Annotated in this window: 50 protein-coding genes and 1 pseudogene; 25 read left to right on the forward strand and 26 right to left on the reverse strand. The window is 65.6% G+C overall.

Annotated features, from left to right (window positions below; all coding sequences use genetic code 11):
- Positions 1 to 653 (reverse strand): annotated as a pseudogene (locus tag H292_RS27155) (DUF222 domain-containing protein); the annotation flags it as partial.
- A gap of 68 nt (positions 654 to 721) precedes the next feature.
- On the opposite strand from H292_RS27155, the gene H292_RS0114320 reads away from it, so the two are divergent.
- A complete protein-coding gene (locus H292_RS0114320) occupies positions 722 to 1,078 on the forward strand; it encodes a DUF1801 domain-containing protein (protein WP_231383847.1) in 357 nt (118 codons plus the stop codon).
- Positions 1,079 to 1,082: 4 nt separating this feature from the next.
- Here H292_RS0114320 and H292_RS0114325 read toward each other — a convergent pair whose 3' ends face one another.
- On the reverse strand, positions 1,083 to 1,745 hold the full coding sequence (locus H292_RS0114325; protein WP_026347531.1) for a response regulator: 663 nt from the start codon (positions 1,743 to 1,745) through the stop codon (positions 1,083 to 1,085).
- Positions 1,746 to 1,747: 2 nt separating this feature from the next.
- Positions 1,748 to 3,292, reverse strand: coding sequence for a sensor histidine kinase (locus H292_RS0114330; RefSeq protein WP_019663667.1), 1,545 nt, complete (start codon positions 3,290 to 3,292; stop codon positions 1,748 to 1,750).
- 119 nt (positions 3,293 to 3,411) lie between these two features.
- Here H292_RS0114330 and H292_RS0114335 point away from each other — a divergent pair, with 119 nt between their 5' ends.
- From H292_RS0114335 to H292_RS0114355, 5 genes are all read left to right on the forward strand, one after another.
- Positions 3,412 to 4,407, forward strand: coding sequence for a Bug family tripartite tricarboxylate transporter substrate binding protein (locus H292_RS0114335; protein ID WP_230594274.1), 996 nt, complete (start codon positions 3,412 to 3,414; stop codon positions 4,405 to 4,407).
- 55 nt (positions 4,408 to 4,462) lie between these two features.
- Positions 4,463 to 5,860 (forward strand): CitMHS family transporter, encoded by a 1,398-nt coding sequence (locus tag H292_RS0114340; protein WP_019663669.1) that lies wholly within the window; start codon positions 4,463 to 4,465, stop codon positions 5,858 to 5,860.
- 26 nt (positions 5,861 to 5,886) lie between these two features.
- Positions 5,887 to 6,270: a universal stress protein gene (locus H292_RS0114345; protein WP_019663670.1), complete on the forward strand. Its 384-nt coding sequence runs from the start codon at positions 5,887 to 5,889 to the stop codon at positions 6,268 to 6,270.
- 188 nt (positions 6,271 to 6,458) lie between these two features.
- The gene (locus H292_RS0114350; protein WP_019663671.1) at positions 6,459 to 7,091 is read left to right on the forward strand and encodes an ANTAR domain-containing protein; all 633 of its coding nucleotides are present in this window, start codon (positions 6,459 to 6,461) and stop codon (positions 7,089 to 7,091) included.
- Between the two features lie 61 nt (positions 7,092 to 7,152).
- Positions 7,153 to 8,739, forward strand: a complete 1,587-nt coding sequence (locus tag H292_RS0114355; RefSeq protein ID WP_027498820.1) for a phytoene desaturase family protein — start codon at positions 7,153 to 7,155, stop codon at positions 8,737 to 8,739.
- A 33-nt stretch (positions 8,740 to 8,772) separates the two neighbouring features.
- Here the strand turns inward: H292_RS0114355 and H292_RS0114360 are convergent, their stop codons facing one another.
- Positions 8,773 to 9,174: an anti-sigma factor antagonist gene (locus H292_RS0114360; protein WP_231383848.1), complete on the reverse strand. Its 402-nt coding sequence runs from the start codon at positions 9,172 to 9,174 to the stop codon at positions 8,773 to 8,775.
- Between the two features lie 244 nt (positions 9,175 to 9,418).
- On the opposite strand from H292_RS0114360, the gene H292_RS0114365 reads away from it, so the two are divergent.
- On the forward strand, positions 9,419 to 10,600 hold the full coding sequence (locus H292_RS0114365; RefSeq protein ID WP_027498821.1) for a zinc-dependent alcohol dehydrogenase: 1,182 nt from the start codon (positions 9,419 to 9,421) through the stop codon (positions 10,598 to 10,600).
- Here H292_RS0114365 and H292_RS0114370 read toward each other — a convergent pair.
- Positions 10,597 to 11,115: a MarR family winged helix-turn-helix transcriptional regulator gene (locus tag H292_RS0114370; protein ID WP_020111857.1), complete on the reverse strand. Its 519-nt coding sequence runs from the start codon at positions 11,113 to 11,115 to the stop codon at positions 10,597 to 10,599. The genes H292_RS0114365 and H292_RS0114370 overlap by 4 nt on opposite strands.
- A gap of 169 nt (positions 11,116 to 11,284) precedes the next feature.
- On the opposite strand from H292_RS0114370, the gene H292_RS0114375 reads away from it, so the two are divergent.
- Together H292_RS0114375 and H292_RS0114380 are read left to right on the forward strand one after the other, a co-directional pair.
- The gene (locus H292_RS0114375) at positions 11,285 to 13,279 is read left to right on the forward strand and encodes an MMPL family transporter (RefSeq protein WP_020111858.1); all 1,995 of its coding nucleotides are present in this window, start codon (positions 11,285 to 11,287) and stop codon (positions 13,277 to 13,279) included.
- Positions 13,280 to 13,284: 5 nt separating this feature from the next.
- Complete coding sequence (locus H292_RS0114380; RefSeq protein ID WP_027498823.1) at positions 13,285 to 13,896, forward strand: lipocalin family protein; 612 nt, start codon at positions 13,285 to 13,287, stop codon at positions 13,894 to 13,896.
- A 105-nt stretch (positions 13,897 to 14,001) separates the two neighbouring features.
- Here H292_RS0114380 and H292_RS0114385 read toward each other — a convergent pair whose 3' ends face one another.
- Positions 14,002 to 14,511 carry a MarR family winged helix-turn-helix transcriptional regulator gene (locus H292_RS0114385; protein ID WP_019663678.1) on the reverse strand — a complete coding sequence of 170 codons (510 nt, stop codon included), beginning with the start codon at positions 14,509 to 14,511 and terminating at the stop codon, positions 14,002 to 14,004.
- A 74-nt stretch (positions 14,512 to 14,585) separates the two neighbouring features.
- Here H292_RS0114385 and H292_RS0114390 point away from each other — a divergent pair, with 74 nt between their 5' ends.
- On the forward strand, positions 14,586 to 15,956 hold the full coding sequence (locus H292_RS0114390; protein ID WP_020111860.1) for an FUSC family protein: 1,371 nt from the start codon (positions 14,586 to 14,588) through the stop codon (positions 15,954 to 15,956).
- Between the two features lie 31 nt (positions 15,957 to 15,987).
- Here H292_RS0114390 and H292_RS0114395 read toward each other — a convergent pair whose 3' ends face one another.
- Positions 15,988 to 16,833 (reverse strand): SDR family oxidoreductase, encoded by an 846-nt coding sequence (locus tag H292_RS0114395; protein ID WP_026347536.1) that lies wholly within the window; start codon positions 16,831 to 16,833, stop codon positions 15,988 to 15,990.
- A gap of 110 nt (positions 16,834 to 16,943) precedes the next feature.
- Here H292_RS0114395 and H292_RS0114400 point away from each other — a divergent pair, with 110 nt between their 5' ends.
- The 3 genes from H292_RS0114400 to H292_RS0114410 all read left to right on the forward strand — a co-directional run bounded on the left by H292_RS0114400 (position 16,944) and on the right by H292_RS0114410 (position 20,392).
- Complete coding sequence (locus H292_RS0114400; protein ID WP_019663681.1) at positions 16,944 to 17,318, forward strand: winged helix-turn-helix transcriptional regulator; 375 nt, start codon at positions 16,944 to 16,946, stop codon at positions 17,316 to 17,318.
- Between the two features lie 45 nt (positions 17,319 to 17,363).
- Positions 17,364 to 19,382 carry a neutral/alkaline non-lysosomal ceramidase N-terminal domain-containing protein gene (locus H292_RS0114405; RefSeq protein WP_231383849.1) on the forward strand — a complete coding sequence of 673 codons (2,019 nt, stop codon included), beginning with the start codon at positions 17,364 to 17,366 and terminating at the stop codon, positions 19,380 to 19,382.
- Between the two features lie 74 nt (positions 19,383 to 19,456).
- The gene (locus H292_RS0114410) at positions 19,457 to 20,392 is read left to right on the forward strand and encodes an ABC transporter substrate-binding protein (protein ID WP_020111863.1); all 936 of its coding nucleotides are present in this window, start codon (positions 19,457 to 19,459) and stop codon (positions 20,390 to 20,392) included.
- A gap of 18 nt (positions 20,393 to 20,410) precedes the next feature.
- Here H292_RS0114410 and H292_RS0114415 read toward each other — a convergent pair whose 3' ends face one another.
- From H292_RS0114415 to H292_RS0114425, 3 genes are read right to left on the reverse strand one after another with little or no spacing between them, the layout of a single operon-like run.
- Positions 20,411 to 20,971, reverse strand: a complete 561-nt coding sequence (locus H292_RS0114415) for a TetR/AcrR family transcriptional regulator (RefSeq protein WP_027498825.1) — start codon at positions 20,969 to 20,971, stop codon at positions 20,411 to 20,413.
- The gene (locus H292_RS0114420; RefSeq protein ID WP_230595911.1) at positions 20,961 to 22,430 is read right to left on the reverse strand and encodes an MFS transporter; all 1,470 of its coding nucleotides are present in this window, start codon (positions 22,428 to 22,430) and stop codon (positions 20,961 to 20,963) included. The genes H292_RS0114415 and H292_RS0114420 overlap by 11 nt, the downstream gene beginning before the upstream one ends.
- A gap of 53 nt (positions 22,431 to 22,483) precedes the next feature.
- Positions 22,484 to 23,593, reverse strand: a complete 1,110-nt coding sequence (locus H292_RS0114425; protein WP_020111866.1) for an AbrB family transcriptional regulator — start codon at positions 23,591 to 23,593, stop codon at positions 22,484 to 22,486.
- Between the two features lie 93 nt (positions 23,594 to 23,686).
- Between H292_RS0114425 and H292_RS0114430 the strand changes: the two genes are divergently transcribed.
- Positions 23,687 to 24,175, forward strand: coding sequence for a MarR family winged helix-turn-helix transcriptional regulator (locus H292_RS0114430; protein ID WP_020111867.1), 489 nt, complete (start codon positions 23,687 to 23,689; stop codon positions 24,173 to 24,175).
- A gap of 357 nt (positions 24,176 to 24,532) precedes the next feature.
- Here the strand turns inward: H292_RS0114430 and H292_RS0114440 are convergent, their stop codons facing one another.
- The 3 genes from H292_RS0114440 to H292_RS0114450 all read right to left on the reverse strand — a co-directional run bounded on the left by H292_RS0114440 (position 24,533) and on the right by H292_RS0114450 (position 27,563).
- Complete coding sequence (locus tag H292_RS0114440) at positions 24,533 to 25,555, reverse strand: hemolysin family protein (protein WP_026347541.1); 1,023 nt, start codon at positions 25,553 to 25,555, stop codon at positions 24,533 to 24,535.
- Positions 25,552 to 26,955, reverse strand: coding sequence for a hemolysin family protein (locus H292_RS0114445; protein ID WP_019663690.1), 1,404 nt, complete (start codon positions 26,953 to 26,955; stop codon positions 25,552 to 25,554). The genes H292_RS0114440 and H292_RS0114445 overlap by 4 nt, the downstream gene beginning before the upstream one ends.
- A 188-nt stretch (positions 26,956 to 27,143) precedes the next feature.
- Positions 27,144 to 27,563, reverse strand: a complete 420-nt coding sequence (locus tag H292_RS0114450) for a universal stress protein (RefSeq protein ID WP_019663691.1) — start codon at positions 27,561 to 27,563, stop codon at positions 27,144 to 27,146.
- 106 nt (positions 27,564 to 27,669) lie between these two features.
- Here H292_RS0114450 and H292_RS0114455 point away from each other — a divergent pair, with 106 nt between their 5' ends.
- The 3 genes from H292_RS0114455 to H292_RS0114465 are packed head-to-tail and all read left to right on the forward strand — an operon-like array spanning position 27,670 to position 30,708.
- Entirely contained in the window at positions 27,670 to 28,659 is a 990-nt protein-coding gene (locus H292_RS0114455) for a Bug family tripartite tricarboxylate transporter substrate binding protein (protein ID WP_019663692.1), read from the forward strand.
- Positions 28,656 to 29,186 (forward strand): tripartite tricarboxylate transporter TctB family protein, encoded by a 531-nt coding sequence (locus H292_RS0114460; protein ID WP_019663693.1) that lies wholly within the window; start codon positions 28,656 to 28,658, stop codon positions 29,184 to 29,186. The genes H292_RS0114455 and H292_RS0114460 overlap by 4 nt, the downstream gene beginning before the upstream one ends.
- 16 nt (positions 29,187 to 29,202) lie before the next feature.
- Entirely contained in the window at positions 29,203 to 30,708 is a 1,506-nt protein-coding gene (locus tag H292_RS0114465) for a tripartite tricarboxylate transporter permease (RefSeq protein WP_020111868.1), read from the forward strand.
- A 97-nt stretch (positions 30,709 to 30,805) separates the two neighbouring features.
- On the opposite strand, the gene H292_RS0114470 is transcribed toward H292_RS0114465, so the two are convergent.
- Entirely contained in the window at positions 30,806 to 32,983 is a 2,178-nt protein-coding gene (locus tag H292_RS0114470) for a glutamine synthetase III family protein (RefSeq protein WP_020111869.1), read from the reverse strand.
- Between the two features lie 301 nt (positions 32,984 to 33,284).
- Here H292_RS0114470 and H292_RS0114475 point away from each other — a divergent pair, with 301 nt between their 5' ends.
- The 5 genes from H292_RS0114475 to H292_RS0114495 are packed head-to-tail and all read left to right on the forward strand — an operon-like array spanning position 33,285 to position 36,032.
- Positions 33,285 to 34,553 carry an alkane 1-monooxygenase gene (locus H292_RS0114475; protein WP_019663696.1) on the forward strand — a complete coding sequence of 423 codons (1,269 nt, stop codon included), beginning with the start codon at positions 33,285 to 33,287 and terminating at the stop codon, positions 34,551 to 34,553.
- Complete coding sequence (locus tag H292_RS0114480) at positions 34,553 to 34,720, forward strand: rubredoxin (protein ID WP_019663697.1); 168 nt, start codon at positions 34,553 to 34,555, stop codon at positions 34,718 to 34,720. The genes H292_RS0114475 and H292_RS0114480 overlap by 1 nt, the downstream gene beginning before the upstream one ends.
- 3 nt (positions 34,721 to 34,723) lie before the next feature.
- Positions 34,724 to 34,909, forward strand: a complete 186-nt coding sequence (locus tag H292_RS0114485) for a rubredoxin (protein WP_019663698.1) — start codon at positions 34,724 to 34,726, stop codon at positions 34,907 to 34,909.
- 20 nt (positions 34,910 to 34,929) lie between these two features.
- On the forward strand, positions 34,930 to 35,583 hold the full coding sequence (locus H292_RS0114490; protein WP_019663699.1) for a TetR/AcrR family transcriptional regulator: 654 nt from the start codon (positions 34,930 to 34,932) through the stop codon (positions 35,581 to 35,583).
- Complete coding sequence (locus H292_RS0114495) at positions 35,580 to 36,032, forward strand: GNAT family N-acetyltransferase (protein WP_019663700.1); 453 nt, start codon at positions 35,580 to 35,582, stop codon at positions 36,030 to 36,032. Before H292_RS0114490 ends, H292_RS0114495 begins: the two co-directional genes overlap by 4 nt.
- Here H292_RS0114495 and H292_RS0114500 read toward each other — a convergent pair.
- From H292_RS0114500 to H292_RS0114510, 3 genes are all read right to left on the reverse strand, one after another.
- A complete protein-coding gene (locus H292_RS0114500) occupies positions 36,029 to 38,161 on the reverse strand; it encodes a thiamine pyrophosphate-dependent enzyme (protein ID WP_020111870.1) in 2,133 nt (710 codons plus the stop codon). The two genes, H292_RS0114495 and H292_RS0114500, sit on opposite strands and share 4 nt — an antisense overlap.
- 41 nt (positions 38,162 to 38,202) lie before the next feature.
- Positions 38,203 to 39,774: an MFS transporter gene (locus H292_RS0114505; protein ID WP_020111871.1), complete on the reverse strand. Its 1,572-nt coding sequence runs from the start codon at positions 39,772 to 39,774 to the stop codon at positions 38,203 to 38,205.
- A 164-nt stretch (positions 39,775 to 39,938) separates the two neighbouring features.
- Positions 39,939 to 40,514: a TetR/AcrR family transcriptional regulator gene (locus tag H292_RS0114510; RefSeq protein WP_026347543.1), complete on the reverse strand. Its 576-nt coding sequence runs from the start codon at positions 40,512 to 40,514 to the stop codon at positions 39,939 to 39,941.
- 90 nt (positions 40,515 to 40,604) lie between these two features.
- Here H292_RS0114510 and H292_RS0114515 point away from each other — a divergent pair, with 90 nt between their 5' ends.
- Together H292_RS0114515 and H292_RS0114520 are read left to right on the forward strand one after the other, a co-directional pair.
- Positions 40,605 to 41,864: an NADH:flavin oxidoreductase/NADH oxidase family protein gene (locus H292_RS0114515; protein WP_020111872.1), complete on the forward strand. Its 1,260-nt coding sequence runs from the start codon at positions 40,605 to 40,607 to the stop codon at positions 41,862 to 41,864.
- A gap of 69 nt (positions 41,865 to 41,933) precedes the next feature.
- Positions 41,934 to 42,818: a DUF5996 family protein gene (locus tag H292_RS0114520; RefSeq protein ID WP_033189547.1), complete on the forward strand. Its 885-nt coding sequence runs from the start codon at positions 41,934 to 41,936 to the stop codon at positions 42,816 to 42,818.
- Here H292_RS0114520 and H292_RS0114525 read toward each other — a convergent pair.
- The 6 genes from H292_RS0114525 to H292_RS0114550 all read right to left on the reverse strand — a co-directional run bounded on the left by H292_RS0114525 (position 42,785) and on the right by H292_RS0114550 (position 52,106).
- On the reverse strand, positions 42,785 to 44,401 hold the full coding sequence (locus H292_RS0114525) for an MFS transporter (RefSeq protein ID WP_231383850.1): 1,617 nt from the start codon (positions 44,399 to 44,401) through the stop codon (positions 42,785 to 42,787). The genes H292_RS0114520 and H292_RS0114525 overlap by 34 nt on opposite strands.
- Positions 44,402 to 44,406: 5 nt before the next feature.
- On the reverse strand, positions 44,407 to 45,240 hold the full coding sequence (locus tag H292_RS0114530) for an NmrA/HSCARG family protein (RefSeq protein ID WP_027498827.1): 834 nt from the start codon (positions 45,238 to 45,240) through the stop codon (positions 44,407 to 44,409).
- 53 nt (positions 45,241 to 45,293) lie between these two features.
- The gene (gene madC / locus H292_RS0114535) at positions 45,294 to 46,832 is read right to left on the reverse strand and encodes a MadC family VWA domain-containing protein (RefSeq protein ID WP_019663707.1); all 1,539 of its coding nucleotides are present in this window, start codon (positions 46,830 to 46,832) and stop codon (positions 45,294 to 45,296) included.
- Positions 46,829 to 47,896, reverse strand: a complete 1,068-nt coding sequence (locus H292_RS0114540; protein ID WP_020111876.1) for a MadB family AAA-type ATPase — start codon at positions 47,894 to 47,896, stop codon at positions 46,829 to 46,831. Before H292_RS0114540 ends, madC begins: the two co-directional genes overlap by 4 nt.
- An 18-nt stretch (positions 47,897 to 47,914) precedes the next feature.
- Positions 47,915 to 49,186 (reverse strand): NDMA-dependent methanol dehydrogenase, encoded by a 1,272-nt coding sequence (gene mdo / locus H292_RS0114545; RefSeq protein ID WP_019663709.1) that lies wholly within the window; start codon positions 49,184 to 49,186, stop codon positions 47,915 to 47,917.
- Positions 49,187 to 49,304: 118 nt separating this feature from the next.
- On the reverse strand, positions 49,305 to 52,106 hold the full coding sequence (locus H292_RS0114550; RefSeq protein WP_020111878.1) for an AAA family ATPase: 2,802 nt from the start codon (positions 52,104 to 52,106) through the stop codon (positions 49,305 to 49,307).
- Between the two features lie 138 nt (positions 52,107 to 52,244).
- On the opposite strand from H292_RS0114550, the gene H292_RS0114560 reads away from it, so the two are divergent.
- Positions 52,245 to 54,389, forward strand: a complete 2,145-nt coding sequence (locus H292_RS0114560; protein ID WP_027498829.1) for an HNH endonuclease signature motif containing protein — start codon at positions 52,245 to 52,247, stop codon at positions 54,387 to 54,389.
- 19 nt (positions 54,390 to 54,408) lie between these two features.
- On the opposite strand, the gene H292_RS0114565 is transcribed toward H292_RS0114560, so the two are convergent.
- The 3 genes from H292_RS0114565 to H292_RS0114575 form a co-directional block, all read right to left on the reverse strand.
- On the reverse strand, positions 54,409 to 55,995 hold the full coding sequence (locus H292_RS0114565) for a GMC oxidoreductase (RefSeq protein WP_196806172.1): 1,587 nt from the start codon (positions 55,993 to 55,995) through the stop codon (positions 54,409 to 54,411).
- 104 nt (positions 55,996 to 56,099) lie between these two features.
- Positions 56,100 to 56,651, reverse strand: coding sequence for a TetR/AcrR family transcriptional regulator (locus tag H292_RS0114570; protein ID WP_020111881.1), 552 nt, complete (start codon positions 56,649 to 56,651; stop codon positions 56,100 to 56,102).
- 28 nt (positions 56,652 to 56,679) lie between these two features.
- Positions 56,680 to 57,576 (reverse strand): LysR family transcriptional regulator, encoded by an 897-nt coding sequence (locus tag H292_RS0114575; RefSeq protein WP_020111882.1) that lies wholly within the window; start codon positions 57,574 to 57,576, stop codon positions 56,680 to 56,682.
- Positions 57,577 to 57,671 lie beyond the last annotated feature (95 nt).

Consider the following 57,671-nt stretch of genomic DNA (forward strand, 5'->3'; position numbering starts at 1 on the left):
TCCTCTCGGCAGACCGTTGCGGCGATCTCGGTCACCAATGCGTCGACTTCGGCGCCTTCGAGGTCGGTGACGATCGCTTCGAGTACCGATGCCCCACCGGAGTCGCGGCGCAGCCGCATCCCCCGGCTACTGCGCACCGTGCGCTCCTGTGCGGCTGCGGCTTCGTCTCGGTCGTGGGCGAGCCACAGTCGCCACAGCCACAGTCGCAGTGATCGCGGGGTCAACCGTTCCGCCGCAGCGACGGCCTCGTGTTCGAGGGCTGCGATGGTGGCATCGGATGCTTTGCCCAGCACGGCGGTCAACACCTGGATCCGCGGCCAGTCGATTCCGCCGAAGACGAACCGCAGCGCCGTGAGCGGCATCCGCGACAGCTCCTGCCCGACGGTCAGCAACGGCCGCGTGGCGCTCTGCGACAGGCCCAGCGTCACCGCCACCTCGGTGACCACCTGCGCCAGAACAGTCAACGGATCCCCACCGGTGCCGTCGGCGTCGGCGAGGCGGATGTCGGCGATCTCGCACACCGCCTCCACCGTCCTGGCGCGGGCGATGTTCTCCCGCACCCGGCACACCGCGGCATAACCCGCCAACCCGGCCACACACGCAGTACCCGACCCCGCAGTACTCGACCCCGCCGAAACCCCCGTATCGAACATACTTTCGAATATACCGAGAGGGTCCGACACGGACGAAAAAACTACCGAAGTGGGGAATGATGACGTGCATGCCGGCCAAGAAATCGACACAGGACCCCACCGCTGCAGTACTGGAGAAGATTGCCTCGTACCCCGCGCCGTACGACTCCGTGGGGCGCAGGCTGCACGAGGTGATTCTGGCTGCGGCACCGGAGCTGCAACCTCGATTGTTCTACGGAATGCCGGGATACGCGAAGGGAAAGGGCCCGATTCTGTGCCACTTCATCGCAGAGAAGTACATTGCATTCGGGTTGTCGGAGAAGGCGAACGTGTCCGCGCCGGGCGATGCAGACGACCTGTTGATGCCGTCGGGATGGTTTCTGACGGAGCTCGACGACGCGACGGAGAAGAAGATCGCAGCCATTGTCCGACGGGCAGTCGAGTGATGGACTACTTACGCAGATAGAGCCTTTCGGGCCGCCCGACGTTCCCGTAGTCCAGGGATACCTCGACGCGTCCGATGCCCGCGAGGTACTCGAGGTATCGCCGGGCGCTGGATCGGGAAATCCCCGACCGCTCGGACATCTCGGTGGCCGACACCGGCCGTTCGACGTCACGAAGTCTGAGCTCGACCAGATCCAGCGTGACGCGGCTCAGACCCTTGGGAAGGTCCTGGCCGGAACCGGTTATGCCGAACGCTTTGTCGACGGCGGCCTGTTCCGCCTCCGCCGAGGACCCGAGGGTTTGCCGCGTGGTTCGGTACTGCTCCAGCCGCGCCTGCAGCACGGAGAACTTGAACGGCTTGATCAGGTAATGCACGACGCCGCTCCGGAGCGCTTTCTGCACGGACGCGACTTCTCGTTCGCTGGTGATGACGAGAATGTCGAGGTCCGGCACCAACTCTCGGAACGTCCCGATGAGGTCCAGACCGCTGGCACCGGGCAGGTGCACGTCGAGCAGCACGAGGTCCGGTCGGAGAGCGGACACTGCGTCGATCGCGGACTCGGACGTGTGCGCGACGCCGCAGACCTCGAAGCCGTCGACCTTACCGACGAACCCCGAATGCACCTTGGCGACCATGAAGTCGTCGTCGACGACGAGAACCCGAATCACACTCACTCCTTCATCATCGCGCGGAACACCGTCCACTCGCCGTCCGTTCCGACCGTCACGTCGCCGCCCCGACGCCTGCACGCGAGCCGGACCAGGGCGAGACCGAAGCCGTGACCGGTCGATGCCGCCCCTTTGGTGCTCCAGCCCTGTTCGAAGATATTCGTGGTGTCCGACGCGTCGACGCCCGGTCCGTCGTCGAATACCTCGGCGACGATGTCACCGTCGTTCTCGTGCAACGCGATCCGTACCCGTCCACTCGATGCCGCCACGGCATTGTCGACGAGATTGCCGAGGACAGTGCAGAGATCTCGGGACAACGCTCCCCCGTGCGATCGAAGAGCGGACCCCTCGACGATGTCGACGGTCACCGAACGATGCGCGGCAGCACCGATTTTCGCGATCAGGAGCGCAGCGACACTGACGTCGGCGACGGAATCGGTGACCACCGACGTCGCATCCTCGCGGCGCGCGGTGAGGCCGTCCACGTAGCGCACCACCTCGTCGTATTCGTGCAGTTGAACCAGTCCGGAAATGGTGTGCAGCTGATTGTCGAATTCGTGGATGTGTTCACGCAGCGCCGTCGAACTGGTCTTGGTGACTCCGAGTTCCTCCTCGACGTCGGTCAGTTCGGTGCGGTCACGGAAGGTCGTGACCGTTCCCACCGCTTTGCCGTCGGCGACGACGGGGACTGTGTTCAGGACCAGGACTCGATCGCCGACCAGCACGATCTCGTCGGAGGTCTCCACGGTTCCGAGAAGGACGTCGCGAAGCCGACCGGTGACCCCGAGCTCGTCGACGGTTGCGCCCTTGCTTCCGTATTCGATGTGCAGCAACTCGTGCGCACTTTCGCTCATCAGCACGACGCGGCCGTTCGGGTCGAGGGCGATGACGCCTTCCTTGAGCCCCCGCAGCATCGCCTCACGCTGCCCGACGAGGTCGAGGATCTCGCTGGCCTCCATGCCGAGGGTCTGACGCTTGACTCTCCGCGCGAGCAGTACCGAACCCAGCCCGCCCAGCACCGACGCGACCGCCAGGTAGACGATCAGATTGGGTGCCGATTGCAGGAACCGGTCCACGGCCGAGGGATATCGGTCGCCGACGACGGCCGTTCCCACGAGTGTTCCCGAGTCGTCGAGCACCGGCACCCGCGCTTCGACCGCTTTGCCTGCCGCCGTGTCGGTGAGCCCGACCCTCGATCCGTCCGCACCGGTCTGCACGGTCGTCCCGACTTGTTCGGGAACGGTGGACAACACCACCACACCGTCGACGCCCGAGAGTGCCGCGTAGTCGAGGCCGGAGACCGCGCGTACGGATTCCACTGCGCTCTGCAGACCGGTTCGGATGCGAGGCTGGGCCGACGGCAACAGCTGACGGACGACGGGGTTCGCCGCGAGAGTTTCCGCCGCCGACTGTGCGCGGCGGCCTGCGTCCCGTTGGAACGCGGCGGACGACTGGGCGAGCGACAACCCGCCGATGGCGACCAGAACGACCACGACGATCAGCAGCTGCAACCTCAGCAACTGGGCCGCCAGCGTGGTTCTGCGCACCAAAAGACCCTACTGCGCGGCCAGGAGCCTGGAGCGCAGTTCGGCGCGACCACAATGGACACAAAAGAAACTGTGATCGCAAGGGTGACCGCAGTCACAAAGTGTTGTTCACTTCCATGGTGCCTACTACGAGAGTTCGATCAGCAACCAGCGCCGTGTGCGTCGCGGTTGCCGTTCTCGTGGGCGCATGCAGTTCCGAGCCTGCGGTCTTCGCCGGCGCAGACGGCACTCCTCGGGTTCAACTGGTCGTGCCGTCCGACGCCGGCGGCGGATACGACCTGACCGCCCGGAACCTCACCCAAGCTCTGGGCAGCGGAACACCCGGCAGCACCGACCCCGATTACGACGTCGTGGTGCTGCCCGGATCGGGTGGGATCGTCGGCCTGGGTCGGTTGGCTCTCGAGCGCGGTAACCCCGATCTCGCGATGGTCATGGGCCTCGGTCTGATCGGCGCGCTGGAGACGACGGAGTCCGACAATTCGTTGTCCGAGGCCACGCCCGTCGCCAAGCTGCTGGAGGAACCGGAAGTAGTTCTGGTTCCGGCGAACTCGCCGCTTCGAACGATGAACGATCTGGTCGACGCGTGGCGCGCCGATCCGTCGGCGCTCAGTTTTGCCGGTGGTTCCGCCGAGGGTGGGCCCGACGGTCTGTTCCGGATCCTTCTTGCTCGGGCCATCGGCGTCGACCCGTCGGCGTCGCAGTATCGACAGTACGAAGGTGGCGGACAACTGCTTCCGGCTCTGCTGACCGGTGACGTCGACGTCGCGACGACCGGCGTCAGCGAGTATCTCGACCAGATTTCCGCCGGAACCGTGCGGGCACTTGCCATCAGCACCGACGAACGGGTGCCGGTGGTGGACGCGCCGACCGCACGTGAGGCCGGCGTCGACGTCGTCTTCGCCAACTGGCGAGGCCTGCTCGCGCCGCCGGGCATCACGCCGGACCAGGCGACGACGTGGACCGACCGCATCCGCGATCTCGACACGTCCGGCCGATGGCAGGACATCCTCACTCGAAACGGCTGGCGCAGTTCGATACTGACCGGCTCCGACTTCGCCGAGTTCCTGGGCGAACAAGCTCGATTCGTCCACGAGACGCTGACCGTCACCCCTTGACGTTCGGATTCACCCGACACCACGTTTCACCCTGCTCGCACAAAGGAGTACACCCATGCTCGTGATACTGGGCTTCCTCATGGTTGCCGTCTTCATGTATCTGATCCTGACCAAGCGCGCGACCCCGGTCGTGGCGCTGACGTTGGTGCCGGTTGCGTTCGGCCTCATGGCCGGTGCGGGACTCGGGATCGGCGACATGATCACCGACGGCATCAAGTCGCTCGCCCCGACGGCTGCCCTGCTGTTCTTCGCGATCATCTTCTTCGGGATCATGATCGACGTCGGCCTGTTCGATCCACTGGTGAAGGGCATTCTGAAGCTCGTCAGGAACGACCCGATGAAGCTCGTCGTCGGTACTGCCGTTCTGGCGATGGTCGTGTCCCTCGACGGTGACGGGTCGACGACATTCATCATCGTCACCTCCGCGATGCTGCCTCTGTACCTGAAACTCGGTGTGAGCCCGGTGATCCTGACCGTCGTTGCCGGTCTGGCCAACGGAACAATGAACATCATCCCGTGGGGCGGCCCCACGGTCCGGGCAGCGTCTGCGCTCGGCATCTCGCCGTCCGAGGTCTTCGTGCCGATGGTGCCCTCGCTGATCGCCGGATTGGTCATCGTGCTGCTGTTCTCGGTGCACCTCGGACTGATGGAGCGCAAGCGAATCGGCAAGTTGGTCTACGAATCCGAGCTCGTTCACGCAGGCGGCTCGACCGGCACCGGCTCCACTGGCACCGGCGGCTCCAAGAACACCGGCGGCTCGGCCGGAACGGGCAGTGATCACGACGGCGGAGCCGGTCAGTTCATCGACGGCCTCGATCCCAATCGCGATACTCTGCGTCCGAAGTTGTTGTGGTTCAACGCCGCCCTGACCGTGGCATTGCTGGTTGTCCTGGTCATGGACATCCTCCCCATCCCGGTGCTCTTCATGATCGCAGCGTCGATCGCGCTCGCCGTGAATTTCCCGAAGGTCAAGGAGCAGGGCGAGGCCATCGCGCGGCACTCGTCGTCGATCGTGTCCGTCGTCGCCATGGTTCTCGCTGCAGCGATCCTCACCGGCGTGTTCCAAGGAACGGGCATGGTCGAGGCCATGGCCGAGTGGCTGCTCAACGTCATTCCGGCGGGTATGGGTCCATACCTCGCCGTCATCACCGGCGTTCTGTCCCTTCCGTTCACGTTCTTCATGACCAACGACGCGTTCTACTTCGGCATTCTGCCGGTTCTCAGTGAAACCGCTGCGCAGTACGGAATCGAGCCCGTCGAGATGGCGCGTGCGTCGATCACCGGTCAGGCATTCCACCTGCAGAGCCCCCTCGTCCCCGCCATCCTGCTACTCGTGACCCTCGCCGGTGTGTCGCTCGCCGACCATCACCGCAAGGTTCTGTGGCGCGCAGCGGTCATCTCCCTGACCATGCTCGTCGTCGGTGTTGCCCTCGGCCAGATCCCGTTCGGCTGATCCCCACGTACCGAAAGGTCAAGCACATGTCCGTCGTAGTAGTTCACAATCAGTCCGACGAGGGAAGAAGCGCACTCGCCGCAGGTGTCCGCGAGTCGCAGTCCAGAGGAACCGAACTCGTTGTGATCCACGCACTGTCGGGTTCACCGGATCCACGCGCCCAAGCGCAGGAGGTTGCCGCGGTCGAAACCGCGGTGCACGCCCTGGCACCGGGTGCACGGGTCGAGGTAGGGGTTCCCGATCCCGATTCGACGTCCACGTTGCTCGCGCTGGTCGACAAGGTCGACGCGGAGCTCGTGGTCATCGGGTCACGTCACCGCAGCGCCGTCGGGAAGTTCCTGATGGGGCAGACGGTCCAGCGGTTGCTGCTGGAGATACCGGTGGAGATCCTGTTGGTCAAATCCCGATAACACGCTCAGCACCGAAGGGGCGGATCCGACACGCGGGTCCGCCCTTTCGCGTGCGATCCGACGGCGCTCCGGTGACCTGGTGCGTGAAGTCGGACAGGTGTTGTCGTAATATTTCCAGTCTCATTCGGTGAAGTCATCGCCGGCAATCCAAGAGCACGGCAAGTGCACTCGAAGAGTGTGGTGATGACATGAAAGAGACGCCGCGAGTCTGCGACCCGCGCGACGGTGAGCTGCGCGCGGACGAGGACGGAGCCCTCGAGCCGGGGCTCGAATCGTTCCGCAACCTTCTGTTGTCGCACGCTCAGGTCGAGACGCTGCTGCACAGTGTGTGCACCCAGGTCGTCGACACCGTGCTGGGTGCCGACATGGCGGGTGTCACGCTCGTGGACGAGTCGACGGGAACTCCGAAGACGGTTGCGTACACGGACCCTCGTGTTCTCGAGTTCGATGCGCCGGGCTGCCTCTCGGCGCCGATTTCTGTCGACACGACGCAGATCGGTGCGCTCGAGGTCTACAGCTTCACCGACCACACGTTCACCGAGACGGACGAGATCCTGATCAAGGTGTTCGTCACCGCGGTCGAGAGCGCCATCTGGAACTCGCGACGTGCGAGCGAGGCGCAGCGCGAACTCACGGGACTTCGTGAGGCGATGCGGACACGAGCGACGATCGAGCAGGCCAAGGGGATCGTGATGGCGATCCGGGGCATCGCTGCGGACGACGCCTTCGAGGTACTGTCGCTGCAATCGCAGAACGAGAACGTCAAGCTGCACACCCTGGCTCACCGGATCGTCGAATCGGTCGGCCGCGACCAGTCCTGATTGACTCTCGCCCGTGCGGGGCATGCACCCGGCAGCACACTCGCGAAAGGTCGCCTCCCGCATGAGCACCACCACTGCCGACGCCGTTGTCATCGGCGCAGGCCACAACGGCCTCGTCGCCGCTGCCGCTCTTGCCGACGCGGGATGGGACGTGGTGATCGTCGAGGCGGCGCCTGCTCCCGGCGGCGCGGTACGCAGCGCCGAACTAATTCCCGGGTTCACCAGTGACCTGTTCAGCGCGTTCTATCCCCTCGGCGCGTCGTCTCCGGCGATGACGGCGCTGGGGTTGGAGGACCACGGATTGAGGTGGTCACGGTCCCCGGCGGCATACGGCCACGCGCGGTCGTCCGCCGACGAGGATGCGCCGACGGTTCTGCGGGACGTCGCCGATACCGCGGCCGCGTTGAGCGAACACGACCGGCGTGACGGCGATGCCTGGCTCGCTCTGTTCGAGCAGTGGCAGAAAATCAAGAAACCGCTGCTCGACGCCTTCTTCACGCCGTTTCCGCCCGTCAAGGCCGGTGTGTCGCTGTCCCGAAAGCTCGGTGCCGCGGAGACGCTGCGGTTCGCGCGGTTCATGGCGCTGCCTGCACGTGCGATGGCGCACGAGACGTTCCGCAGCTCCGCGGCCCGATGTCTGCTGCTGGGGAACGCGATGCACGGCGACGCACCCCTGGATGCGTCGGTCAGCGGCGCGATGGGTTATCTGCTGACGATGATGGCTCAGGACGTCGGCTACCCCGTTCCGGTCGGCGGAGCCGGCGAGCTGACAGCCGCCCTGGTTCGTCGGGCCGGGTCCGCCGAGCTCCGGTGCGGCACCCCTGTGGTGTCGGTGATCACGTCGAACGGGCGGGCCACCGGGGTTCGCACCGCGTCGGGCGACGTCGTGCTGGCCCGCAAGGCGATCGTCGCCGACGTCTCGGCACCGATGCTCTACCAGGACCTGCTTCCACACGACGCCATTCCACAACGCATGCACGACGACCTGGCGAAGTTCGAGTGGGACACCCCGGTGGTGAAGGTCAACTACGCGCTCGACCGGCCGATACCGTGGCGATCGAAGAGCCTGTCCGACGCGGGGACCGTCCACTTGGGTGCGGACGAGGACGGGCTGCTGCGGTGGACCACGGATCTGTCGATCAACGTGTTGCCGAAGCGCCCGTTCATGCTGTTCGGCCAGATGACCACCGCGGATCCTTCGCGGTCACCGGCGGGGACCGAGAGCGCATGGGCGTACACGCACCTGCCCCGAGGAGTCACCGACGACGCGTCGGCCGACACCATCGCCGCTCGGGTGCGGACGGTTCTGGAGGAGCACGCACCCGGTTTCACCGGATCCATCGTCGGCGAAGTCGTTCAACGCCCCTCCGATCTGGCGGCCGAGAACACCAACCTGTTCGGCGGTGCGGTCAACGGCGGGACCGCGCAACTGCAACAGCAACTGATCTTTCGGCCGACGCCGGGTCTGGGGCGGGCGGAGACGCCCGTCGAAGGGCTGTTCCTGGGAAGTTCGTCCGCTCATCCCGGTGGCGGGGTGCACGGCGCAGCCGGGATGAACGCGGCCCGCGCTGCGCTTGGACAGACGGGCCTGCTCGGCCCTCTACGCAAAAAAGTGACCAGCTCCCTGTTGGAGCTGGTCACCAGATGAAGTGCGTGCCTACATAAATCTGTCAGCGGGCGGTCAGTGGACCGCGTTCTCGACCGAGTCGAACCTCTGGGCCGTAGGAACGACTGCTGCTGCCTGCAGCAACCTGTGGACCGCGTACCCCTCGACCAGGCACCAGTTCAGGCGTGCCTCGTCCAGTGCTGTGAAGATCGTCAATCCGGCGATCGCGAAGAAGTCCACATCCGACAGATCGAGAATCATCCGGACGTCGGGGGTGACCCGACTGAGAACGAAATCCGTCAGAATCGGTGCACTACGCATATCGATGTCGCCGTGAACCTTGACGACGAGAGAGTTGGATCCCGCCGCGGATGCGCTGAAAATGGCACCAGTTGCAGCAACCGAAACCGAGGATTCGGTGGCAGCGTGCGGCTGGGTGGTTCCTTCGTCGTTCAAGCCGTGTGGAGTAACAGTCATAGCCATCCCATCGTTGATCGATCGGGAGGAAACTGAGCGAGCTGATGCGGGTGACCGGAAACCGGCCACACATCCGAACAAGCCGCCGGGCTATCCCGTGGAGTCTCCTCCGACAACGGCTGTTATCTCAACCACGTCCAACCCTACGGCACCGGGAGCCTCCCGTACACCCGCGTTTCGGCTCGTCCTACCCAGGGCACCCGAGACATGAGCTCGACCGTCTCCTACCCAGCGAGGACCGACCATGAAAGCTGTTACATACCAAGGCAAGCGCAAGGTAAGCGTCGACACCGTGCCCGATCCGAGGATCGAGGAGCCCACCGACGCGATCATCAAGGTGACCACCACGAACATCTGCGGATCGGACCTGCACCTGTACGAAGTGCTCGGTGCGTTCATGTCCGAGGGCGACATCCTGGGGCACGAACCCATGGGGATCGTCGAGGAGGTGGGACCGGATGTCGGCAATCTGAAGGTCGGCGACCGGGTGGTCGTACCGTTTCAGATCTCGTGCGGTCACTGTTACATGTGCAATTCCAGCCTCTTCACCCAGTGCGAGACCACGCAGGTCCGCGACCAGGGAATGGGCGCGGCATTGTTCGGATACTCGAGCCTGTACGGCCAGGTTCCCGGCGGTCAGGCGCAGTATCTTCGGATCCCGCAAGCGCAGAACACGCACATCAAGGTGCCCGTCGGGCCGGACGACTCACGGTTCGTCTACCTCTCCGACGTGCTCCCCACAGCGTGGCAGGCGGTGGAGTACGCCGACATTCCCGACGGTGGCTCGGTCACGGTGCTCGGACTCGGCCCCATCGGCGACATGGCGGCCCGCATCGCGCATCACCGTGGGCATCGAGTCATCGGCGTCGACCGAGTTCCGGAGCGGCTTCAGCGTGCTGCGGATCGCGGAATCGAGGTGCTGAACTTCGACGATCTGGGCGGCGATCTCGCCGACGCCATCCGTGACCTGACCGACGGGCGTGGCACCGACTCCGTCGTCGACGCGGTCGGCATGGAAGCGCACGGGTCTCCCGTGGCCAAACTCGCCCAGAGTGTGACGTCTCTGCTCCCCGACGCGATCGCCGGACCGATGATGCAGAAGGCAGGCGTGGACCGTCTCGGCGCGTTCTACAGCGCGATCGACATCGTCCGACGTGGCGGCACCATCTCGCTGAGCGGCGTGTACGGAGGAATGGCGGACCCGCTGCCGATGCTCACGTTGTTCGACAAGCAGATTCGGCTGCACATGGGCCAGGCCAACGTGCTGCGCTGGGTCGACGACATCCTGCCGCTCCTGACCGACGACGATCCCCTGGGCGTCGACGATTTCGCCACCCACACACTGCCCCTCGACCAGGCGCCGCACGCCTACGAGATCTTCCAGAAGAAGCAGGACGGAGCCGTGAAGGTGCTGCTGAAGCCCTAGTTCTGCCCGGTGTGTAGTTCGTCGTGGTGGTCGCGCATGGCGTCGATCAGCACGGCGAACACCCGGTGCGCGGCAGCCAGATCTCCGTCGGGAAGGTCGGCCAGGGCTGCCGACGTCTTGACCCCCAGTGGTCCGAAGAATCCGCGCGCGACTTCCATGCCGTGCTCGTCGTACCGGAGGATCACCTTGCGGCGGTCGTGTGCATCCTTCTCCCGCCGGATGTGTCCCGACGAGATCATGCGTTCGACGAGGTACGTCATGGCGGCGGACGAGAGTCCGAGGCGGCCCCCGAGCTCGCCCGCGGTGAGCGGCTGCCCCTCGACGTCGGCGACCATGATGAGCAGGAGGGCACGAAAGTCGTTGGGCCGCAGCTCGTGTTGCGCCCCGAATGCCCGCCCGATCTCCTCGGACACCGACGACAGGGCACGGACGTCCGACGAGATCATCGACTCCAGTTCCGCGCGTCGTTCGGATGCACGTCGCTCGGATGCACTGCGGTCGGGCACGGAGTTCACTTTCTTCGGTTTCGTTCCATCGGGTCCTGGGCAACACTATCGCGCTGAAGACGCGCGAGTTCTCTCAGTTGCTTAATTGTTAAGTTAGTGAGATTGTTGCCCGGTGGACTTCTGGACTCGATTTGCCCGAATTGTCAGCTCACGACGCTCGTGGGCCCTGTCGCTTGCCGTGATCGTTCTCTCCGTCGCCTTCATGGGCCTCGTGGGCGAGAACGACTCAGCCGGGCAAGCCCCTTCCTCGGTGCCACCCGAAGCGGATTCCGCGCAGGTCACCGAACTACTCGACCAATTCCCGGGGTCGGAGACCGCGCCGGTCATCCTCGTGGTGAGCCGCATCGACGACGGTGTCCTGACCCCGGCCGACACCGATGCCGCCGCTCAGGCCCTCGCACGCCTGTCGGACACCGCGTCACCGCTGGTACCTGCGCCGGACAGCAAAGCCACCCTCGGCATCGTGCAGGTGGACAGCTCCCTGTCCGGCTTCGACCTGAACGACACCGTCACCTCGCTCCGCGACAAGGCGGTCGACGGCCTCCCCTCGGACCTCGAGGCGCAGCTCACCGGCGGGCCCGCATTCGGCGCGGACATCGCGAACTCCTTCTCCGGCGCGAACTTCACCCTGTTGGCCGTCACCGCACTCGTCGTCGCGATCCTGCTCATCGTGACCTACCGCTCCCCCATCCTGTGGCTCGTTCCACTGCTGGTCATCGGGCTCGGGGACCGCGTCGCCACGTCGGTGGGCACCGCACTGGCGGAACTGACCGGCTTGTCGTTCGACGGGTCGACGTCCGGCATCACCAGCGTGCTCGTCTTCGGCGCGGGTACCAACTATGCGCTCCTTCTCATCTCGCGCTATCGAGAGGAGCTGCGCACCCGCGACGACCACCGCGACGCACTGCGTCATGCCGTTCGCCACGCCGGGCCCGCCATTCTCGCCAGCAACGCCACCGTCGTCCTCGCGCTTCTGACGTTGTTGCTCGCAATCCTGCCCAGTACCCGCAGCCTCGGTGCCCTCGCCGCCGCGGGCCTCGTGGTCGCAGCCGTGTTCGTCCTCGTCGTTCTACCGCCACTGCTCGCACTGTGCGGACCGAAATTGTTCTGGCCGTTCATCCCCAAGGGCGAGGACAAGGACACCGCGACGACGGGTGCCTGGCACTCGGTCGCTGCCGCGGTCTCACGCCACCCGACGCGCACAGCATCCATCACACTCGTCGCGCTGATCGCTTGTGCTGCAGCACTGTTCGGCACTGGAATCGGCCTGTCCCAGACCGAGCAGTTCCGCGTCACCGCCGAATCCGTCGAGGGTTTCGACACTCTCTCGGAACACTTCCCGGCCGGACTGGCCGATCCGACGACCGTCGTCGCACCCACCGACTCCGCCGAGCGCATCGAAACCGCGCTGGACGGAGCCACCTCCGTCGACTCGTTCACGCGCGGAGCGGATTCCGGGACCGGCCTGACTCAGTGGTCCGTCGTCACCGACGCCGCCCCTGCCTCGGACGACGCGTTCGCCGCCGTCGAGGAACTGCGTGCCGCGTTCGCGGACATCCCCGACGCCCTGGTGGGCGGCAGCGACGCACAGGCCCTCGACACATCCGACGCCGCCGCACGCGACCGCCTGGTCGTCGTCCCGGCGATCCTGATCGTCGTACTCGTCGTGCTGATCGCACTGCTGCGCTCGTTGATCGCGCCGTTGATACTCGTCGGCACGACGGTGCTCAGCGCCCTGGCCGCGCTCGGCGTCGGAAGCTGGTTCAGCAGCAGCGTGTTCGGATTCCCGGCGCTCGACGACAACGTTCCGCTGTACGCGTTCCTGTTCCTCGTCGCGCTCGGTGTGGACTACACGATCTTCCTCGTCACCCGCACGCGCGAGGAAGTTCCCGGTCACGGCACGCGCTCGGCCATCGTTCGAGCCGTCGGCGCGACAGGTGGAGTCATCACCAGCGCCGGCATCGTGTTGGCCGCCGTGTTCTGCGTCCTCGGCGTACTACCGCTGATCACGCTGACGCAGTTGGGCATAATCGTCGGGTTCGGCATTCTCCTCGACACGTTCGTCGTGCGCACGCTGGTCATACCGGCACTGTTCACCCTTGTCGGCCCGGGGATATGGTGGCCGAACCGAATCGATTCCAGCAGAACCGAACTGGTGGGAACAAAGGAGTGAGATTCATGAAGGTACGTGTTTCGATCGCGGCGGCAGCCTTCGTCGCAGGACTCGCCCTCGTCGGCAGTCCGGCCCAGGCCGCACCCGACACAGGATCGGCGGGATGGCAGCCACTGACCCCGATTCCGTCGCTGGACGTCGAGCGCTATCTCGGAACCTGGAACCAGGTCGCCGCGGTTCCGCAGCCGTTCAACCTCGAGTGCGCGCGCGACACCCAGGCCAACTACCAGTTGATCGATCCGGCCAACATCCGCGTCGAGAACACCTGCACCACGTGGACGGGTGAGCAGAACCGCATCGTCGGTAATGCACGGGTGAACGACACGGTGACCAATGCACAACTGCACGTGAGCTTCCCGGGCGTGCCCACGCAGGAGAACCCGGAAGGACCGACCAACTACATCGTCGCCTACATCGCGGACGACTACTCGTGGGCGCTCGTCGGCGACCCGCTGCGTACGTCGGGCTTCATCCTCTCGCGTTCTCCCGAGGTCAGTACCGAGAAGTTCCGTGAGATCCGGGCAGTGGTCGAGTCCAAGGGATACAACTCGACGTTCATCCTGACCTCGCCCACCGCGGGCGGCGCGACGGACATCCGCCCCCTCTCCACGGTCTGACCCCCTCGGTCCGACCCCCTCGGTCCGACCCCTAGGTGAGTGGAAATGTAGGCCATGGGCCAGGAGCAGAGCCTGCGGAGCGACCAGAAGACGCTACATTTCCACTCACACAGGTTTGTCGGCATTCAGAGCGACCTTGCGCAGTAGCGCTGCGAGAGTGCGCAGTTCGTCCTCGTCGAGCCCGTCGAGGAGTTCCTCGTCTCGCTGCAGCCGGACGGGAAACACCCGGTCCACCAGATCGGTTCCCCGGTCGGTCAATTCGAGAAGAACCACTCGGGCATCTCGCTCGAATCGTCGGCGTTCGACCAGGCCCTCCTTGACCAATCGCTCGGAGATCTTAGTCGTCGACGCCCCGCTGAGAAGCGTGACCGATGTGACCTCGCTGGCGCGGAGCGGCCGTCCAGCCCGTCGCAACGCGCTCATCACGTCGAATTCGGCGCGCGAGACCCCGACGGGAGCAAGTGTGGCGTCGAGCAGGTGGCTGGCCCGCGAGGCGATCCGACCCACCCGAGCGAGCACCTCGATCGCGGAGGTGTCGACGTCGGGGAAAGTGGCCGTCCACTCTCGCCTGACCTCGTCGACGAAGTCCCCACCTGATCGCTGCGCCGGAATCATGACTTCACCCTACGGCGAGGATCACACCGACACGCGGTTTATTTTACTAGTGAAATATCTGTAGGCTCGACTCCGTGCTTCTCGACCGAATCGACCACACTCGTTCCGCCCTCGCCCATGCCGTGGCGGTCAGCACCTGGCGCCAGGCACTGACCGTCGGGAAGGCCGACGCGACCGTCGCGCCCGCCGTGCGCGTCGGGCTCGCCGTGGCGATCGTCCTGCTGGGAGGCGGCATCCTCGGACGCCACGACCTCGCGGGATTCGCTGCGCTCGGAGCGCTGTGCTCGGCCTTCGGCCGGTACGAGCCGTATCCACGCCGGGCCGGAAAGATCGCGCTCGTCGGGGCGCTCATCGTCGTGTACGCCACGCTGGGCGCCGCACTCGGGGCAGCAACGACATCGGCGATCATCCAGGTGCTGGCCATCTCCGTCGCGGCCGGTGTGGCGGCATTGCTGCTCACGGCCTTCGCGATCACCGGTCCCGGTGCGGTCGTTCTCATCTTCGCCGCGACCGCCGCCGTCGGCTTCTCGCACGCGGTCGGTGACCTCGGGACTGTCTTCGTGTCCGTCGCCATCGGCGCTGTCGTCGGGTGGACGCTGTCGATGGCCCCGGCGATCCTGCATCCGACGGGGCCCTCGCAGCTCGCCGTCGCCCGAGCCCTCGCCGCACTCGACCGTCGGGATGCGCCCGGCGCGCGAGCCGCGATCGCCCGCGCCCGGACCGTCGTCGCGCTCGATCCCGGAGACCGTGAGCATCGGCGCGGTCTGACCACACTTCTCGACGATGCCGACGCGGTGCTCGACGCGTGGAGCCGCGGTGAGGATCCGTCGCACGCCGCCGAGGTTCTGGCCCACGAGCGGCACCTGCGCAGAATGCGCCGCTACCGCGTTCCGACGGCAGGCGAGTTCTCGGCCGAATCACCGACGCACCCGACACCACGGAATTTCTTCGCCGAGGGCGTGACCCAGGCGGCGTCGACACCGATCGTGCGGAGCGCCGCGCGCATCACCGTCGCCGCCGCGCTGGCTGCCCTGTGCGCGACTGCGCTCGGGTTCGAGCACCCACTGTGGGCCACCATGGGTGCGATGGCCGCCATGCACGGTATCGATTACCACACCACGGTTCAGCGCGGGATCCAGCGGTTGCTGGGGAACGTCGGCGGTGCCGTGATCGCCGCGGTGCTCATCGCGTCGTCACTCGGGTACTGGGAGACCGTGGTGGTGATCGTCGTGATGCAGGTCGCGGCCGAACTTCTGGTGATGAAGAACTACGCGCTGACCTCGCTGGCGATCACTCCGATGGCGTTGCTCATGACCGGTCTGGCCGGGCACCTGAGCCCCTCGGTGTCCGTGAGCCGGATCGGGGACACGCTCGTCGGGGTGGTCATCGGGATCTGCGTTGCAGCCCTGACGGTGGAACGGGCGGACCGCCACCACCTGGTCTGACGGTCCGCCCGGCTTCCCTTCCGTCCTACCGTCAGCCGAGAACGGACGCGACGGGAGTCGACGCACGGCCGATCAGCTTCTGGAGGTCGCCCGAGTCCGTGTCGAGCTCGCCGCGCGCGATTCCCGCGTCGGCACTCGACAGCATCTCGGCGACGAAGCCGGGCAGGCCCGCTCCTTCGAGGACGCCCTTGTACTCGTCCTCCGACACGTTCTTGTACTCGACCGGCTTGCCGGACACCTGCGTGAACACGGCGGCGAGCTCGGCGTAGGTGAGCCGCTCGTCTCCGCCCAGTTCGTAGACCTTGCCGCCCTGATCCGCGGCGAGGAGCACCTCCACCGCAGCGGCTGCGAAGTCCGCGCGCGACGCGGCCGCGAGCTTGCCCTCGCCCGCTGCGCCCAGCAGTACACCGCTGTCGGCTGCCTGCTGCAGTGCGCCGAGGTAGTTCTCCCAGTACCAGCCGTTGCGCAGCACGACGGTGGGGATCGAGGACTCGGCCAGGCGGTTCTCGGTCGCGAGGTGTTCGGGTGCGAGGCTCAGTCCGGACGTGTCCGCCTTCAGCAACGAGGTGTACGCGATGAGCGACACGCCTGCAGCCTCGGCTGCGCCGATGACGTTCTCGTGCTGCGCGATGCGCCGGCCGACGTCCGACCCCGAAACCAGCAGAAGCTTGTCGACGCCCGCGAGCGCTGCCTTCAGCGCGTCGGTGTCGGCGTAATCGGCGACGCGCACCTGGACTCCCCGGTCTGCGAGCGACTGCGCCTTGGCTGCATCGCGGACGACGGCGACGATGTCGCCCGCGGCCGTGCCACGTTCGATCAGGCCGTCGACGACGAGTGCGCCGAGGTGTCCGGTTGCGCCGGTAACTGCTGTGGTCATGATTTGCTCCTCCGGTTGTCGGTGTTCGTCGACCACTATGCGCTTACTTTTTCGACAGTGCAACCTTTTGGTGCAGCGCTAATCCATCTGCATGCGCTACCCTGGACTACATGAGCGAACAGGACCCGACCCTCGAGGCCGATGTCTTCGCGCGGGGCTGCCACTCACGTGAAGCACTGCAGAACGTCACCAGCCGCTGGGGCATCCTCGCGCTCGCCGCTCTGTCCGAAGGCGACTACAGGTTCAACGCCCTTCGGCGACGGGTCGACGGAGTCAGCGAGCGCATGCTGTCCCAGACGCTGCAGACCCTCGAACGCGACGGATTCGTCCTGCGTACTGTCCTGGAATCGATCCCGCCGAAGGTCGAATACAGCCTCACCCCACTCGGCCGGTCCGTCGCGGATCGACTGGTCGGCCTGATCGAGTTGGTCGAATCCAATCTCCCCGCCGTTCTCGACGCTCGCGCGCAGCACGACGCTCGCTGAGCGATTTGCGCGCCTGAAAGAAGCAGCGGCTATAGCGTGTCACCGGTGACCTCGCATCCGTCAAGAAGAACATTCCTTGCTGCAGCCGGCGTGGCAACTCTGGCGACTGCAACGCGCGAATCGACATCCGCATGGGCGTCGCCCGCCGGACTGCATGTCGGTCGCGGAATCGGCGACATGACGGGTGAGCCCTTCGGCGCAGGTATGAACGGCTATGCGGTACTGGAACAATCGAGCGCAGGCCTTCATCTACGGCAGCGCGCGCGGGCATTCGTCTTCGTCGATCCGGCGTCGGACACTCGCCTGGTGCACGTGACGTGCGAGGTCGGGTTGATGTTCGAGAGCATCCTCGAAGCGGTGCTCACTCGGCTCGACGCTCGGTACGGGCACCTCTACCATCGCGGGAACGTCCTGCTGTCGGCCACGCACACCCACGCTGCCCCCGGCGGTACCGACGGACACCTCCTCGTGGACATCACGACCCTCGGCTTCCGGCCGATCACGTTCGAGGCCAACGTCTCCGGCATCGTCGACGCGATCACGCGGGCACACGAGGACATTCAGCCCTCGGATGTCGTCGTCACCGCATCCTCCCTGACCGATGCCGGAGTGAACCGTTCGCCGCAGGCGTTCGACAGGAACCCCGACGCCGCCGAACTGCCGGGGCGGATCGATCCACGCTCGGTGACGCTGCAGGTGTCCAGACGCGGTGAGCTCGCGGGCGTCGTCAATTGGTTTGCCACACACGGTACGTCGATGAAGGCGACCAATCTGCTGGTGAGCACCGACAACAAAGGTTACGCGGCGTGGCACTGGGAGCGTGAGGTCGCGGGCGTCGACTACCGCGATCCGTCGTTCGTCGCGGCGTTCTGCCAGAGCACACCGGGCGATGTGACACCGAACCTCGACAAGCAGCCCGGGTCCGGTCCGACGGCCGACGAGTTCGAGAACACCCGCATCATCGGCGAACGCCAATTCGATTCGGCGAGTGCGCAGATCGGCGCACCGGGCACCGCACTGCAGTCCGGCATCGAGATGCGCGGAACGTACGTCGACTTCGCGTCCGTCACGGTACGACCGGAGTTCACCGGCGACGGCCGCACCCACACCACCAGCCCCGCGGCCCTCGGTGCCGCCTTCGCCGCGTCCAGCCAGGAGGACGGTGGCGGCCTGCCGGAGCTCGGACTGCAGGAGGGCGAGCGCGGCGGCAATCCTGCTCTGGCAGCGATCGGTTCGGTTGTCGTGCCTCAGTGGTTGCGCGACGCACACGCACCCAAGGACGTGATACTCCCCGTCGGGTTGATCCCTGGTGTCGTACAGCAGGTCCTGCCGTTTCATCTGGCACGACTGGGCGCATTCCACCTCTTCTCCTGCCCGTTCGAGCCGACGGTGATGGCCGGGTCGCGCCTGCGGACCGCGCTGGCGGACACCTTGGGAGTCGACCGCGAACTCGTCGTCGTCCAGGGCTACACCAACGGCTACGGCCACTACGTCACCACTCCGGAAGAGTACGACCAGCAGGACTACGAGGGCGGCGCCACCGCATTCGGGCGCTGGCAACTGCCCGCCACCGTGCAGATCGCGACCGAACTCGCCGTCGCTCTCCGCGACGGAACACCCGTACCGAGCGGAGAACCCCAGCGGGACCTCACCGGATCGATTCCCAACTCCCCCGGCGGACTGTCCTTCGTCGACGTGGCCGCACCCGGAACCACGTTCGGCGACGTCCTGACTCAACCGGCCGCGGCATACGGCGTCGGGCAGCGGGTGTCGGTTCGTTTTTCCGGTGCCAACCCGAACTCCGATCTACGCCGCGACGACACCTATCTCGCGATCGAACGAGACCGAGCGGGTACGTGGACTCGCGAATACGACGACGGCGATTGGTACACGAAGATCTTCTTCGACGCCGCCGGGCCGATCACCACGACGACCGTCGAGTGGGACATACCGGCAGATCAGCCTGCGGGCTCGTATCGGGTGGTGCTCTACGGAAGCTCGCGTGATCTCGCTGGGCGTCCGACACCGTTCACCGGGGTCTCGTCACCGTTCGCGGTCGGTTGAAGCTAGAAGTGAGACGTGTCACGTCCGCCCCGCCGAGTTGTGTCCGAGTGGAGTCACTCTCTAGTTTCTAAGCCATGCCTAATGTTGTCTACAAAAGTGCGTTCGCGGCATCCCTCGTGTGCGTCGCAGTCCTGACCGGGTGCAGTTCCCCGCAGGAAGACGAGACCTCGTCCGCCGACACTCGAACCGTGACCCACCTGTACGGCACCACGGACATTCCGGTGGATCCGCAGCGTGTCGTGGTGCTCGACGCCGGGAACGTGCTCGAGTCGGTCCTCGCTCTCGGCGTCGAACCCGTCGCGACGGTCGTTCCGAAGACGACCGGCACCTGGCCGGACTTCATCGCCGAGAAGCTTCCCGAGAACGCCGCGTCGGTGGGCGATTCCGAGGCCAACGTGGACGTGGAGAAGGTCATCGGCGCGAACCCCGACCTGATCATCGTCACCAGTGAGGACGAGTCCCAGCGGGAGTTCTACGACAACGTCTCCGGCATCGCCCCGACCGTCGCCGTCGGGGATGTCGCGAACGAGTGGAAGGAAACCCTCCGGCTGCTCGGCGATCACCTCGGCAAACAGGACGAGGCCGCCACGCTGCTGTCGGACTACGAGGCCCGCGTCGACGCGGTGCGGCAGGAACTCGGTCCCGACCCGGGCACGGCCAGCTTCGTCCGCGTGCGTTCGGACAAGTTGAACTACATGGGATACGAGGGCTCGTTCATCTGGACCACACCGAAGGCAGTCGGCTTCCGCTCGCCCGAGTACCAGGACGTCGGCACAGCGGAGGATTCGTTCTTCGAGGTCAGCCTCGAGCAGACGAATCTGCTCGACGCCGACCGTATCTTCGTCGTCACCGACGGTGCTGCGGCCGAGCCCGGCCAGTTCCTCGACACCGTCAAGTCCAACCCGCTGTTCGGCCTCCTTCAGGGACGAATCGAGTACCTGCCGTCCAACGCCTACCTGTTCGGCAGCATCATGAAAGCGAACAAGATGCTCGACGTACTGGAGTCCTGAAGCATCTCTGGACGTGATTCACGGCTCGAGCAGGGATCCGAGTATCCGTGCGGTCAGGGCGACGACGTCGTCCTGATCCGCGGTCGCCAGTTCGTCGAGCGTGCCGGCAGCCCGGCCGAGCGCGATGCCGGAGAGCGCCGCGACCGCCACCTGTGCACGTAGCCGCGGATTACCGGAACCGGCTGCGCGCAGCCGGTTCTCGAGCCCTACCGTCAGTCGTTTGTCCACCCGCTCGGCTGCGGTCGCCTGCACGTCCGGGTCGTCGTGCTTGCCTACGACGGCATGCAGAACCGGTCCGGGTCCGAGGCGAGCGACCCTCCTGATCGTGTCCTCGATGCGCGACGGATCGGCGATGTCGGCGAGGTCCGGGCCTGTGTCGTCGGTGGGGAGGGTCGCGAGGTACAGCGCCGCCTTGTTGCCGAAGTATCGTGCAACGAGCGCCGGGTCGACGCCTGCACGATCGCCGATGTCACGCAGGGTCGTTTTCTGAAATCCCCTCTGCCCGAAGAGCTCGGCCGCGGCAGCCAGCAAATCCGCCCTGGTACGCGCCGAATTCCTGCTTCGCCCCTCAGATCCCATGACGTACCTCGAGATCACCGCGTGGGCTGCCGTTCGCCTTCGGTGTTCGAGACGCTCGCCGACGGGCGTAGGGCAGCACCGTTGCCAACAGTGCCGTGACGAGCCACAGGACGGCTCCGACGACGATGATGGCCTCGTATCCGTCGGCCGTCGGGTACAGGGTGCCCGGCACCGTGTACGCCGCCAGAACCGTTGCACTGACCGCACTTCCGATGGCACCGCCCACCGTGCGCGTGACCTGGTTGACGCCGAGGGCGCTGCCGGTCTCGTGCTGTGGAACGGCACTGACGATGAGTGCAGGCATGGCGGCGAACGTGAAGCCGACACCCAGACCGGCGATGCCCATCACCGCGAACACGATCCACAGTTCCGAGCGACCGACGAGGAAGACGACGAGCGCGGCGACGAATGCCAGTGCACCGATGGGCATGATGAGGTTCTTCGGCAGGACCCTGCTCGCTGCGGGCAGCAGACGGTTGGCGGCGACGCTGGCCAGTGAGAACGGCACCAGGACGAGTCCGGCGACCATGGCCGACCGACCGAGGCCGTACCCGGTGTCGGTGGGGGTCTGCACCAGCCGGATGACCGTCGAGGACAGCACGAACATGCCGATGCCTGCCAGCAGCCCGGTGACGTCGGCGGTGAGTACGGACCGGTTCCGCAGCAGTCGAAGCTGGACGATGGGGTGCGGCGTGCGCAGTTCGTGGCGAGCCCACAGGGCGAGGGTGCCGGCGGCGGCTGCGAACGAACCGACGAGCAGCGGTGAGCCCCAACCCCACTGCCCACCGAGGCTGATCGCGAGGAGCAGGAACGTCAGGCCTGCGCCCAGCACGAGGGCGCCCGTCACGTCGAGCCGGTGCCGCGTCAGGTGCCCGCTGCTCGGTACGACGACGACGGCCGACACGAGAACCAGCGCCGACGCCAGTGCGGCCACGACGAAGCACGCGTGAAATCCCCAGACATGGGCGATGACGCCGGTCAACGGATATCCGAGGCCGATACCGGCGACGGCGGTCACCGACAGTGCCGCGACACACGAGCGGGCCCGCGGCGGGTCCAGGTGGTCGCGGGCGATGGCCATGGCCAGAGGCATCAGGCCGAGCCCGATTCCTTGTAGACCACGCCCGACGATCAGTAGGGCGAAGTTACCGGGGACGGCCGCGAAGATGCATCCCAGCAGGACCACGGCCAGGGCACCGATCAGCACTTCCCGACGCCTGGGCCCGTCGCCGAGCCGTCCGAGTACGGGAACCGTCACGGCGCCGGTGAGCATGGTGATGGTCAACGACCACTGGGCTCCGGTGAAGGACACGCCGTACGTCTCGGCCACCGTCGGGATGAGCGGTGCACCGACACTGCTGACGACAGCCACGATGGTGCAGATCGCGATCAGGACAGGTACGAGCAGTCGGCTGCGCGTACCGACTGGGGCATCGCGTATGTCACCGGTCGATGTCATCGGCTGATGATAAGCGACTTCCTCTTTCATCACCCAATCGACAGAAGTGACGGTCAGCCCACGAGGGCGTCGTCTCGCTGCTTCTTGCGCTCGGACCGCGCCCTGACCGCCAGGTACGCCTTGGCCCCGAACGGCGCGGCGAACAGCATGATGACCAACCGAATCACCTGCACCGCCGCCACGAACGTGACGTTGGCGCCACTGGCAGCGGACACGGCCAGTACCGCCGACAGACCACCCGGCGTCGTCGCGAGGTATCCCTCGAGCAGACTGATCCCGGTCAGGTGGGACAGCAGGAGGCCCAGCAGCGCGCAGACGACGCCGAGGATCACGATGAGCAGGATCGCCCACGGCAACACCCGGCCGACCGCCCGCACACTCTCACCGGTGAAAGCGAGGCCCGCCTGCCAACCGATCAGCACGAACGCGATCGGCAGCAGGACCATCGGCGCGGACACCGAGTCGATCCACCCCGACAACTCCAGCGCGCCCGACGCCACCAGCGGCCCGAGCGTGGCAGGCGCGGGCAACCTGATCAGGCGGGCACCCCCGATTCCGACGACGATGCACCCGAGCACCACCAGAAGGTCCACGTAGAGCGGGCTACCGTCACCCGAACCCAGCGCGCCGCCCGACGAGCCGGCACCGAACACGAGCGTCGCAACCAACGGCATGGTGACGATGATCAGACCGACGCGGACGTACTGCACGACGGCGACGATCCGCTCGTCACCACCGAGTTCTCGGGCGATCGCGACGAGGCCCTGAGCACCCCCGGCGATCATCGACAGTGCGCCGGTCAGCACGTCGACGTCGCGGTGGGCGCCGAGTAGCACTCCGGCGCCGACACTGACGATCAACGTGGCAAGACATACGGCAAGCGCCGGAAGCCAGTTCGCCCCGAGCGCGGACAGCGTCTCCGTGTCGATCATGAATCCGATGCTGACCGCCAGAATGCCCTGCGCTGCCATACCCGCGGGCCTCGGCACTTTACTGGGTCCGTACCCCTTCACCGCGAACACGGCCGCAACGACGAGCGACGCGAACAACGGTGCTGCCGACAGCTTGGCCACGGCCAGAACCGCCCACACCGCCCCGGTGGCGAGTACGAGGCCCACCCACAGCCTCACAGCTCGCTGCAGCGTGTACCCAAGTTTTCGCACACGCTAAGCCTACTCTTATCATTGGGACGAACATAATCGATTCGAAGGCTGTTAAAGGTACGTACACCCTTACCAAGAACGGGGTCGGAACGCATGAGCATCGACAACACCGCCATCAAACCTGCCGGCGCGGAGGTGAGTCCGCCGCACGCGACCGAGCTGCGCGAGGCGATGCTCGCCCTGACACGCAGGCTCCGACGCCAACGCCCCAGGCACTACCTCACGCCGAGTCAGATGCAGGTGCTCGGCGACGTGGAACGCAGCGGAGGGTCCAGCGCACCCGTCGACCTCGCCGCGATGCAGGGCGTGCGGATCCAATCCCTCACCAGCAACCTGAATGCACTCGAGGCCGAAGGGTTCATCACCCGAAGCCCCGATCCCGGCGACCGTCGACGCCTGCTGATTCGCATCACCGACTCCGGCACCGAACTCGTCGCAGCGGACCGCGAACAGCGCGACAGTTGGCTCGCCGACGCTATGAGCGAGGAACTGACCCAACTGGAACGCGATGTCCTGCACCTCGCCGCCCCGATCCTGTGGAAACTGGCCAGAAGTCCCGAGCCCCTCGTCCGACAACCCTGACCGGATCTCGGGGACGTTCCGCGGGCTCCACGTCGCACGTTGACCACGGGCCCGGCGTGGGGAAACATGAACGTCGATGCCCGCCACCGTGCGCCGCGTGCGGCGCAGCGACGAACAAGGAGTTCGCCCCTCATGTCCTACCTGCTGTACGACGCCCTGCTCCCCCAGCTCGGACACGATATCGCCACCTACTGGGCCACCCTCCTGGTGATCAACCCCGCCTGATCGCCCCAGCCTGATCACCCCAGCCTGATCACTGCGGTGGCACTACACACGACGAGGGCCGCACAGGAGTGGAGCCTGCGGGAACGACCCGACGGGCTGTGATTCTCGGTGCGGCCCTCGTGTTTCCTGCGGCTAGCCTGCCGGTACGGGTGTCGGCAGCAGACGGGAGAGAACGTCCGACAGCGTCACGACGCCCACCGTCGTATCGGCTCCGTCCGCGGAGCTGTTCACGACGAGTGCGAGATGACTGCTCGTCTCACGCATCGACGCGAGAGCGACATAGACCGGCGTCGACGCCTCCAACGTGAAGACCGGCCGAGTGACCTCGGCGAGCGTCACGTCCCCGGCGAGGGTGTCACGCACGTGCACGACACCGCTGATCGTGTCACCGTCACGTACCAGGATGCGCAGATGACCGGATTCCAGGGCCACCGCACGCACGTCCTCGACCGTCGCGTCCGTCGGGACCGAGATCGGGACACCCTGCGCGCGAACGAGATCGCCGACCTGCAGGTTCTGCAACTCGAGCGCACCCGCGATCTGGACCGAGTAACTGGCGTCGAGCGCACCGACGTTCACCGAATGCTCCACCAGTTGCCTCAGGTCGTCCGGGTTCTGGCCGGACGCCACCTGTGCAGCCGGCTCGACGCCGACCTTGCGGAGCAACCAGTTGGCCATTTCGTTCATCGCGACGATGACGGGCCGGGTCAGGAACATGAAACCGCGCATCGGCAGCGCCAGCATCGTCGCCGACTTCTCGGGGTGAGCGATGGCCCAGGACTTGGGTGCCATCTCACCGACGACGAGGTGCAGGAAGGTGACGATGATCAACGCGAGAACGAAGCCCGCGACGTCGGCGACCCAGTACGGGATGCCCCAGGACTCGAACATCGGAGTCAGTGCGTAGTGCACCGCGGGCTTGGTCGTTGCACCGAGCGCCAACGTGCACAGCGTGATTCCGAGCTGCGAGCCTGCCAGCAGAACCGTCAGCTCGCTCGAACTACGGAGTGCGGCCCTTGCCGACCTACTGTTCGGAGCTGCGTCCTCGAGCCGGTGACGCTTGGCCGCCAGCAACGCGAACTCCACCGCGACGAAGAACGCACTGGCTGCGATGAGCCCGATGGTGACCACGAGAACTACCCAGGGATTACTCATCGGTGATCATCCATTTCCGCCTCGGCCGAATCGGCCTCGACCTTGTCCCGCTGCCCCAGTTCGAGGCGCACGGACGATGGGACGTAGTTGTCGATTTCGAGCACCTCGACGGACACGAAACGCTCGGGGAGTTCGTCGTCGTCGGCGATGAGGTCTTCCGACTCGGCCGGCAGATCCACCTCGATGCGTGTGCCGACGGTCGGCAGCGAACCGTGATGCGCGATGACGAAACCGGCGATGGTCTCGTAATCACCGTCCGGAAGGTCGTGGTCGATCGACCGCTCGACCTCGTCGACGTGTACCTCACCCGCCATGGTCCAGGAGCCGTCCTCACCCGCGATCGGGGTCTGATCGACTTCGTCCTCGTCGTGCTCGTCGGTGATCTCGCCGACGAGTTCCTCGGCGAGATCCTCGATCGTGACGACGCCCGTCAGCCCGCCGTATTCGTCGATGACGCAAGCGAGTTGGTTCTTCGACGACCGCAGCTCGACGACGGCGTCGGGCAGGGCTTGAACCTCGGGCAGGATCAACGCGGGGCGGACGAACTCGGACACCTGAGCGTCCGGTCGATCGGTCACCGCGAGGATGTCCTGCAGGTGCACGACGCCGACGATTCCGTCGTCGTCGTCGAGGACGGGGTACCGGGAGTGCTCCTGCCCCATCAGCGTTTTGACCTCGGCGAGAGTGTCCGTTGCGCGGACGGTTGCCGCCCGCGAACGAGGAATCATCGCGTGTTCCACCGTGCGGGTCGGGAAGTCGAGGATGCGATCGAGCAGATCCGACAGCTCGTCGGGCAGATCTCCGGAGTCCTTGGACTCGGCGACGATGTGCTCGAGGTCCCGAGGGGTGGCCGAATGTTCGACGTCGTGTACCGGTTCGATCTTCAGTGCCTTCAGCAACAGGTTCGACGCGTGATCGAAAATGGTGATGAGCCAACCGAAGAGCTTGAGATAGATGGTGGTCGACAGCGACAGCCACCGGGCCACCGGCTCGGGACGAGCGATCGCGAAGTTCTTGGGGAACAGCTCGCCGAACAGCATCTGAATGAACGTCGAGAACAGCAGCGCGAGCACTGCGCCGATGCCGACTCCCACGGCGGTCGGGATTCCGACACCGCCGAGGATGGTGCCGAGCGACTGACCGATGAGTGGTTCGGCGACGTAACCGACGAGCAGTCCGGTCACGGTGATTCCCAGTTGGGCACCGGACAGCATGAAGGACGTGCGTTTGGTTACCTGAAGAGTTCGACGGGCACCCGCGTCACCGGCTTCGGCGCGAGCCTTCAGCCGTGAGCGATCCACCGTCATGTACGCGAATTCCTGGGCCACGAAGTAGCCGGTACCGACCGTGATCAGGAATACGACGAGGAAGCCGAGCAAGAGAGTGAGAATCACGCTCATTCGCCGGACACCGCCTCGCACGTCGTGGAAATAGTGCGGGGGGCCGTGTCCGGCCCGGGTTTATCGCTGTCCATGAATCCTCTGTTTGATGGGTTGGGCAGTGCACGACCCTGGTTTGTTCGACACCGTGGTTTCGGGTGCTGCAACACCGTGGTTTCGGGTGTTGCTTCGGACCGTGATGTCCGATTCTAGCGGGCTCGCTCGACTTCGGGTGCTTTCACCACGAGAACCGGGACCGGACTGTCCAGAAGCACACGCTGCACGGTGCTTCCCATCAGGAATTTCCCGACGGCAGAGCGCCGCTTCGACCCGATGACGAGAAGTTCGGCACCGGTGTCGGCGACCAGGTCGACGATCGCTCCGGCGGGATCTCCCCCGTCCGGTTCGACGCGCACCGAGAAGGTCGCGTCAGCGACACCGCGGCTGGTGAGAATCTGCTCCGTCGCGAGAGTCGTTGCTTCCCTGTCCTCCTCGGACACGGAGTTGGTGTCCACGACAGCCAGGGCGACGAGCTCCAGGCCCCGGAGGTTCGCTTCCGACACAGCCCGGACGAGGGCCTCCCGACCCTCGGGCGAATCGCTCGCCACTACCGCTACAGACATGGGCATTTCACTTCCTCTGAATTGTGCTCATTGTGGTCACGTCGAATGATTGGACTATTCGGACAAAGCGTATCTACTGTGTCGCTGTGACACATCACACGAAAGGTTTTTGATGGCGGTCTCGCCCACATTGTCCAAGTCGATTCTTGCCGTCGCCGTCGTGGCTGCCGTGAGCGTCGCAGGTATCGATGCGAGCCGCAGCGAAAGCGGCTCCGACGCCAGGTCCAAGCTCACGATGATCGCGCCTGCCGCGGCGGGTGGCGGCTGGGATCTCGTCGCCCGCGAAGCGCAGCAAGCCCTGCGCAGCGACGGCATCGTCAACAACGCGCAGGTGGTCAACGTGCCGGGTGCGGGTGGAACGATCGGCCTCAGCCAGCTCGACAATCTGTCCGGTCAGGCGACGACGGTGATGATCACCGGCACCGTCATGCTCGGCGGCATCGCGATCAACAATTCCGAGACGACACTGGCCGACACCGTTCCCATCGCGAAGCTCGCCGAGGACTTCGAGGTCTTCGTCGTGCCGAAGGAATCGCCGTACCAGAATCTCGAGGACATGATCGCGGCGTGGCGTGCCAACCCCGGCGGCCTCCCCATCGGCGGCGGATCGCTCGGCGGCATCGACCACATCGTGGCAGGCCAGCTCGCGCAGGAAGCCGACATCGATCCCGCCGCGATCAACTACATCGCGTACTCCGGAGGCGGCGAAGTCCTCACCTCGCTGCTGTCCAACACGGTCGGGGTCGCCGTCAGCGGATACAACGACTTCCGCGACCAGATCGAGGCAGGCAACGTCCGTGCACTCGCGGTCGCCGCACCCGAACCCGTCGACGGCATCGACGTCGACACCTTCACCGAGCTCGGATACAACGTCGACCTGGTGAACTGGCGCGGCATCGTCGCGCCACCCGGTATCTCGGACGAGGACCGTGACACGTTGATCGCGATCGCCACCGAAATGCACGAGACGGAGCAGTGGCAGGGGGCCGTCGAACGTAATCGGTGGAAGGAATCGTTCTCGACGGGGGACGAATTCGCCGAGTTCCTCGATGTGGAACAGACCCGCATCACCGACATTCTCCGAGAGCTGGGACTCGTATGACCGACACGACTACGAAATCCGAGACCTCGCGCTCGTTCTGGGTCGGCCGTAGCGGACTGATCGTTCCGGCGCTGCTCGTCGCGCTCGGCATCTTCCTCGTCTACGGAACGATCACCATGGATGTTCCGGCGACCGCGACGTCCCCCGGGCCGCAGGTGTTCCCCTCCATCGTGGCGGGAGGCTGCTTCGTCGTAGCCGTACTGGTCACCATTCAGTTGTTGGTCAGGCCCGACGAGATCGATCGGGGCGTCGACGACGACGGACGCGCGTTGACCGGCACGGTCAGCAATTGGCGCACCCTGGCGATCACCGTCGGATCGGTCGCGCTGTTCATCGTGTTGCTCAACCCGCTCGGCTGGGTCCTCGCCGGTGCACTGCTGTTCTGGGGTGTGTCGATCGGCCTCGGCGGACGTCGCTACGTGTTCGACGCGGCCGTGGCGCTACTGGTCTCCTCGGCGGTGCAGTTGGCGTTCTCCGCCGGCCTCGGCTTGACCTTGCCCGGCGGCGTTCTCGCCCAGATCTTCTGATGGAGCTGACGTTCTCATGGATTCACTGAACAGTCTCTTCGAGGGCTTCGGCACGGCGCTGACGCCGATGAACCTCGTGTGGGTGTTCGTCGGCGCGCTCCTGGGCACCGCTGTCGGTGTCCTCCCCGGCCTCGGTTCGGCCATGGCTGTGGCCCTGCTGCTCCCGGTGACGTTCACCCTCGATCCCACCGCTGCCCTCATCATGTTCGCGGGTGTGTACTTCGGCGGACTGTTCGGCGATTCGATCTCCGGCATCCTCATGAACACCCCCGGCAACAGCACCGCCATCGCCGGCACCTTCGAAGGCCATCGCATGGCCAAGAACGGTCGTGCGCCCCAGGCTTTGGCGACCTCGGCCATCGCGTCGTTCATCGGCGGCATGATCGCGACGACACTCGTCGTGTTCTTCGCCCCGACCCTCGCCTCGCTGGCGACCAACTTCGGGCCCGCCGAATACTTCGCTCTCGCGGTGTTCGCGTTCATCGCGACGTCCGCGGTGGTATCGGATTCCGCCTTGAAGGGTCTGACGGCTCTGTTGATCGGCCTGACCTTGGCGGTCATCGGCATCGACGGGCCGTCCGGGGCGTCGCGCTTCACCTTCGACGTACCCGCGATGTTCGACGGCATCCACATCGTCGTCATCACCGTCGCGATGCTCGCGCTCGGCGAGGTCATTCACATCGCATCGAGAATCGGCCGCCCCGAGGACAATTCGTTGATCAACTCGGGCGGTCGGCCGTGGCTGAGCAAGTCCGAGTTCCGGGAGGCGCTGCCGGCCTGGCTGCGCGGCACCGCATTCGGAGTTCCGTTCGGCGTCATCCCCGCCGGCGGCGCCGAGGTCCCGAGCTTCCTCGCGTACGGCACCGAGCGCAGGCTCGACCGTCGGCGCAAGAACCCGATGTTCGGCAAGGGCGCTATCCGCGGCGTCGCCGGGCCGGAAGCTGCGGGCAACTCCACGGCCGGTACCGCGATGGGCGCACTGCTCGCTCTGGGGCTGCCGACGTCCGCCACTGCGGCGATCCTTCTCGCGGCGTTCCAGCAGTACGGAATGCAGCCGGGGCCGTTGCTGTTCGAACGCAGCGGTGACATCGTCTGGGCCCTCATCGCCAGCTTGTTCCTCGCGATGATCGTGCTGCTGATCCTCAACCTGCCGTTCGCCCCGCTGTGGGCGCAGCTGCTGAAGATCCCCAAGAACTACCTGTACGCAGGCATCTCGGTGTTCGCGGCCCTCGGTGTCTACGCATCCAGTGCGTCGATCGTCGATCTGATGTTCATGCTCGGCCTCGGAATCCTCGGATTCATGATGCGCCGCTACGGTATTCCGCTGGCCCCGGTCCTCATCGCGGTGATCCTCGGACCCCTCGCCGAGGATTCGCTACGGCGCGCGCTCGCCGTCAGCGAAGGCGATCCGACCATTCTCGTCGGCAGCGCCATCACCGTGGTGCTGTACTCCCTGATGGCTCTGGCCATCGTCTTCACGATCGTGAGCAAGATTCGCGCTCGGGCGAAGGTCGACTTCTGACCCCTGTGTGAGTGGAAATGCAGGCCCTGGACAGGAGCGGAGCCTGCGGAGCGACCCGATGGCACTGTCATTTCCACTCACATTGGGCTCACGTGAGTCAGAGGATGTACAGCATTTCCTGGTAGGTCGGAAGCGGCCAGAGATCGTCCGCCACCATGCCCTCGAGAGTGTCCGCTGCTGTCCGGACTGCGGCCATGGCAGGAAGCAGAGCGTCCTTCGCGTGGGTCGCCTCGGCGAGAGCGTCGCCGCCGGGGTCGCTGTCCAGTGCAGCCTCGAGAGTCGCCAGAGCCGAACGCAACGCGGACAGCGGCTCGGACACCGACTGCAGTTCGGCGGTGTCGGCTTCGACGCCTGCAGCCTTCAGCGCTGCGACGTTCTGTGCCAGCTCGGTCTGGTACCGCACGGCTGCGGGAAGCACCGATGTCCGGCCCATCTCGACGGTGAGGCGCGCTTCGACGAACACCGTCAGTGCGTACTGCTCCAAGCCGATCTCGTACCGCGAGTGCATCTCTCGGTGGTTGAAGACGTTGTACTTCTCGAACAGCTCCATCGCGGAATCGGTGATGAGTTCCGGTAGGGCGTCGAGCGTCGTACGCAGGTTCGGCAACCCGCGGGACTCGGCCTCGATCTGCCAGTTGTCGGAGTAACCGTCACCGTTGAACACCACGGCACCGTGCTCGGTGATGATCTCGGTGAGCAGATTCTGGACGGCCGTGTCGAATTCGGTGCCGTTCGCAACCGCGGTTTCCAGGTTGGTGGCCATGTAGTCGAGCGACTCGGCCATGATGGTGTTGATCGTGACCATCGGCCCGCTCACCGTCTGCATCGAGCCCGGTGCGCGGAACTCGAACCTGTTGCCGGTGAACGCGAACGGGCTCGTCCGGTTGCGGTCGCCCGGATCGGTCGGGAGCACCGGCAGCGTGTCGGCCCCGATCATCATGGTTCCCTTGCCCTTCGACGACGTCGCCGCGCCCTTGGCGATCTGATCGAAGACGTCGGCGAGCTGGTCGCCGAGGAAGATCGAGATGATGGCCGGCGGGGCTTCGTTGGCGCCGAGCCGGTGATCGTTGGTCGCCGACGCCACCGAGGCGCGCAGCAGGCCGCCGTACTTGTGCACCGCTCGGATGACCGCAGCGCAGAAGACGAGGAACTGGGCGTTGTCGTGCGGGTTGTCTCCCGGCACCAGCAGTGACCCGAGCTCGGAGTTGCCGAGCGAGAAGTTGACGTGTTTGCCGGATCCGTTGACGCCGTCGAACGGCTTCTCGTGGAACAGGCATTCCATGCCGTGCTTCTTGGCGATCGTCTTGAACGTCGTCATCAACAGCTGTTGGTGGTCCGCTGCGATGTTGCCGCGCTCGAACATCGGCGCGATCTCGAACTGCCCCGGCGCGACCTCGTTGTGCCGTGTCTTCGCTGGAATACCGAGCTTGAACAGCTCGCGTTCGGTGTCCATCATGAAGCCGAGGACACGCTCCGGGATGGCGCCGAAGTAGTGATCGTCGAATTCCTGCCCTTTGGGGGGCTTCGAGCCGAACAGCGTACGGCCTGCGTTGAGCAGGTCCGGGCGTGCGAGGAAGAAGTGACGGTCGACCAGGAAGTACTCCTGCTCCGGGCCGCAGAAGGACACGATGTTCTCGATGTCCTCGTGTCCGAAGAGCGTCAGGATGCGTTCGGCGTGACCACCCATCGCCTGCTGCGAACGGAGCAGCGGCGTTTTGTGGTCGAGCGCCTCGCCGGTCATGGACACGAACACCGTGGGGATACACAGCGTGTTGCCGTTCGGGTTCTCGAGCACGTACGCCGGGCTGGTGACGTCCCAACCCGTGTAGCCGCGGGCTTCGAACGTGTTGCGCAGACCGCCGTTGGGGAAGCTCGACGCGTCGGGCTCGCCTTGGATGAGGGTCTTGCCGGCGAACTCGGCGAGCGCACTGCCGTCACCGACGGGGTCGAAGAAGCTGTCGTGCTTCTCCGCCGTCAATCCCGTCAGGGGGTAGAAGACGTGCGCGTAGTGGGTGGCGCCTTTCTCGAGCGCCCAATCCTTCATCGCCGACGCCACGGCGTCGGCGACCATGGGATCGAGGGCCATGCCTTTCTCGATCGTCGCGATGACCGACTTGTAGACCGACTTGGGCAGGCGCTTCTGCATGACCACTTTGCTGAAGACGTTCTCGCCGAAGATCTCGCCGGGCTTCTCTTCCCCGACGAAGCTGACCGCAGGCGGGACGTACGCCTCGACGTCCTTGATCGCCTGCAGGCGGACGGTATTTCCACTCATGAGCTACCCCTTGACAAGGTGCGCTCCGCAATTGGATTTCGCGGAGTCCGACCTGGCGACACTACGAAGCTCCCGTGGCGGCAATGTTTCGCCGCTGTGACCACTGCAATTCGACGTCGACGCTCGAACGGGACCGGCACCCGATCACAACGCTCGGATATGGACTGAGTCACAACCCGATGGACAAATTTTCAATTTTGTCTATCCAAGTTTACATTTACGCGGTATTGTCATCCGCACAGTGATCGACACCACTAGGCGTTCGAGAGGGCTCGATCGCCTGAAGACGAGGAGTTCAGTCGTGGCAACCCAGACGAGTCCACAGTCGAATACGCCGGTCGACGAGTGGCGGGACAAGAAGCGGTATCTGTGGCTGTTCGGCCTGGTGCCGCCGACCGCGATCTTCATGGCGCTGGGTCTGGTGTGGGCGTTCAACCAGCTCGGCTGGAATGCCGTCTCACCGATCTGGTGGTGGATCGGGCCGATTCTGGTGTACGGGCTGTTGCCGATCCTCGACCTGTTCTTCGGGCCCGACGGCCAGAATCCGCCGGACGAGGTCATGGAAGCGTTGGAGAACGACAAGTACTACCGATACTGCACCTACATCTACATTCCGTTCCAACTCGCGAGTCTGGTGATCGCCTGCTACCTGTGGACGGCGGACAACCTGAGCTGGCTCGGCATCGACGGTGGCCTCGGGCTGGCCTCGAAGATCGGGTTGGCAATCAGCATCGGCGTCATGGGCGGCGTCGGAATCAACACCGCGCACGAGATGGGTCACAAGAAGGACAGCTTGGAGCGCTGGCTGTCCAAAGTCACTCTGGCGCAGACGTTCTACGGCCACTTCTACATCGAGCACAATCGTGGGCACCACGTTCGCGTCGCGACCCCCGAGGATCCCGCCAGCTCGAAGTTCGGCGAAAGCTTCTGGCGGTTCCTTCCTCGCAGCGTGTGGGGCAGTCTGAAATCGTCCTGGAAGCTCGAGCAGACGCGCATGCAGCGACTGGGCAAGTCCACGTGGAACATTCGCAACGACGTACTCAACGCTTGGCTCATGTCCGTCGTGCTGTTCGGCGTTCTGACGGCAGCGTTCGGTGTCGGCATCCTGCCGTTCCTTCTCATCCAGGCGGTGTACGGGTTCTCGCTGCTCGAGACGGTGAACTACCTCGAGCACTACGGATTGCTGCGGGCGACCACCAAGTCAGGACGCTACGAGCGGTGCGCACCTGCCCACAGCTGGAACTCCGACCACATCGTCACCAACATCTTCCTGTACCACCTGCAGCGCCACAGCGATCACCACGCCAACCCCACCAGGCGATACCAGACCCTGCGCAGCATGGAAGGTGCACCCAACCTTCCCAGCGGGTACGCCAGCATGATCACCGTCGCCTACTTCCCGCCGATCTGGCGAAAGGTGATGGACCACAGGGTTCTCGAGCACTACCGCGGTGACATCACCGCGGTCAACATCGAGCCGAGCAAGCGCGCGAAGATCCTTGCACGCCACGGCGCCCGGTCCGGTAGCCGATCGGATGCAGCTACGGATGCACCGAAGGACGCGAAGTGATGACGGCGTACGAGTGCCCGGTGTGCAACTACGTCTACGACGAGGCTGCCGGGGCGCCGCGTGAAGGTTTCCCGGCGGGAACGCCGTGGTCCGAGATCGCCGACGATTGGCCGTGCCCGGATTGCGGTGTCCGGGAGAAGATCGACTTCGAACAGAAAGCAGGATGAGAGATGGCCACGGATTTCAAGCTCTACCAGTGCATTCAGTGCGGTTTCGAGTACGACGAGGAACTGGGCTGGCCGGAGGACGGGATCGAGCCGGGCACTCGGTGGGAGGACATCCCCGAGGATTGGAGCTGCCCGGATTGCGGCGCTGCGAAGGCCGACTTCTTCATGGTCGAGATCAGCAGGCCATGACCCTCGGGGCGCCCGATAGAGTGGGGGTCGTGTCAACGCAACCGGTCGACCCGAGCCTCTATCAGGACGCACCGATCAAGCACGCACCCTTCACGGGTGCCGTGTCGAGCCCGATGCGGACGACGATTCTCGACGGTCTGCACGATCTCCTGCTCGAGCGCACGTGGTCGACGGTCAACATGGCGGACGTCGCCAAGGCTGCGGGCATCTCGCGGCAGACGCTGTACAAGGAGTTCGGTACCCGTAAAGGGTTGGCACAGGGGTACGCACTGCGGTTGACGGATTCGTTCGTCTCGGCGGTGGACGATGCGGTGTATGCCAACGAGGGTGACAGTCTGCGCACCCTCTACGTCGCGTTCACCGAGTTCTTCGGTCGCAGTGCATCGGACCCGCTGGTGCTGTCGATGCTGACGGACGATCCTCCGCCGGACCTGCTGCGGCTGGTCACCACCGAGAGCGGTGCCCTGATCGAGCATGCGTCGCTGCGGCTGGCGTCGACGTTCGAGCGTAGTTGGCTTCGCGCGTCGGCGCACAACGCAGACGTGCTGGGGCGCACCGTGGTTCGGCTGGCGCTCAGTTACATCTCGATGCCGCCGGAGAACTCGTCCGACGTGGCTGCGGACCTGGCGTCGCTGCTCACTCCGTTCGTCGACGCAATCAAGGGCACCGCATGAGCGAGGCACACCGCATGAGCGAGCTACACCGCGCGCACTTCGCCGAGCTGTCCGGTCACCAGGTCTACGCTCTGTGCAAATTGCGGGTCGACGTGTTCGTCGTCGAGCAGAACTGCGCGTACCCGGAGCTCGACGGCGCCGACGAGGATCCGTCGACGGTGCATTTCTGGCACACGGACAACGGACGGATCGTGTCCACGCTGCGGTTGCTGTACACCGACGGGGAAACCAGAATCGGACGGGTGTGTACGGCGGTGGACGCTCGCGGCCGTGGCCTGAGTGCCGAATTGCTGCGCGCGGCAATCGATCACGCACACGGTGACACCATCGTCATCGGCGCACAGGCTCAACTGGAGCAGTGGTACGGCCGGTTCGGTTTCGTTCGCAGCGGTGAGAACTACGACGAGGACGGGATCCCCCACCTTCCCATGACCAGGAAGGGCGATTAGGCGGTCATCTGCCGTGCTGCTTCGAGGACGGTGGCTTCGGAGAGCAGGACGTGCAGTGCTGCATCGCCCAGTGGGATGAAACTGTCCTCGCTGCAGACGCGTCGCACCTTGCCCGAGTATCCGGCGTCGACCACTGCGGTGACGATGCCTTCGCTCACACCACCGGACTTCCGCGTCTCGTCCACCACCAGCACGCGGCCGGTGGCCTCTGCATGTTCGACGATGTCCGCCAACGGAAGTGGTGCGATCCACCGGATGTCGACGACGCGCACGCCCACGCCGTCGTCGGCGAGTGCCCGCGCGACCCGCAGGCTCATCCTGACGCCGTTGCCGAAGGTGACGATGGTGAGATCGACTCCGTCGCCGTGGATTCGAGCGCGTCCGATCGAGGCAGGCGACACTGCTCCCCCGGCAAGCCACAGTCCGTCGCCGTCCAGGTACAGATCCCTGGTGTGGTACAGCGCAATGGGTTCCAAGACGACGCACACGGCGCCGTGTTCCACGGCAGCGTGGGCGCAGGCGAGAAGCATGGCGGCTGCGTCGTCCGGCATCGACGGCGAGGCGATGATCATGCCGGGAATGTCGCGCAGGGCGGCGACAGCGTTGTCGTTGTGGAAGTGCCCGCCGAAGCCCTTCTGGTAGCCGTATCCCGCTATCCGGACGATCATCGGATTTCGATACTGTCCGTTCGAGAAGAACTGCAGGGTCGCCGCTTCCCCGCGAAGTTGGTCTGCCGCATTGTGCAGGTAGGCGAGGTACTGAATCTCGGCGATCGGGAGCAGACCGGACACTCCGGCTCCCAGGGCCAGCCCGAGGATCGTCTGTTCGTCGAGCACGGTGTCGAACACCCGGGCCGCTCCGGCGTGCGCCTGCAGACCTCGGGTGACGCCGTACACCCCACCTTTGCGCGCCACGTCCTCGCCGAACAGGATCGATTGGGGACGGGTGGACAGAATGTGCTGCAGCGCAGCGTTCACGGCCTTCGCCAGGGTGGTGCCCGCCGGTAACTCCAGGCCGCCTTCCCCGGTCGATTCCTTGGCCGTGTCGGCTACCCGCGTCAGGGGTTCCATGACTGCTGCCGCGCTGTTCAACTGCGGTAGCTCGGCTACGTCCCGCGCCACACGCAGCACGTGTGCGCGCTTGTTCTCGTAGAGCTCCACCACGTCGTCGACACCGATCACGCCCGCGTCGACGAGGTGCCGTGCAGTGCAGAGAACGGGATCGCGGGCGAGATCGGCGGTGATCTCCGCAGCCGACCGATAGGACGACTCCACGTCGGATCCTGCGTGGCCCATCAACCGGACCGACTCGATGTGCAGGAAGGCCGGACGACGCCGTGTTCGAACCCAGGTCGCGGCCGCGATCGACGCGGCGTGGACGGCCTCGAGGTCTCGGCCGTCCGCGTGAAAGTATTCCAGGCCCGCTCTGGTGGAGAAGTTCGACGCGATCCAGCCCGCGGGGGTGCGCACGCTGATACCGATTCCGTTGTCCTCGCAGACGAACAGCAGCGGCATCGGAACGCCCTGATACGCAGTGTTGATCGCGGAGTTGATCGCCCCTACCGCGGTGGAGTGCCCGGCGGATGCGTCACCGAAGCTGCACACGGTCACCGCGTCGGACGGCCACGGGGAGTCCGCCCCGAGCTTGCGGGCCCGCGCCACGGAGAACGCGACTCCCACCGCGCGCGGCAGATGCGATGCGATGGTCGAGGTCTGCGGGAGGACCGCGAGGTCAGCTCGTCCGAACACCTTGTGCCTGCCACCGGAGATGGGGTCCTCGGTGGCGGCGACGACCCCGAGCAGGACGTCGCGAATGGGATCGCTTCCCCCTACCTGTCTGGCGCGTTCCAGGAAGAACGCGCCGGACCGATAGTGCAGAAGAGCCGGGTCCGTCGGCCGGAATGCACCGGCGACGGCCGCGTTGAACTCGTGCCCGGACGATCCGATCGTGTAGAAGCCCGTGCCGTGGGACCGCAACCATCGTGCCGCCAGGTCGAGGTGGCGGCTGCCGAGTTGAGCGTCGAACAACTCCAGTGCTCTCGTCGGGGTGAGAGTCGGCCCGAGTTCTTCTCGGCTTGCTCCCGCAGCTCGGATCGACTGCAGGAAATACTCGTCGATCGGCTCGGCCATGCGGTCAGGATATGCGCGTGCGGCACCGCACGCGGGCGAAGTCAGCGCGAGTCGGTGTTTCGCCAGGCCAAGAGCACACCGGTGCCGGACTGACGCGCCCACGGGAGGAACACGGCCACGGCGAGGGCGCAGGCCAGTGCCGACCCGACGGTGACGTACGACGCGAGCTGAAAACCTTCCAGCGATGCGGCTTTCATCGCGTACACCAAGTCCGCCTTCTGCGCGGCGAAGACGGAATTGGTCGGCGCCTTGACGATCTCGATGACGCTGACGACGGTCTCCCGGGCGAACGCCTTCTGGTAGGGCTCCATGAGGGCGTCGGGGATCGCGTCGATTCGAGGTCCCACCTTCGTGGTGTAGATGGACGCGACGATCGACCCCAGCACCGCGACTCCGAGCGTTCCGCCGACTTCGCGGGTGGTGTCGTTGACGGCCGAGCCTGCCCCTGCCTCGTCGAGCGAGACCGAGGACATGATGGATTCCGTTGCCGGCCCCTGAACGATGGCCAGTCCCAATCCCATCAGCACCATCGAGATCAACACCGGTCCGAGGTAGGGGGTTTCGACCTTCACCTGTCCCGCGATGAACATGCCGACGCTCATCACGACGAGTCCGAAGACGATCACCGCCGTGGTACCGACGCGCTGTGCGATCAAGGTGGCCAGTGGCGCGCCGATGGCGATGGACACCGCGAACGGTAGCGAGTGGATGCCGAATTGGAGTGGGCTGAGTTCCATCACACCCTGGAAGTACTGGGTGATCATGAACAGGAACCCGAACATCGAGAAGTAGGCGACGGCGATGGCCAAGGCAGGTAGCGAGAATCGGCGGATCCGGAACAGCGCCATGTCGAGTACGGGCGAGGGGGTGCGTAGTTCCCACCACACGAAGACCGCGAGGCAGACGACACCGAGCAGGTAGGCCGCAACACTGATTCCGGACAGCCAACCCTGATGCGGGGCTTCGATGATAGCCCACACCAGTACGGTGATGCCGACCAGGGACAGAGCGAGGCCGACCGGATCGAACCGACCGATGTGCGACGCCTTGGACTCCGGCACGAATCTCCATGCCGCAGCCAGCACCACCGCGGCCACGGGCACGTTGATCCAGAACACGGAGTGCCACGAGAAGTGTTCCAGCAGAAAGCCTCCCGCGGTGGGTCCGATCGCGATGGCGAAACCTGCCATCGCGGTCCACGCAGCGATGGCGAGTGCGCGTTCCCTGGCGTCGGAGAAGATGTTGATGATCAGCGCGAGGGTTGCCGGAAACACGGCTGCGGCACAGATTCCCATCAGCGCGCGGGCCGCGATCACCTGCCCGAGGTTCGCTGCAAGCGCGCCGCCGATCGACATCACCGCGATTCCGGCGAGGCCGACGATCATGACTTTCTTCCGCCCGTAGCGATCCCCCAGATGGCCGAACGCGAGCAGGAGTCCGGCGAAGGTCAGCGTGTAGGCGTCGACGACCCATTGCAGGCCGCTGATGCTGGACCTCAGTTGCAGGCCCATCGACGGGAGCGCGACGTTGACGACGGTGTTGTCGAGTACGACGAGCAGTTCGGCGGTACAGATGACGACAAGCGCGATCCAGCGTTGCCTGGCTGTCGACATCGAAACAGGGGATGCGAGCGATCGGTGCTGAGATGTTCGAACCACGGGCGGATCCTTCCCGACTGGTCATGCCGCGGGCTACCGAACATGCCTCGGCTATGACGCGCTACATAGCGACCATCGGAAGGTAACTGTAACTCGAAGTAATAGCAACAGTGTCGGCGTCAGGACGCGTCGAGCGCAGCCTCCAGCCAGGCGAGAAGTTCGACCTCGACCCGGTCCAGTGCAGCGGTGCTGCGCTGGGCTTTCGCGATGATCAAGGCACCCTCGAACGACGCGATCGCCATCGTGGCGAGACCGCGCGAACGCTCCTGCGACAGACCGCGCTGCCACAGCGACGCGGCTATCGTGTCCTCCCAGGACGTGAACGACTCGCCTGCGGCGACGAGGGCTGCGGGAGAGTTCATACCCTCCAGGGCAGCCGGCGCCACCGGACATCCGGCGGTGTAGTCGGTGGCCTCCAACTGCTGCCGGAAGCCGCCGATGATGGCTCTGAGCGTCGCGGCGGGCCCCTCGGCCGCGAGGCCACGCGAGATCATCGACCCCATCAGCGCACCCGCGGTCCTCGTCGCCTCCTCGACCAGCTGCGGCTTTCCCCGGGGGAAGTGGTGGTAGATGGAGCCGCGGGGCGCGCCTGCATGCTCGATGACGTCCGCGAGCGACGTTGCCTCGACGCCGCGTTCCCTGAACAGCAAGGCCGCGCTGCGCAACATGTCCTCGCGGGCTGTACTCCGACTCACGCGACCTACCCCTCTTGACGTTACCGATCGTCACACATACGGTGACGTCGGGTATGCACCACAGCATAACGTCGACGACGAGAGGCCACCATGACCACCGAGGTCGATCCTGTCACCACGCTCGCGGCACCGCTGACGTTGGCGTGCGGCCAGGTGCTGCCGAACCGCCTCATGAAAGCCGCGTTGAGCGAGGGCCTCGGCACCAGGACCCACAGCCCCGACGTTCGCCTCGAACGCCTGTACACGCGCTGGGGCGCGGGCGGTTACGGTCTCGTTCTCACCGGCAACGTCATGGTCGACCGTCACCACATCGGTGAACCCGGGAACGTGGTGATCGAGGACGACCGCGACCTCGACGGCCTGACCCGGTGGGCCAAGTCCGCCCGCGACGGCGGCTCCCCGATCTGGATGCAACTCAATCACCCCGGCCGCCAGGCCAATCCGATGGCAACCCGGTCCAAGCCGATCGCCCCGTCGGCGATCGCCCCCGGCATCCCCGGCATCCCGGCGCCGCGCGCCATGACGGAGTACGAGATTCGGGGCATCGTCGAGCGATTCGCGACCGCAGCACTCGTCGCCGAGTCCGCCGGATTCGACGGCGTCCAGATCCACGGGGCACACGGCTACCTCGTCTCGCAGTTCCTCTCACCGTCGGCCAACCGACGTGACGACCGATGGGGTGGCAGTCTCGACAACCGCATGCGGTTCGTACTCGAGGTGGTCCGCGCCATCCGCGCAGCCGTGTCCCCCGGCTTCGCCGTCGGCATCAAGCTCAACTCGGCGGACTTCCAGCGGGGCGGATTCGGTGAGGAAGAGTCACGTCTCGTCGTCGAACATCTGGCCGACGAACACATCGATCTGATCGAGATCAGCGGTGGAACCTACGAGTCGCCCGCGATGATGGGCCGGTCGGTGGCCGAGAGTACGCGTCGGCGTGAGGCGTATTTCCTGGATTACGCTCGCGAGGTCCGCGCTGCCGCGGGCGACGTTCCGCTTGCGGTCACCGGCGGTTTCCGCACGCGGTCGGCGATGGGCGCTGCCGTGGCGTCGGGAGAATGCGACGTCGTCGGTCTCGGGCGGCCCGCCGCTGTCACACCCGACGCAGGCAACGCGCTGCTCCGAGACGGCGCCGACAGCGTTGTGTCGCCGGCAATCGGCCTCGGGTTGCCGCGCAAGTACGCCAAACCACTCGACGGCGCCCTGGATCTGCAATGGCACACCGACCAGCTGCACCTGATCGGCGCAGGATCCGAACCGGATCCGAACCGATCCGTGTGGCGCACCGCGGTGCGGACTCTGCAGCGCAACGGGCTCGACGCCTTCCGCAGCAGGCGCAGCGGAAGCCGGTAGCGGGGTGAATCGCGAGTAGTCAGTCGACGTACTGATGTTTGTCGCGTCGAAGTGCAGGACGATATGGCCATGCAACCCGAATACGACGCATGGCCGTCACTTCCGGTGGACTCGTGGATCGAGACCCGCGACACCGTTCAGCTCTGGACCCAGATCGTCGGTAAGACGCGGATGGCGCTCGGCCCGGCCGTCAATCATTGGTGGGGTGTGCCCCTGTACGTCGACGCCCGCGGCCTGACGACGTCGCTGATGCCCGTCGGCGATCGAGGGCTCGAGATCAGGTTCGACTTCCTCGCTCACGACCTCATCTTCGAGGTCACCGACGGCCGCACGCGCCGCATGAAGCTGGAACCGCGCACCGTCGCGGACTTCTACTCCGAGTACACCGCGCACCTCGACGCGTTGAGCATCGACGTCGACATCGTCGGAACGCCGGTGGAGTTGCCCGACGCGACGCCGTTCGCCGAGGACACCGTGCACGGTTCCTACGACGCGGAGGCGGTGTCGGCGTTCTGGCGTTCGCTCGTCAGCGCGCACTCGGTGTTCTCCGCGTTCCGGGCCGATTTCCGCGGCAAGTCGAGCCCAGTTCATTTCTTCTGGGGTGCGTTCGACCTGGCGGTCACGCGATTCTCCGGCCGACCAGCGCCCACTCATCCCGGCGGTATCCCCAACTGCCCGGACTGGGTGATGCACGAGGCGTACAGCGACGAGGTCTCCAGCGCCGGGTACTGGCCGGGTGGGGCGGAGGAAGGCGTCTTCTACGCCTACGCCTACCCCCATCCCGACGGGTACGACACCCACCCTGCCGTCGAGGCGCCGGCACATTGGGACTCCGCACTCGGGGAGTACGTCCTGCCATACCACCTCGTTCGCCAGTCGGACGACCCCGCGGCCACGGTGCGCCGGTTCCTCGAGCAGACTCATTGCGCTGCCGTGGAGACCGCCGGTTGGTGACGGGGTGAAAGGCAGACCGCGTGGGTTTCGCCTGCCGGTGCTCCGCCGAGAACGTGGGTGAGCGCCGCCGCGATGACCTCGTGGTCGGAGCCGGTCCAGCGTTCGTCGCGCTGGCGTCGGTACTGCGACCACGACGGCACGCGGAACTGTTCGAGAATCAGCTCCGGGTTGTCGAGGCTGCGATACAAGCGCCAGGAGAACGCTCCGGTGCGTCGACGTGAACGCCCGACTCCTGCCATGGCTGCGGTGAACGCGTCCCGTTCGGAGTCCTCGACCGTGTAGGACACCGTGATCTGCACTGGTCCGTCGTCCGGTTCCGGTTCGAACACCACCGTCGGTGTCGGCCAGGCGCTGGACACCGTCCGATCGAGGGTTCCGGTGTCCGGCAGCAGCGGCAGCAGGGCCACGCTGGCGGCGACGATCACGAGCAGTGCCGTCGCCACCAGCGCGGCGTCGACGAGACCGATGGTCGACGCCACCCACCCCCAGACCAGGGATCCGGCGGCCTGCGATCCCATGAACACCAACAGATAGACCGACATCGCCCGAGCGCGGACCCAATGCGCGACCGACAGCTGGATGGCCGCGTTCAGTGCGGTCAGCGTCGTGATCCACGCGATACCGGCCAGCACGAGACCCGGGATCACCACCCACATCGGCAACCACACGAGGGCGGCGGTTCCCGCGCCGTACGCCAGAGCCGACACGACGAGAAGGGTGTTGGCGGACCACCGGGCTCGCAGCGCAGGTGTCAGGGCGACGCCTGCCACCGCCCCGACGCCCAGCACGCCGAGCAGTGCGCCGTATCCCATTGCGCCCAGGTCCAGAACGGACGCCGCGATGGACGGAAGGAGCGCCCACAGAGCCGACGCGGGAAAGGCGAACAGTGCCGAGCGGACGATGATCCGTCGGATTATCGGGCCGGAGCGGACGTACCGAAGGCCGGTCAGCAGTGACTCTCCGAGTCGCTCCCGGCCGGACGTGTCCGTGCGGGGACGCTTCCACCCGAGCAGCGCTCCGACGACGGCCAGGAACGACAGCGCGTTGAGACCGAAGACGAACGTCGTCCCGGCGAACGCGACGAGAACGCCTGCGACAGCCGGACCGATGGCGCGAGCTGCATTCACGGTGACACTTCCCAGTGCGGACGCGGCTGGAATCTGATCCCGCGGAACCAATTCAGGCTGGATCGCCTGCCACGCCGGAGCCGACAGCGACGTCCGACACCCGAGGACGAAGGTCGACGCCAGCAGACCGATCGGCGTCAGCGCGTCCGTCCAGGCCAGGACCGTGAGAACCCCGGCGGTGACACTCGACGCGACGCCGATCACGAGAAGCAGGATCCGACGATCCAGTGCGTCGGCGAGGACTCCCGCGAACAGCGCCAGCAGCAACGTCGGGGCGAGGCTCGCGGTCTGCACCGAGGCGATCACCGTCGTAGACGCGCTCCGTTCGACGAGGAACCACTGCGCCCCGACGGTCTGCATCCAACCGCCGATGTTGGACACGAGCTGAGCGAGAAACAGCATGCGATACACAGAATTTCGCAGCGGCGCCCACGCTGAACCCTCGTGTGCGGTCACCCCAGTCACCTCAGTTCCGCCACCCAGTCCGTGAACCTCTGCCACCCGATCTCCGGGTACTTGCGGCGCAGACCGTCGATGTTCGCGTCGTACCCGGTATCGGTCAGGAACTGGAACATCGCGCGCATGTCCGGCGACGAGATCGCGGCGGCGTCGTACGAGTGCGCGGTGACGGTGGTGCCGAGGGCCGCCCCGAGCGCAGCGGCCATCTGGGCGGGGGTCGGATCGTCGGATGCCAGATCGATTCGGGCGCCGAGGAATCGGGACGGATCGGACAACACGAGCGCGACGAATCGACCGAGATCGCGGCGGGACATCTGCTGCAACGGGGTGTCCACCGGTAGCGGTAGGTCGAGTCGTCCACGTCGAACGTCCTCGATGCCGCCGAGCATGTTGTCGTAGAAGTAGGTGGGGCCGACGATGGTGAACGGCACGGTGGACGCTCGCAGAATCGCTTCCGTCCTGGCCTTCGTCTCGAAGTGCGGTATTCCCGTGGATCGATCCGCGTCGGCAACGGACGAGAACACGACGTGGGGAACGTTCGCGGCCACCAGTGCGTCGACGAGTGCCTGCCCCTGGGCGATCTCCGCCTCCGGTCCGTCCTCGAACGGAGTGGTCATCGCGAACACGCCGGCCACACCGGTGAACGCGTCGGTTGTCGCGGACCGATCGGTGATGTCCGCTTTCCTGATCTCCACACCCCGCTGCTGGAGTGCGTCGGTGCGGGCGGACACTCGCCGTACCAGAGCTCGGACCGGAATGCCCCGTTCCAGAAGGGCGTCCACGACAGCCCCTCCCTGACCTCCGGTTGCTCCCACGACTGCACAAGGCTTGCTCATACTCGTCACACTGCCGTGCCCGTGCAGTTCGGTCATCAGTCGTGCGACTGAACTCAGCGCAGAGCATTACCCAAATCGGGCGCTCTCTCGATCAACTGACGCGCATCCCTGGCCGTCACGACGCCGTTGCACACCTCGGCGTACTCGCTCATGGCGCACGAGGCCTGCGACCAGTACCGCTCGTGCTCGGGTGTCACCCAGGCCAGGCGATGCACCTTCCTGGCCAGTTCCTCCAATTTGTCCACCCGCGGTGGCAGACCGTTGCACCGGCCGTCGCCGACGATCAGGACCGAGGTGCGCGAGGTGACCTTGGAGCCGTGCGTCGTCAGCAGTTCCTCGAGCGTGCGTCCGTAATCGCTGCTCGCCTCCAGATCCAGCTCGGGTGCTGCCAGAACCGATGCGAGCGCGTCGTCACCGGTACTGCGCGCCAGCAGGTCCGTCACGTCGACCGGGTTGTCCACGAAGGCGAGGACCGTGCACCTGCTGGTCCGATGCCGCATCGCCTGCGCGAGCCGCAGAGTGAACGCGGTGATCGGGCGTACCGACAACGAGACGTCGGCGAGAACGAGGAGTCGAACCCGTTCCGGCACAGGCTTGTCCACCATCAGATGGAAAGGAACCCCGTCGGTTCTCATGCTTGCCCGGACCGTCCGACGCATGTTCAGTCGCCCGTTCGTGGCTTCGCGCGGCCGAGGCCGCGGTGTACCGCGCATGCGGCGCAGCACTTCTCGGCATGCATCGTTCACGTCGGCGCGCGACGGGATGTCGGAATCGGGCGAGTCGGACGCCGTCGCCGTATCGCGTGAGGTACCGGCGCGATCCTGGCCGGAGATCGCGTCGACGAACGCTTCCACCGCGTCGACCAACTTCTCGAGTTGCGCCGCGGTCAACGGTTCTCCGTCACCCTGGTCACCGTAGAGCGAGTGGGGGTCGTAGGCGTCGAGCCAACGGAGAATGCCCTCCGGGTCGTCCCATGTCAGCGTCCCCTGCGAGATCATCGCCTGCGCCGACGACAGGTCGCCGACGGTCGCGGAGTCGGCGCGGTCGACGTCCACGGTGAACGACACGCCCCTTCTGCCGCTGTCGTTCTCGGTGTCGACGGCCAGGTTGGAGTCCGCACCGGTGATGGACAGGTCGTCGTCGTCCTTGTGCGGGTTGAATCCTTTGTCCGCCTCGGGAGTGTCGAAGAAGTCACCGACTTCGGCTGCATTCTCGTTGTAGTCCGCGTAGCGGCCGGTGTCCTTGTCGTCGTTCGAGATCTCGAGGGTAGTAGGCGCCCCGTCGGCACCCGAATCACGCGTCGGCCGATGCTCGTCCAGAACGGCAACCGGCCGGGGGTGGAACAGCCGGTCGAAGGCGGCGTCGAATCCGTCCTGCTCGTAACTGTACTTGGCGCACGTCGCACGCAACGCGGACTCGAGGGTCCTCAGGTCACCGGCACCGACGAGACCGAGAACCCGTCGCACTTCGATCACTTCGGCGGGCGAGGCCGACACGCCGTGCCGACGCAGCAGGCGGCCGAACACCGCCGCGACGACGTCGAGTACGTACGCCGGTGTACTTCGAGGAGCGAGACCGGACACGGCACTCACTTCTTTCTGATTCCGAACCCACTGCCGGTCGAGCGCGGGTCGCGGCCGCCGGTACCTCGGAAGGCCGCGGTGGTGGTGTTGGGCGGCCGGGAGGCGACGCTCGTGCGCGGCTCGTCGGCTGTCTCGGGTTCCGGTGTCTGCGCTCGACCACGAACCAGCTCGACGTCGCTTCCGTACTTGAGAAGAGCTGCCAGCAGGATCTCTCGCGTGCGTTCGGTGTCGTGATCCTTCAGGATCATCGCGGCGCGGGCTGCATCGATGACCTCGGAGACCGATGGACTCTTGCGCAGCGGGAGTTCCCTCAGGGACCTGGCGAGTTCGACGACGTCGGCGACGGTGGCGTCCTCCACTTCGGGGGCCCGGGAGGACACGATCTCACGTTCCCGTTCGGGCGTCGGGTAGCCGACGGAGAAGTGCAGGCAGCGACGTTTCAACGCGGCGGACAGTTCGCGAGTGTCGTTGGAGGTGAGGATGACCCACGGGTCGGTCCTCGCCGCGAAGGTTCCGACCTCCGGGATGGTGATCTGCTTCTCGGCGAGGATCTCGAGGAGCATCGCCTCCATGGACTCCTCGGTCCGGTCGACCTCGTCGATGAGAAGTACGACGGGTTCCTCGGACAGGATGGCGTCGAGGAGTGGCCGCACCGCAAGGAACTTCTCGGAGTACAGCCCGAAATCCGTGTCCGCCAGTATTTGCGACGCTTCCGCGGTGCTCTCGACCGCCGCGAGTTCGGAGCCGATGCGATCGCGCAGCATCTGTACGTGCAGAAGCTGTTTGGCGTAGTCCCATTCGTAGAGGGCGCGATTGTCGTCCAGTCCCTCGTAGCACTGCAACCGCACCAGCCTGCGCCCGCCTGCGACGGCGAGCGCCTTGGCCAGTTCGGTCTTGCCGACACCGGCCGGCCCTTCGAGCAGCAGTGGTCGATCCAGGGCGATCGCGAGATGGACTACGACGGCGAGATCGTCACCCGAGATGTATCCCGTTTCGCGAAGACCGTCACGGACGGTGTCCGCGCTGGTCGAGAAGATCGGTTCACTGCATGCCTCCAGGCCGGCCGATGTCATGGTGGTTCTCTCCTGCGCTCAGTAAGCCTTGTTGATGGCGTGATCGACGACGGGGATCATGGAGTCGACGGTGACCTCGCGGGGGTTGCCCGGGGTGCACCAGTCTCCCTGGATGTGCTCGGAAATCTTGAGCACCGTCTTCTCGTCGCCGGGGATGACCTCGCCGCGTCCGGTGTACTTGCCGGTGTTCATGCGGTTCTTGTCGTAGAGCCTGGTGTTGACCTCACCGAAGTTGTCGGGAATGCCGACGTCTTTCGCGAGGCGAATCGCGGCTTCCACGGCAGCGTCGGCCGCCTGCACCGTCGTCAGGTTGCGGGTGTCCACGCCGAGAGCGCCTGCCATCTGTGCGTAACGCTCGTACCGCGAGGGCAGGTTGTACTCCCACACGCGGGGCAGAGCGATGGCGTTGTTCAGGCCGTGGTGCGAGTCGAAGTAGGCACTGACCGCGTGCGAGATGGAGTGCACGATGCCCAGACCACCGGAGTTGAACGCCTGTCCGGCGATGTACTGCGCGTTCATCATTCCCTCGCGGGCCTTCAGGTTGCGCGGTTCGTACACGGCCTCGCGGAGGTTCTTGGCCACGAGCTCCACCGAGTACAGAGCGTTGCCGAGAGACGGCGCGAAGTCCAACCGGGAGACGAAAGGCTCACTGCCGTGGGCCAACACGTCGAACCCGCAGTAGGCGGTGAAGTGCTGCGGGCAGGTGTAGTACAGCAGCGGATCGTCAATGGCGACGGTGACGATCGATGCCTCGTCGAACGCGACCCACTTGTGCGGGTTGTCCATGTCCGACGTGTCGGTGATCACGTACGCCCAGGACGTCTCCGAACCGGTTCCGGCGGTGGTGGATACCGCGATGTGAGGAGGGTTCTCCTTGTTGGTGGATTTGGCGAAGCCCTCGAACTCGTTGATGTTGCGTCCGTCGTGAGCGATCACGATGCGAGCGCCCTTGGCTGCGTCGTGGCTCGAGCCACCACCGACGGAGATGATGCTGTCGCACTTCTCCTTCTGGTAGAGGGCAGCAGCGTCCATGACGTTGTAGTCCTTGGGGTTCGACTCGACCTTGTCGTACAGGACGACCTCGACACCCTGGTACTCGATCTTGCCGATGAGTTCCTCGATGATCCCCGAACCGCGGAGGCCGGTGGTGACGAGCAACGAGCGCTTGAATCCGAGGTTCTTCGCCTCGACGCCGATGATGTCGTGTGCGCCCACTCCGAGAAGTGCGCGTGGGAAGGGGTGGAATTCCTTGATCGGGAAATCCCAGATCTGGTTGAGCTCGATTGCCATCGGATCCTCCTGGTGAGTCGGTGTGACTACGCTCACTCTGAGGGTTCGACGTGATCGGCGACAAGGGATTTCACCCCGAACCACCCGTCCGCTGAACCGAACTACCCGATCGGTCAGGTCACGGTGCTGCCCGGTCGATCATCCCCCGCAGTTCGTGACGCTTGCTGACTCCGAGCTTCGGATACACGTGATATAGGTGCGAGCCGATCGTCCGTGGTGACAGGTGCAGCTGCTCGCCGATCTGACGGTTCGTCAACCCTTCCGCGGCGAGAGTCGCGATGTGCTGTTCCTGAGCCGTCAGTGACGCCCACCCGTCCGTCGCCGTCGGCGTCGATCCGCGAGATCCCCCGGCTGCCCGCAGTTCCGCCCGGGCGATGTCCGCGAACGTCCGCGCGCCGACGGACTCGAAAGTATCCAACGCCGCTGCCAGGTGCGGCCTGGCCTCGGTCGGACGGCGGTTGCGGCGCAGCCATTCCCCGTAGTGGAGCTGAGCGCGTGCACGCTCGACCGGCCACCGATGACCGTCCGGATCGAGAACTGCCGTCCGGTAATGACGTTCGGCACCGCGAGTGGTTTCGCTCACCAGCGCGGCGGCCAAGTGCCGGAGCAACCTGATTCTTGCCGGTGGCTTCGACCCGATCGCACGCCCGATGGCCGTCACGAACTGCCTGGCCGACGCCTGCTGCCCGCTTCGGGCACCCGCCCACGCCAGGTCCGCGATTCCCAGCACCGATTGAATACTGTGCACCGGCGTGCCGTCGTCCTCGAACACACTGCGCAACCGCTCGTACGCACCCGCGAAATCGCCGTTCACACAGGCGAGGAACGAACGGGCCCGCGTCAGATCGACCGTCAGCGCACCGTTCGCCCTCGGCTCGAACAGCGTCGCCGCCCGCGCGAGGTGTCCTTTCGCGACGTCCAGGTTGCCGCGGTGCGATTCGATCGTCCCGCGGTGGATTTCCACGTTGGCGTCGACGAGTGCCATCCTGCCCACTGCCGCCACCTCGGACGCCTCGTCGGCAGCTTTGTCCACCTCGCTCCACCGGCCGGTGTCGATCAGGGCACCGAGGAACGCAGCCATTCCCATCGCGCCGGCCCCGAGACTTCCCACTTCACGCAAAGATTCGATGCCGCGTCCGAAGTAGGACAGGGCGTCGACACTGTTCTCGCTGAGGTACGCCCTCGTCCCTTCCGCCAGCAGATACGAGATCTTCGCCGCGATCGACGAGGTCTCGTCCAGGGTTTCGTGGGCCTCCGCTCCGAGGGTGCTCGTCGAGTACTCGGCAATCAGCTGCCGGACTGCTTCTTTCGCCGCGTCCGGCATCGGCGACAGAAGGTCGCGTCCTTCCGAGGAAAGCTCACCAGGGGCGCTCGGTGCGGGAATCGCCTCGGCGAGACGGGCCAGCGCTGTTCTGCGCCACTCGCCACCGCTGAAATGAGCAGCACCGAGTGCGGTGAACAGCAGTGCCAGGACCAGACTTTCGTCCGTCGGCGTGTACTCCGCGAACGTGCGGCGCACCACGTCGAACGCTTCGTCCGGTTTGGCGGTCTGCAACAGAATCGACGCGGTCGGAAGCGCTGCGGCACTCCGAATCTCGGGCGAGACCGTTGCTCGGCGAACCTGAGCGGCCAACGACAGTCCCCACTGCGGATCGCCCGCCATGTAGGCGGCGTGCGCGGCACTGGCGTATCGCAATGCCGCTTTGTCCGGGGCCGGAGAGATCTGCGCAGCCCGTTCCAACGCACGTGCCACCTCGAAGAATCCTCCTCGGCGGTGGGACAGCTCGGCGGCGCCTTCCAGTTCCGCGGCCACCGATTCGTCCAGGCCGTCCGCGGCCGCAGCACGGTGCCACGCCCGGCACGGCGGATCGTCGACCAATCGAGCCGCGAAATCCTCGTGTGCGGCGCGGCGCTGATCCACACTGCAACCCGAATAGGCTGCGGCGCGCACCAGTGGGTGCGTGAAATGTACGGCGCGGCCGTCGATCACGACGAGACCGGAGCGTTCAGCTTCCCTCCACACCGACAGATCGCTGCCGAACCCTGCAGCCGCGGTGATGACGTCCAAGGATTCGTATCCGGATCCGGACGCCGCGTAGAGCAACAACTTTCGCGTCGGCGGTGTCAGATCGGCGATCCGAAGGGAGAACAGCGACTGCACCCGACGAACCCGGTCGTCGCTGGTACCGGCCGACAGGTCGACGCCCGACCGGACGACGGCACGGCTGAACTCGATGATCGCGAGAGGATTTCCCTCGGCCTGACGGATGATCTCGAGCCGCGCGGAGCGAGACGGCGTCGTGGGCTGACGGTCCAACAGCGCAGCCGACTCGGCGTCGGTGAGGTTCGGAACCTCGGCTGCCGCGACACCGGGATCGACGCCGTCGGGAATCCGGTGCCCCCGCGCACTGCACAATGTGGTCATCGGCCCGGCCACCCGCCTGACCGCGTACACGACGATGTCGAGCGAATCCCGGTCGAGGAGGTGCGCGTCGTCGAGAAGCAGGACGAGAGGTGACTCCTCGGCGAGCACTTCCAGGAGGTGGAGTACCGCGTGCCTGCAGGCGTACATGTCGACCATCGCGGGCAACGGCGCACGGCCCAGCATCTCGTCGAGTGGGGTTCGAACCGCCTCGGGTAGACGGTCGACGAACGCCATGACCGGCCACAACAACTGCTGAAGTCCGGAGAACATCTGCTGCGTCTCGGCGTCCACGCCCGACGCCTGCAGCACTCGAACACCGGCGTCCTCGGCGACGGCACGCGCATGCCGGAGAAGAGTGCTCTTCCCGATCCCGGCCTCCCCCAGCAGCCAGAACATCCGATCACCCGCGCCGGGATCCGTCACCATGCGAGTGATCGACGCAGCCAGCGCGTCTCGCCCGACCAGCGCCCCGGCGAGCGGGTGTTCCGCAGTCATCGAGCACCGCCCGTAGTTGTAGCAACAATCTGTCGTTCACATTGTGACACCGCCGCGCCTGTCGTACGACGTTCGCATAGCCACCCACGGCGGCGCATACCCGTTGTGTTCGAACATATGTTCGATTACACTTGGGGCATGGGAATGCAGGGGGGCACGACCAGAGAGGTTCGCGCAGCTGCCGATGCAGCTGCGGCGACGGCGCTGTCCTCGCTTGCAGATGCCCGCCGGGCCGAGAACAGGTGCGCTGCCGCGGTGGTCCGTTCGGTACACGACTTGACCGAACTCAGATTCGCAACGGAGATGGACGTACATCACTTAGGAGAGGACGAAGCCGACATCGCGTTGGCCAGGCGCACGGTCGAATGCGAGGCCGCCGTCGCATTGTCCCTCTCCCGCATGATGACGCGTGACCTGTTGACCGTCGGTGCGCAACTCGCGTGGCGCCTACCTCGGGTCTCCGCAGCCTTCGACGAGGGCGACTTGGACTACCCACGCGCCCGGGCAATCGCACTCACCTTGGAGAAGGCAAGCGACACCACGGTCGCGGCGTTGGAGGAGTCCATACTGTCGGCCGCGCTGCGCATGAACACCAGAGCACTCGAGGAGAACATCTGGCGAGCCTGGTTCGAGCACGACGCCGCCGAAGCCTCCGCCGCTCAGAAAGCAACCGAATCCGAGGAGCGCTGCGCCGAGGTGAAGCGAGGCGATGACGGTACGGCCACCCTCATTGCCAAGATGTCCACTCTCGAAGGCGCGGAATGCAACTCAGTTCTGGAAGAATTGATCGGGACAGTGTGCTCCCGTGATCCGCGGACCAAGAAGCAGCTCCGAGGATTCGCACTGCTGGCCCTCTTCCACCGCGAGGACTTCATCCTCTGCACGTGTGGTCGAGCAGAGTGCCCTGTCCGCAGCACCGAGCGAGTCCACAAGGATCGTCGCCCCCACCTGCTCCAGATCATGATCGACATCAAGACACTGCTGGGGCTGACCAACGAACCCGCGACCCTCGGAGACGGAACCGTTCTCGACCCTGAAATCGCACGACACATCGCCGGCAGTGCCGAGTGGCAGATCCTGCTGACCGAACTTCTCGACGCCGCGCACCACGCGACCGCTGCAACCGATCGCACCGCCGAAGCCCGGGTCGAGTCCGACGATGCCTCGCCGCAACACAACACCGACGGCAACGACGGCAACGACGGGGACAGCGATACCGACGGCCCCGGTGACTCGGGTGGCCCTGGTGTTCCGTCCGGCCCTGATGTTCCGTCCGGCCCTGTACCGCGGGTACCGTCGGGCGGCGGCGCGTCGGAAGGTCCGCGCGCTGTGCGGCTGCTGCGCCGTGGCAAGATCCGGTCGGCAGCTCCGCTGCCTTCACGGGAATCCGCTTCCGCCAACAGAACAACGTCGTCGAAGGGCCGACACCGCGACATCGATCTGTCGAAGTACATACAGGACTTCCTGTCCGCGTCGGCGCAGGATTCATCGTTGACCCGCGGAGTACACCCCGACGGCCATGGCGGTTTCCTCGAGCCGCCACCTGGCGCGCTGACGTACAGGCCGTCGGCCGAGCTTGTCGCACTCACGCGAGCTACGCACTGCACGTGCACATTTCCTGGGTGCAGTGTGCCGTCCGAACGGTGCGAGATCGACCACGTCGTACCGTTCGACCACAACGATCCCATCGCAGGCGGATGGACCGTTCGATCCAACCTGCAGCCTCTGTGCAAATACCACCATCAAGCGAAAACACTGAAGCTGTGGACCGCTGCGGTATTGGCCGGCGACGCGATCTACTGGGTGTCGACGTCGGGCCTGCGCCACATCACACCGTCGACCTTCGGGACAGTCGTGGTGCCTGCGACGTTCCGACATACATCGAAACACCGCATGCGGCCTGAATCGTGGATATGGAACTCGGACCGAGAGAGCGGCATGGGCTACGTCGTCGACCCATGCGATCTGGACGACTCGGCGCACCCCATGTCCGCCGACAGAGCAGACGCTGCAGCGACGCTGGAGCGGGTGCCCTCCGACGCACTGTACGAGCCGACATGGTGGGAGATGCACATCTCCGTCACCGATTCGACGTGGTCGAAGGTCGCCAACATGAATTCTCCGATGGCCGACGGCACCATTCGCATACCCTCGCTCGGCGACATCGCGCGGATGACCGACACCCAGGACCGGGAGGATGCCACGTTCATTCGGCGCATGTTCGTCGAGCATCGAACGGTCATCGCAGCCCGAGAAACACGAAACTACCGGGCGCCCTTCTGAATGCTCTGCGCTCGGGACGCTAGATGATCGTGCCGACGTCCTCGGTGACCAATCGGTCGAGGGCGCGTTCTGCGATGGCTGCGATGGTCATCGACGGATTGCAGGCGGCCGCATTGCCGGGGAGAAGCGCCCCGTCGAGAACGTACAGTCCACGCTGCCCGAGGACACGACCTTCGAGATCGCACACCGAACCCATGTTGGCTCCGCCGAGTGGATGCCACGTGGTCGGCACGAGGGCGTTGGTGTCGGTGAGTACACCCGACGGACCGGCCAACCGGTGTGCAGCCGGCCCGATCTTCGACAACTGAATACCCGAGTCACCCTCCCACGGCCACTGCAGTACCGCATCGTCGGCGGCACTGTCGTACACGAATCTCCCGCGTCCCTCGCTCACGCCGTACCCGACCATCGTCGTACTTCGGCCGTCCAGTCCGAGCGGCGGGAACGACGCCTGGATGATCGTGAAGGCAGCATTCGGATCGTCCCACTGCAAGCTCCCGTAGACGACGGGTCCTCCCTGCTGCGGTCCGAACCCGTTCACGATGTCGGTCCACACGTAGATGCGGTCTGCGTTGGTACCCCATCCTTCGCCGAGAGCATCCGGCATGTCGGGGATACGCCCCGATGCGGACGCCCGCAGCAGCAACTTGGTGGTGTTGGTGCTTCCCGCGGCCATCACCAGCGTGTCGGTCGTCAGAATCTTGTTCTCGAGCACCACACCCGACGGGTCCGTTCGGTCGACGTAGAGGGTCCATCGGCCGTCGGGAGCCCTCTCCACGTCCCTGACCTCGTGCAGGACTTCCACGGTGACGAGTCCCGTCGCCTCGGCCGCGGCGATGTAGGTGACGTCGACCGAGTTCTTGCCACCGTTGTTCACCCCGAGAGCGCCGTCGCCGTTGGTGTAGGACGGTGCCATTTCTCCGCGCAGTTCTGCGAGGGCGTAGTTCCAGTCGATCGGCATCGGAATCTTCGATACCGGAAATCCCTCACGCTCCGCGTTCCGGGCGAACACTCGCGCTGCCTGGTAATTGGGGCTGTCGATCAGTTCGTCCGGTGCGGTGGCCAGCCCGAGCATGCGTGCCACGCGTGGGTAGTGCACGCGGTCGAGGGTCTTCCAGTCGAGGCCGTCCGGGAAATTGGCGTCGAAGACGTGTTCCGCGGGTTGCAGTGTCATTCCCTGGTAGACGAGTGACCCGCCTCCGACGCCGGCCGCACACAGCGCCGTCATGTTGTCTCCGACGACGGCCTCGAGGAGACCGGCGTACGGATCGAAGGCGACCGGTCTCCCGAAGAGCTGCGGGTTGGACCTGTGCCACAGAATGCGTTTGTCCGGGTTGGCCGCGTGCGGGAACGTCTCGGCGTTCGGGCCGGTCGGCCAGCGCATTCCACGCTCGAGCACCGTCACCGGCACACCGGCCTCCGCCAATCGAAGCGAGGCGACGCCGCCGCCGAATCCGGACCCCACGACGACGACGCGGTGGTCCTCTCGAACGAGAGGCACCCGGTTCACCCTCGAGCGGGCACCGGCCCGGCCACCTCCCAGTGCGGCGCCCGCAACAGCGACCCCCGCCCCGGTCAAGAACGTTCTGCGACTCACAGTCGGCAACGAGCCCACCCCCACCCCGTCGGAAACGACAGCCCCTCCGGACCGCGTCGACCCAAAACTAGACACCCCGGCGAAGAAGTGTCAAGGTTTTCTCGGGCGCGGTGTCAGGCCAGTCGGTCGAGCGCGGGTTCGAGCCACCTGCCGAGGAACTCACGAAGGGACTCGTCCGTACGCACCGCATCGCTGTCGAAGACGATCACCGACAGGCCGAGGCGCACGGTGATCTCGACGATCTCGTCCAGGCGCCGCTCGTCGACCATGCCGCGATCGACGAGCGAGTCGAAGAACTGCCGCGCAACAGGTTTGGCGCGCGCGATCATCCCGTAGTCGAAGACAGGGTTTCCCTGCTCCGCCACCAGAAGCGCCGCGAGCACGGGATTGGAGCGAAACGCGTCACGTCCCGACACGATCATCTCGGTCGCGAACTCCGCCACGGAGCCGGTGGATTCGAGCCTCGCACGAATGCCGCCCAGAATCTCCAGCACCAGACTGGCCACCGCCTGAGACACGACCTCTTCGCGAGACCCGAAGATGCTGTAGACGGTTTGCCGCGAGACCCCCGCGGCACCGGCGACCGCGGCAACGTTGACCCCCTCGAATCCACCGTCCTCGATCAACCGCAGAGTTGCGTTGAGGACCTTCTGGCGCGACCGCATTCGTCCATTATCTACGTCGTCAGCAGTTTCACGCGGACAGGCGCGGTGGCAGGTGTTCGCGAAGATGGTCGACGGCCGCGCGCACCCGTCGTGGAACCTGCGGAGCCGCCGAGTAGACGGCATGAATGTCCGCGTCGGGGGTAGCGATGTCCGGAAGAACCTGTACCAACGAGCCGTCGCGCAGCATCGGACCGACGTGCCACAGCGATCGCATCAGCAGACCGCGTCCCTCCACACACCACGCGGTGGTGACGTCCCCGTCGTTGCTCGTCATGTTCCCGGAGACCCGCAGCGCCGTCTCGTCGGCGCCGACGCCGAATCGCCACAGCGCGAAGTCACCCGCGTCCTGCCGCAGCACGATGCAGTTGTGCCGGCGGATCTCCTCGATGGTGCGAGGCGATCCGTGTTCGGCGACGTACCCGGGCGAGGCGACCACGATCCGACGGCTGCGCGCGAGCCGCTTGGCGATGGACCTCGAATCCTGCAGCGCACCAACCCGGATGGAGAGGTCGTACGGCGTCATCGATGCCGCCGGAGGTGTCGCGGAGAGTTCCACGTCCACCTCGAGTCTCGGGTGCAACGCCACGAACTCCGCCATCAGTGGCGCGATGTGCGCCCGCCCCAACCCGACCGACGAGTGAACCCGAAGTCGACCCCGCAGCTCCGCGTAGTGGCCGCTGATCGATTCCTCCAGCTCGGCCACGTCGGCCGAAATGGCCGCGGCACCACGTGCGTACCGCTCACCTTCCGGCGTCAACGTGAGCCTGCGGGTACTGCGATGGACCAGGCGGACCGCCAACCTGGATTCGAGCTGAGCGAGTCGTTTGCTGACCGAGGAGACGGACACCCCCAGCTCGCGCCCCACAGCGGTGAGGCTCGCCGATCTGGCCACCACCTCGAAGAATCCGAGATCGTCCTTCTGCATTCGACGCCTTTCTTTCCTCCAAGGAAAGAATACTTTGCCAGATGCCCCCTTTCTCCGCGGCTTCTTGCGAATTACTGTCGAACCGAACGTTCACC

The sequence above is a fragment of the Rhodococcus sp. 114MFTsu3.1 genome, from assembly GCF_000383555.1.
Lineage (GTDB): Bacteria > Actinomycetota > Actinomycetes > Mycobacteriales > Mycobacteriaceae > Rhodococcoides > Rhodococcoides fascians_E.

Coding starts and splice junctions, on each gene's coding strand:
- H292_RS0114365 (WP_027498821.1), top strand. CDS start 9,419: ATGAAAGCTGTTACATACCAAGGCAAGCGCAAGGTAAGCGTCGACACC.
- H292_RS0114560 (WP_027498829.1), top strand. CDS start 52,245: ATGGGAATGCAGGGGGGCACGACCAGAGAGGTTCGCGCAGCTGCCGAT.
- H292_RS0114575 (WP_020111882.1), bottom strand. CDS start 57,576: ATGCAGAAGGACGATCTCGGATTCTTCGAGGTGGTGGCCAGATCGGCG.
- H292_RS0114445 (WP_019663690.1), bottom strand. CDS start 26,955: ATGAGCGTGATTCTCACTCTCTTGCTCGGCTTCCTCGTCGTATTCCTG.
- H292_RS0114485 (WP_019663698.1), top strand. CDS start 34,724: ATGGCCACGGATTTCAAGCTCTACCAGTGCATTCAGTGCGGTTTCGAG.
- H292_RS0114520 (WP_033189547.1), top strand. CDS start 41,934: ATGCAACCCGAATACGACGCATGGCCGTCACTTCCGGTGGACTCGTGG.
- H292_RS0114380 (WP_027498823.1), top strand. CDS start 13,285: ATGAAGGTACGTGTTTCGATCGCGGCGGCAGCCTTCGTCGCAGGACTC.
- H292_RS0114480 (WP_019663697.1), top strand. CDS start 34,553: ATGACGGCGTACGAGTGCCCGGTGTGCAACTACGTCTACGACGAGGCT.
- H292_RS0114415 (WP_027498825.1), bottom strand. CDS start 20,971: ATGGGATCTGAGGGGCGAAGCAGGAATTCGGCGCGTACCAGGGCGGAT.
- H292_RS0114350 (WP_019663671.1), top strand. CDS start 6,459: ATGAAAGAGACGCCGCGAGTCTGCGACCCGCGCGACGGTGAGCTGCGC.
- H292_RS0114500 (WP_020111870.1), bottom strand. CDS start 38,161: ATGGCCGAGCCGATCGACGAGTATTTCCTGCAGTCGATCCGAGCTGCG.
- H292_RS0114550 (WP_020111878.1), bottom strand. CDS start 52,106: ATGACTGCGGAACACCCGCTCGCCGGGGCGCTGGTCGGGCGAGACGCG.
- H292_RS0114465 (WP_020111868.1), top strand. CDS start 29,203: ATGGATTCACTGAACAGTCTCTTCGAGGGCTTCGGCACGGCGCTGACG.
- H292_RS0114455 (WP_019663692.1), top strand. CDS start 27,670: ATGGCGGTCTCGCCCACATTGTCCAAGTCGATTCTTGCCGTCGCCGTC.
- H292_RS0114430 (WP_020111867.1), top strand. CDS start 23,687: ATGAGCATCGACAACACCGCCATCAAACCTGCCGGCGCGGAGGTGAGT.
- H292_RS0114530 (WP_027498827.1), bottom strand. CDS start 45,240: ATGAGCAAGCCTTGTGCAGTCGTGGGAGCAACCGGAGGTCAGGGAGGG.
- H292_RS0114420 (WP_230595911.1), bottom strand. CDS start 22,430: ATGACATCGACCGGTGACATACGCGATGCCCCAGTCGGTACGCGCAGC.
- H292_RS0114540 (WP_020111876.1), bottom strand. CDS start 47,896: ATGACATCGGCCGGCCTGGAGGCATGCAGTGAACCGATCTTCTCGACC.
- H292_RS0114340 (WP_019663669.1), top strand. CDS start 4,463: ATGCTCGTGATACTGGGCTTCCTCATGGTTGCCGTCTTCATGTATCTG.
- H292_RS0114345 (WP_019663670.1), top strand. CDS start 5,887: ATGTCCGTCGTAGTAGTTCACAATCAGTCCGACGAGGGAAGAAGCGCA.
- H292_RS0114355 (WP_027498820.1), top strand. CDS start 7,153: ATGAGCACCACCACTGCCGACGCCGTTGTCATCGGCGCAGGCCACAAC.
- H292_RS0114320 (WP_231383847.1), top strand. CDS start 722: ATGCCGGCCAAGAAATCGACACAGGACCCCACCGCTGCAGTACTGGAG.
- H292_RS0114450 (WP_019663691.1), bottom strand. CDS start 27,563: ATGCCCATGTCTGTAGCGGTAGTGGCGAGCGATTCGCCCGAGGGTCGG.
- H292_RS0114515 (WP_020111872.1), top strand. CDS start 40,605: ATGACCACCGAGGTCGATCCTGTCACCACGCTCGCGGCACCGCTGACG.
- mdo (WP_019663709.1), bottom strand. CDS start 49,186: ATGGCAATCGAGCTCAACCAGATCTGGGATTTCCCGATCAAGGAATTC.
- H292_RS0114440 (WP_026347541.1), bottom strand. CDS start 25,555: ATGAGTAATCCCTGGGTAGTTCTCGTGGTCACCATCGGGCTCATCGCA.
- H292_RS0114505 (WP_020111871.1), bottom strand. CDS start 39,774: ATGTCGACAGCCAGGCAACGCTGGATCGCGCTTGTCGTCATCTGTACC.
- H292_RS0114385 (WP_019663678.1), bottom strand. CDS start 14,511: ATGATTCCGGCGCAGCGATCAGGTGGGGACTTCGTCGACGAGGTCAGG.
- H292_RS0114360 (WP_231383848.1), bottom strand. CDS start 9,174: ATGACTGTTACTCCACACGGCTTGAACGACGAAGGAACCACCCAGCCG.
- H292_RS0114570 (WP_020111881.1), bottom strand. CDS start 56,651: ATGCGGTCGCGCCAGAAGGTCCTCAACGCAACTCTGCGGTTGATCGAG.
- H292_RS0114495 (WP_019663700.1), top strand. CDS start 35,580: ATGAGCGAGGCACACCGCATGAGCGAGCTACACCGCGCGCACTTCGCC.
- H292_RS0114400 (WP_019663681.1), top strand. CDS start 16,944: ATGAGCGAACAGGACCCGACCCTCGAGGCCGATGTCTTCGCGCGGGGC.
- H292_RS0114470 (WP_020111869.1), bottom strand. CDS start 32,983: ATGAGTGGAAATACCGTCCGCCTGCAGGCGATCAAGGACGTCGAGGCG.
- H292_RS0114410 (WP_020111863.1), top strand. CDS start 19,457: ATGCCTAATGTTGTCTACAAAAGTGCGTTCGCGGCATCCCTCGTGTGC.
- H292_RS0114460 (WP_019663693.1), top strand. CDS start 28,656: ATGACCGACACGACTACGAAATCCGAGACCTCGCGCTCGTTCTGGGTC.
- H292_RS0114395 (WP_026347536.1), bottom strand. CDS start 16,833: ATGACCACAGCAGTTACCGGCGCAACCGGACACCTCGGCGCACTCGTC.